54 protein-coding genes (2 of these 54 only partly in view) are annotated in these 56,038 nt (G+C 71.6%); 23 read left to right on the top strand and 31 right to left on the bottom strand.

The features are described 5' to 3' along the window. The 3 genes in view from ACZ6S0_RS24205 to ACZ6S0_RS24195 are tightly spaced (at most 1 nt apart) and all read left to right on the top strand, a layout consistent with a single transcriptional unit that may run on beyond the window. Positions 1-595 carry the 3' portion of a potassium-transporting ATPase subunit C gene (locus ACZ6S0_RS24205; protein WP_465921586.1) on the top strand. It extends 266 nt beyond the left edge of the window, so 595 of the gene's 861 nt are visible here — the last part of the coding sequence; the start codon falls outside the window, past its left edge; the stop codon is at positions 593-595. Between the two features lies 1 nt (position 596). Continuing rightward, entirely contained in the window at positions 597-3,134 is a 2,538-nt protein-coding gene (locus ACZ6S0_RS24200) for a DUF4118 domain-containing protein (protein ID WP_465921585.1), read from the top strand. Then, positions 3,131-3,799 carry a response regulator gene (locus tag ACZ6S0_RS24195; RefSeq protein ID WP_465921584.1) on the top strand — a complete coding sequence of 223 codons (669 nt, stop codon included), beginning with the start codon at positions 3,131-3,133 and terminating at the stop codon, positions 3,797-3,799. Before ACZ6S0_RS24200 ends, ACZ6S0_RS24195 begins: the two co-directional genes overlap by 4 nt. Positions 3,800-3,817: 18 nt before the next feature. Here ACZ6S0_RS24195 and ACZ6S0_RS24190 read toward each other — a convergent pair whose 3' ends face one another. From ACZ6S0_RS24190 to ACZ6S0_RS24160, 7 genes are all read right to left on the bottom strand, one after another. Beyond that, a complete protein-coding gene (locus ACZ6S0_RS24190; protein WP_465921583.1) occupies positions 3,818-4,078 on the bottom strand; it encodes a hypothetical protein in 261 nt (86 codons plus the stop codon). Beyond that, entirely contained in the window at positions 4,075-5,106 is a 1,032-nt protein-coding gene (locus tag ACZ6S0_RS24185) for an ABC transporter ATP-binding protein (protein WP_465921582.1), read from the bottom strand. The genes ACZ6S0_RS24190 and ACZ6S0_RS24185 overlap by 4 nt, the downstream gene beginning before the upstream one ends. 7 nt (positions 5,107-5,113) lie before the next feature. Beyond that, a complete protein-coding gene (locus tag ACZ6S0_RS24180) occupies positions 5,114-5,977 on the bottom strand; it encodes an ABC transporter permease (protein WP_465921581.1) in 864 nt (287 codons plus the stop codon). 6 nt (positions 5,978-5,983) lie between these two features. Then, positions 5,984-6,805, bottom strand: coding sequence for a molybdate ABC transporter substrate-binding protein (gene modA / locus ACZ6S0_RS24175; protein ID WP_465921580.1), 822 nt, complete (start codon positions 6,803-6,805; stop codon positions 5,984-5,986). Between the two features lie 10 nt (positions 6,806-6,815). After that, the gene (locus ACZ6S0_RS24170; RefSeq protein ID WP_465921579.1) at positions 6,816-7,229 is read right to left on the bottom strand and encodes a TOBE domain-containing protein; all 414 of its coding nucleotides are present in this window, start codon (positions 7,227-7,229) and stop codon (positions 6,816-6,818) included. Between the two features lie 108 nt (positions 7,230-7,337). Beyond that, the gene (locus ACZ6S0_RS24165) at positions 7,338-8,324 is read right to left on the bottom strand and encodes an alpha/beta fold hydrolase (protein WP_465921578.1); all 987 of its coding nucleotides are present in this window, start codon (positions 8,322-8,324) and stop codon (positions 7,338-7,340) included. Between the two features lie 239 nt (positions 8,325-8,563). Further along, the gene (locus ACZ6S0_RS24160; RefSeq protein ID WP_465921577.1) at positions 8,564-9,550 is read right to left on the bottom strand and encodes an oxidoreductase; all 987 of its coding nucleotides are present in this window, start codon (positions 9,548-9,550) and stop codon (positions 8,564-8,566) included. 218 nt (positions 9,551-9,768) lie between these two features. On the opposite strand from ACZ6S0_RS24160, the gene ACZ6S0_RS24155 reads away from it, so the two are divergent. Beyond that, positions 9,769-10,656 (top strand): helix-turn-helix domain-containing protein, encoded by an 888-nt coding sequence (locus ACZ6S0_RS24155; protein ID WP_465921576.1) that lies wholly within the window; start codon positions 9,769-9,771, stop codon positions 10,654-10,656. Here ACZ6S0_RS24155 and ACZ6S0_RS24150 read toward each other — a convergent pair whose 3' ends face one another. From ACZ6S0_RS24150 to ACZ6S0_RS24130, 5 genes are all read right to left on the bottom strand, one after another. After that, positions 10,657-10,974 carry a hypothetical protein gene (locus ACZ6S0_RS24150; RefSeq protein WP_465921575.1) on the bottom strand — a complete coding sequence of 106 codons (318 nt, stop codon included), beginning with the start codon at positions 10,972-10,974 and terminating at the stop codon, positions 10,657-10,659. It lies immediately after the preceding gene. 130 nt (positions 10,975-11,104) lie between these two features. Next, positions 11,105-11,965, bottom strand: coding sequence for an SDR family NAD(P)-dependent oxidoreductase (locus ACZ6S0_RS24145; protein ID WP_465921574.1), 861 nt, complete (start codon positions 11,963-11,965; stop codon positions 11,105-11,107). 221 nt (positions 11,966-12,186) lie between these two features. Beyond that, complete coding sequence (locus tag ACZ6S0_RS24140; RefSeq protein WP_465921573.1) at positions 12,187-12,312, bottom strand: hypothetical protein; 126 nt, start codon at positions 12,310-12,312, stop codon at positions 12,187-12,189. Positions 12,313-12,392: 80 nt separating this feature from the next. Then, complete coding sequence (locus ACZ6S0_RS24135; RefSeq protein WP_465921572.1) at positions 12,393-13,349, bottom strand: aldo/keto reductase; 957 nt, start codon at positions 13,347-13,349, stop codon at positions 12,393-12,395. Beyond that, the gene (locus ACZ6S0_RS24130) at positions 13,327-14,583 is read right to left on the bottom strand and encodes a cytochrome P450 (protein ID WP_465921571.1); all 1,257 of its coding nucleotides are present in this window, start codon (positions 14,581-14,583) and stop codon (positions 13,327-13,329) included. Before ACZ6S0_RS24130 ends, ACZ6S0_RS24135 begins: the two co-directional genes overlap by 23 nt. A gap of 228 nt (positions 14,584-14,811) precedes the next feature. Here ACZ6S0_RS24130 and ACZ6S0_RS24125 point away from each other — a divergent pair, with 228 nt between their 5' ends. The 6 genes from ACZ6S0_RS24125 (at position 14,812) to ACZ6S0_RS24100 (ending at position 24,481) form a co-directional block, all read left to right on the top strand. After that, complete coding sequence (locus ACZ6S0_RS24125; protein WP_465921570.1) at positions 14,812-16,362, top strand: FAD-dependent monooxygenase; 1,551 nt, start codon at positions 14,812-14,814, stop codon at positions 16,360-16,362. Between the two features lie 115 nt (positions 16,363-16,477). Then, the gene (locus tag ACZ6S0_RS24120; protein WP_465921569.1) at positions 16,478-17,359 is read left to right on the top strand and encodes a phytanoyl-CoA dioxygenase family protein; all 882 of its coding nucleotides are present in this window, start codon (positions 16,478-16,480) and stop codon (positions 17,357-17,359) included. Positions 17,360-17,403: 44 nt separating this feature from the next. Next, positions 17,404-18,453 (top strand): ketoacyl-ACP synthase III family protein, encoded by a 1,050-nt coding sequence (locus ACZ6S0_RS24115; RefSeq protein ID WP_465921568.1) that lies wholly within the window; start codon positions 17,404-17,406, stop codon positions 18,451-18,453. 27 nt (positions 18,454-18,480) lie between these two features. Continuing rightward, positions 18,481-19,542 carry a ketoacyl-ACP synthase III family protein gene (locus ACZ6S0_RS24110; RefSeq protein WP_465921567.1) on the top strand — a complete coding sequence of 354 codons (1,062 nt, stop codon included), beginning with the start codon at positions 18,481-18,483 and terminating at the stop codon, positions 19,540-19,542. Next, a complete protein-coding gene (locus ACZ6S0_RS24105) occupies positions 19,542-23,276 on the top strand; it encodes a type I polyketide synthase (protein WP_465921566.1) in 3,735 nt (1,244 codons plus the stop codon). Before ACZ6S0_RS24110 ends, ACZ6S0_RS24105 begins: the two co-directional genes overlap by 1 nt. Continuing rightward, complete coding sequence (locus ACZ6S0_RS24100) at positions 23,273-24,481, top strand: cytochrome P450 (protein ID WP_465921565.1); 1,209 nt, start codon at positions 23,273-23,275, stop codon at positions 24,479-24,481. Before ACZ6S0_RS24105 ends, ACZ6S0_RS24100 begins: the two co-directional genes overlap by 4 nt. Before the next feature lie 6 nt (positions 24,482-24,487). Here ACZ6S0_RS24100 and ACZ6S0_RS24095 read toward each other — a convergent pair whose 3' ends face one another. From ACZ6S0_RS24095 to ACZ6S0_RS24065, 7 genes are all read right to left on the bottom strand, one after another. Next, complete coding sequence (locus ACZ6S0_RS24095; RefSeq protein ID WP_465921564.1) at positions 24,488-25,495, bottom strand: NAD-dependent epimerase/dehydratase family protein; 1,008 nt, start codon at positions 25,493-25,495, stop codon at positions 24,488-24,490. Between the two features lie 50 nt (positions 25,496-25,545). Further along, on the bottom strand, positions 25,546-27,861 hold the full coding sequence (locus ACZ6S0_RS24090) for an SCO7613 C-terminal domain-containing membrane protein (protein WP_465921563.1): 2,316 nt from the start codon (positions 27,859-27,861) through the stop codon (positions 25,546-25,548). A gap of 206 nt (positions 27,862-28,067) precedes the next feature. After that, positions 28,068-28,430 carry a S26 family signal peptidase gene (locus ACZ6S0_RS24085; protein WP_465921562.1) on the bottom strand — a complete coding sequence of 121 codons (363 nt, stop codon included), beginning with the start codon at positions 28,428-28,430 and terminating at the stop codon, positions 28,068-28,070. Beyond that, entirely contained in the window at positions 28,427-30,226 is a 1,800-nt protein-coding gene (locus tag ACZ6S0_RS24080) for an ABC transporter ATP-binding protein (RefSeq protein ID WP_465921561.1), read from the bottom strand. The genes ACZ6S0_RS24085 and ACZ6S0_RS24080 overlap by 4 nt, the downstream gene beginning before the upstream one ends. Continuing rightward, positions 30,223-30,768 carry a TlpA family protein disulfide reductase gene (locus ACZ6S0_RS24075; protein ID WP_465921560.1) on the bottom strand — a complete coding sequence of 182 codons (546 nt, stop codon included), beginning with the start codon at positions 30,766-30,768 and terminating at the stop codon, positions 30,223-30,225. The genes ACZ6S0_RS24080 and ACZ6S0_RS24075 overlap by 4 nt, the downstream gene beginning before the upstream one ends. Further along, positions 30,765-31,280, bottom strand: a complete 516-nt coding sequence (locus tag ACZ6S0_RS24070) for a MauE/DoxX family redox-associated membrane protein (RefSeq protein ID WP_465921559.1) — start codon at positions 31,278-31,280, stop codon at positions 30,765-30,767. The genes ACZ6S0_RS24075 and ACZ6S0_RS24070 overlap by 4 nt, the downstream gene beginning before the upstream one ends. Before the next feature lie 75 nt (positions 31,281-31,355). Further along, positions 31,356-31,517: a hypothetical protein gene (locus tag ACZ6S0_RS24065; RefSeq protein WP_465921558.1), complete on the bottom strand. Its 162-nt coding sequence runs from the start codon at positions 31,515-31,517 to the stop codon at positions 31,356-31,358. A 748-nt stretch (positions 31,518-32,265) separates the two neighbouring features. On the opposite strand from ACZ6S0_RS24065, the gene ACZ6S0_RS24060 reads away from it, so the two are divergent. Continuing rightward, complete coding sequence (locus ACZ6S0_RS24060; RefSeq protein WP_465921557.1) at positions 32,266-33,495, top strand: MFS transporter; 1,230 nt, start codon at positions 32,266-32,268, stop codon at positions 33,493-33,495. Positions 33,496-33,549: 54 nt separating this feature from the next. On the opposite strand, the gene ACZ6S0_RS24055 is transcribed toward ACZ6S0_RS24060, so the two are convergent. Further along, positions 33,550-36,243, bottom strand: a complete 2,694-nt coding sequence (locus tag ACZ6S0_RS24055; protein ID WP_465921556.1) for an AAA family ATPase — start codon at positions 36,241-36,243, stop codon at positions 33,550-33,552. 199 nt (positions 36,244-36,442) lie between these two features. On the opposite strand from ACZ6S0_RS24055, the gene ACZ6S0_RS24050 reads away from it, so the two are divergent. After that, positions 36,443-37,351, top strand: a complete 909-nt coding sequence (locus ACZ6S0_RS24050; protein ID WP_465921555.1) for an alpha/beta hydrolase — start codon at positions 36,443-36,445, stop codon at positions 37,349-37,351. Beyond that, a complete protein-coding gene (locus ACZ6S0_RS24045) occupies positions 37,348-38,181 on the top strand; it encodes an alpha/beta hydrolase (RefSeq protein WP_465921554.1) in 834 nt (277 codons plus the stop codon). Before ACZ6S0_RS24050 ends, ACZ6S0_RS24045 begins: the two co-directional genes overlap by 4 nt. Before the next feature lie 46 nt (positions 38,182-38,227). Here ACZ6S0_RS24045 and ACZ6S0_RS24040 read toward each other — a convergent pair whose 3' ends face one another. Further along, positions 38,228-38,683, bottom strand: coding sequence for a MerR family transcriptional regulator (locus ACZ6S0_RS24040; RefSeq protein ID WP_465921553.1), 456 nt, complete (start codon positions 38,681-38,683; stop codon positions 38,228-38,230). A gap of 100 nt (positions 38,684-38,783) precedes the next feature. On the opposite strand from ACZ6S0_RS24040, the gene ACZ6S0_RS24035 reads away from it, so the two are divergent. Beyond that, the gene (locus ACZ6S0_RS24035; RefSeq protein ID WP_465921552.1) at positions 38,784-39,611 is read left to right on the top strand and encodes an oxidoreductase; all 828 of its coding nucleotides are present in this window, start codon (positions 38,784-38,786) and stop codon (positions 39,609-39,611) included. 58 nt (positions 39,612-39,669) lie between these two features. On the opposite strand, the gene ACZ6S0_RS24030 is transcribed toward ACZ6S0_RS24035, so the two are convergent. Continuing rightward, a complete protein-coding gene (locus tag ACZ6S0_RS24030; RefSeq protein ID WP_465921551.1) occupies positions 39,670-40,815 on the bottom strand; it encodes an aromatic ring-hydroxylating oxygenase subunit alpha in 1,146 nt (381 codons plus the stop codon). A gap of 313 nt (positions 40,816-41,128) precedes the next feature. Between ACZ6S0_RS24030 and ACZ6S0_RS24025 the strand changes: the two genes are divergently transcribed. Next, positions 41,129-41,536 (top strand): PaaI family thioesterase, encoded by a 408-nt coding sequence (locus ACZ6S0_RS24025; protein ID WP_344873338.1) that lies wholly within the window; start codon positions 41,129-41,131, stop codon positions 41,534-41,536. A gap of 31 nt (positions 41,537-41,567) precedes the next feature. After that, complete coding sequence (locus ACZ6S0_RS24020) at positions 41,568-42,455, top strand: hypothetical protein (protein WP_465921550.1); 888 nt, start codon at positions 41,568-41,570, stop codon at positions 42,453-42,455. Positions 42,456-42,488: 33 nt separating this feature from the next. Here ACZ6S0_RS24020 and ACZ6S0_RS24015 read toward each other — a convergent pair whose 3' ends face one another. Further along, positions 42,489-43,103, bottom strand: a complete 615-nt coding sequence (locus tag ACZ6S0_RS24015; protein ID WP_465921549.1) for a dihydrofolate reductase family protein — start codon at positions 43,101-43,103, stop codon at positions 42,489-42,491. A gap of 207 nt (positions 43,104-43,310) precedes the next feature. Beyond that, positions 43,311-43,901, bottom strand: coding sequence for a DinB family protein (locus ACZ6S0_RS24010; RefSeq protein WP_465921548.1), 591 nt, complete (start codon positions 43,899-43,901; stop codon positions 43,311-43,313). A gap of 125 nt (positions 43,902-44,026) precedes the next feature. Between ACZ6S0_RS24010 and ACZ6S0_RS24005 the strand changes: the two genes are divergently transcribed. Then, positions 44,027-45,619: a TIGR03086 family metal-binding protein gene (locus tag ACZ6S0_RS24005; protein WP_465921547.1), complete on the top strand. Its 1,593-nt coding sequence runs from the start codon at positions 44,027-44,029 to the stop codon at positions 45,617-45,619. A 53-nt stretch (positions 45,620-45,672) separates the two neighbouring features. Here the strand turns inward: ACZ6S0_RS24005 and ACZ6S0_RS24000 are convergent, their stop codons facing one another. Then, the gene (locus ACZ6S0_RS24000; protein WP_465921546.1) at positions 45,673-46,527 is read right to left on the bottom strand and encodes a haloalkane dehalogenase; all 855 of its coding nucleotides are present in this window, start codon (positions 46,525-46,527) and stop codon (positions 45,673-45,675) included. Between the two features lie 102 nt (positions 46,528-46,629). Then, positions 46,630-47,043, bottom strand: a complete 414-nt coding sequence (locus tag ACZ6S0_RS23995) for a nuclear transport factor 2 family protein (RefSeq protein ID WP_465921545.1) — start codon at positions 47,041-47,043, stop codon at positions 46,630-46,632. A 105-nt stretch (positions 47,044-47,148) separates the two neighbouring features. Between ACZ6S0_RS23995 and ACZ6S0_RS23990 the strand changes: the two genes are divergently transcribed. From ACZ6S0_RS23990 to ACZ6S0_RS23975, 4 genes are all read left to right on the top strand, one after another. Beyond that, positions 47,149-47,649 carry a MarR family winged helix-turn-helix transcriptional regulator gene (locus ACZ6S0_RS23990; protein ID WP_465921544.1) on the top strand — a complete coding sequence of 167 codons (501 nt, stop codon included), beginning with the start codon at positions 47,149-47,151 and terminating at the stop codon, positions 47,647-47,649. 324 nt (positions 47,650-47,973) lie between these two features. Continuing rightward, on the top strand, positions 47,974-48,408 hold the full coding sequence (locus ACZ6S0_RS23985) for a hypothetical protein (protein WP_465921543.1): 435 nt from the start codon (positions 47,974-47,976) through the stop codon (positions 48,406-48,408). 196 nt (positions 48,409-48,604) lie between these two features. Further along, positions 48,605-49,138 (top strand): RNA polymerase sigma factor, encoded by a 534-nt coding sequence (locus ACZ6S0_RS23980; RefSeq protein ID WP_465921539.1) that lies wholly within the window; start codon positions 48,605-48,607, stop codon positions 49,136-49,138. Beyond that, positions 49,135-50,046 carry a hypothetical protein gene (locus ACZ6S0_RS23975; protein ID WP_465921535.1) on the top strand — a complete coding sequence of 304 codons (912 nt, stop codon included), beginning with the start codon at positions 49,135-49,137 and terminating at the stop codon, positions 50,044-50,046. The genes ACZ6S0_RS23980 and ACZ6S0_RS23975 overlap by 4 nt, the downstream gene beginning before the upstream one ends. A 79-nt stretch (positions 50,047-50,125) precedes the next feature. On the opposite strand, the gene ACZ6S0_RS23970 is transcribed toward ACZ6S0_RS23975, so the two are convergent. The 4 genes from ACZ6S0_RS23970 to ACZ6S0_RS23955 all read right to left on the bottom strand — a co-directional run bounded on the left by ACZ6S0_RS23970 (position 50,126) and on the right by ACZ6S0_RS23955 (position 53,404). Continuing rightward, a complete protein-coding gene (locus tag ACZ6S0_RS23970; protein ID WP_465921531.1) occupies positions 50,126-50,656 on the bottom strand; it encodes a signal peptidase II in 531 nt (176 codons plus the stop codon). 107 nt (positions 50,657-50,763) lie between these two features. Beyond that, positions 50,764-51,990, bottom strand: coding sequence for an FAD-dependent oxidoreductase (locus ACZ6S0_RS23965; protein WP_465921528.1), 1,227 nt, complete (start codon positions 51,988-51,990; stop codon positions 50,764-50,766). Then, on the bottom strand, positions 51,987-52,541 hold the full coding sequence (locus tag ACZ6S0_RS23960; protein WP_465921524.1) for a TetR/AcrR family transcriptional regulator: 555 nt from the start codon (positions 52,539-52,541) through the stop codon (positions 51,987-51,989). Before ACZ6S0_RS23960 ends, ACZ6S0_RS23965 begins: the two co-directional genes overlap by 4 nt. A 215-nt stretch (positions 52,542-52,756) precedes the next feature. After that, positions 52,757-53,404, bottom strand: a complete 648-nt coding sequence (locus ACZ6S0_RS23955; protein ID WP_465921522.1) for a hypothetical protein — start codon at positions 53,402-53,404, stop codon at positions 52,757-52,759. 103 nt (positions 53,405-53,507) lie between these two features. On the opposite strand from ACZ6S0_RS23955, the gene ACZ6S0_RS23950 reads away from it, so the two are divergent. After that, positions 53,508-54,296, top strand: a complete 789-nt coding sequence (locus tag ACZ6S0_RS23950) for a TetR/AcrR family transcriptional regulator (protein WP_465921519.1) — start codon at positions 53,508-53,510, stop codon at positions 54,294-54,296. A gap of 137 nt (positions 54,297-54,433) precedes the next feature. Further along, positions 54,434-55,414 carry a helix-turn-helix transcriptional regulator gene (locus tag ACZ6S0_RS23945; RefSeq protein WP_465921518.1) on the top strand — a complete coding sequence of 327 codons (981 nt, stop codon included), beginning with the start codon at positions 54,434-54,436 and terminating at the stop codon, positions 55,412-55,414. 21 nt (positions 55,415-55,435) lie between these two features. On the opposite strand, the gene ACZ6S0_RS23940 is transcribed toward ACZ6S0_RS23945, so the two are convergent. Further along, positions 55,436-56,038, bottom strand: partial view of an endonuclease/exonuclease/phosphatase family protein gene (locus tag ACZ6S0_RS23940; protein WP_465921515.1) — the 3' portion only. The gene runs 315 nt beyond the window's last position; 603 of the gene's 918 nt are visible here — the last part of the coding sequence; its start codon lies beyond the right edge, outside the window; its stop codon occupies positions 55,436-55,438.

Here is a 56,038-nt window from a genome sequence, read left to right as displayed (position 1 = left end):
CGACCCGACCTCCACCAGCGCGAGCAACCTCGGCCCTGAGGACGTCCTGGACGTGCTGCCGGTGCCCGGCGCCAAGGACGAGGAGGGCAACCCGGACGAGGGCAGGCAGTCGCTGCTCACTCAGGTCTGCGCCCGCTCGAAGGCGGTCGGTGAGCTGGAGGGCGTCAGCGGCGCCCGGCCGTACTGCACTGCCGACGGGGTCGGCGCGGTGCTGAAGGTCTTCCCCGACCGCGCCGTCAGCGTCAACCAGGCGTGCCCGGCCGCCCCGTTCGTCGCGACCTATGACGGCAGGCCCGTCGAGTGCGGCAAGCCGGGCGAGGACTACGCCGCGGGCCGCACCGTCCCGGTCCGCGGGAACGCGGAGACGCCCGCGGTCCCCGCCGACGCGGTCACGGCCAGCGGCTCCGGCCTCGACCCGCACATCTCCGTGGCCTACGCCGAACTCCAGGCACCCCGGGTGGCCAGGGAACGCGGCCTGCCCGTCGAGCGGGTCCAGTCGTTGATCGGCGAGCACACCACCGGCCGGGCGCTCGGTTTCATGGGCGAGCCCGCCGTCAACGTGCTCGAACTCAACCTGTCCCTCGACAGAGGCTGACGTGCGGGGGCGGCTGCGGGTCTACCTCGGGGCGGCGCCCGGGGTCGGAAAGACGTACGCGATGCTCGGCGAGGGCCGCCGCGCCCTCGAACGCGGCCGGGACGTGGCCGTGGGCTTCGTCGAGACCCACGGCCGCCCCCGCACCGCCGCCCTCCTCGATGGCATGGAACTGATCCCCCGCCAGACCATCGTCTACCGCGGGGCCACCTTCACCGAACTCGACGTCGAGGCCGTCATCCGGCGCGCGCCCAAAGTGGCGCTGATCGACGAGCTGGCCCACACCAACGTGCCCGGCTCCAAGAACGTCAAGCGCTGGCAGGACATCGACGAGATCCTCGACGCCGGGATCGACGTCATCTCCACCGTCAACATCCAGCACCTGGAATCGGTCAACGACGTCGTCCAGGAGATCACCGGCGTCCCGCAACGGGAGACCGTACCCGACGAAGTGGTCAGGCGGGCCGACCAGATCGAGCTGGTGGACATGTCTCCGGAGGCCCTGCGCCGCAGGATGGCGCACGGCAACGTCTACGCCCCGGAAAAGGTCAGCGCGGCCATGGCGAACTACTTCCGCGTCGGCAACCTCACCGCCCTGCGCGAGCTGGCCCTGCTCTGGGTCGCGGGGCGGGTGGACGACCAGCTCGACCGCTACCGGGCCGAGCACGGCATCGCCACCACCTGGGAGACCCGCGAACGCGTGGTCGTCGCCCTCACCGGCGGCCCGGAAGGCGACACCCTGGTACGCAGGGCCGCCCGCATCGCCGCCCGCACCAAGGGCGCCGACCTCCTGGCCGTCCACGTGACCAGCGCCGACGGGCTGGCCGGGGCCGACCCGGCCAACCTGGCCCGCCAGCGCACGCTCGCGGAGAGCATGGGCGGCACCTACCACCAGGTCGTCGGCGACGACATCCCGCGCGCGCTGCTCGACTTCGCCCGCGGCGTCAACGCCACCCAGCTCGTCCTCGGCGCCTCGCGCAGGGGCCGCTTCGCCCAGATCATCTCGCGCGGCGTCGGAGTCGAGACCACGGCCAGGTCCGGCTCGATCGACGTGCACCTCGTCACCCACGAGGAGGCCAAGAAGGGACGGCGGCGGCCGGAACGCTCCCGGGCCGCGCTGACCCGCAAACGGCGGCTGAGCGGCTGGGCCGTGGCGGTGGCCGGCATGCCGGCGCTGACCGCCGCGCTCGTGCCGTTCCGCGACGTGCTGCAGCTCCCCAGCGAGATCCTGCTCTTCCTGTGCCTGGTCGTGTGCGTCGCGCTGATCGGCGGCATGTGGCCGGCCATCGTCGCGGCCGTGGGCGGGTCGCTGCTGCTCAACTGGTTCTTCACGCCGCCCGTCGGGCAACTGACCATCGCCGATCCGGAGAACCTGCTGGCGTTGATCGTGTTCGTCCTGGTCGCGGTGGCGGTGAGCACGATCGTGGCGGTGGCGGCCCGGCGTACCCGTCAGGCCGCCCGCGCGAGCGCCGACGCCGAGGTGCTGTCCACGCTGGCCGGGCACGTGCTGCGCGGCGAGGCGGCCCTGCCCTCGCTGCTGGCGCGGCTGCGCGAGACATTCGGGCTCGACTCGGTCACCCTGCTCGAACGCGCCGGCGAGCCAACCCCTGACGACCAGGCCGAGCCCGAGTCCTGGCGCATCATCGCCACCTCGGGCGCCGCCCCCTGCACCGCGCCCGCCGCCGCGGACACCGACGTGGTGATCAGCGACGACCTGGTGCTCGCCGCCCGCGGCCGGCTGATGGACGCCAGCGACCGGCGGGTGCTCGAAGCCTTCGCCGCCGAGGCCGCCGTCGCGCTGCGCCAGGAACGACTCCAGGAGGAGGCGGAACGCGCCAAACCCCTGGCCAAGGCCGACAGGATGCGTACCGCGCTGCTCGCCGCCGTCAGCCACGACCTGCGCACCCCGCTGTCGGCCGCCAAGGCCGCCGTCGAGAGCCTGCGCAACCACGACATCACCTGGACGCCCGAGGACCGGGACGAGTTGCTCGCCACCGCCGACGAATCCCTGATCCGGCTGGACCGCCTGGTGGAGAACCTGCTCGACATGAGCCGCCTGCAGGCCGGCGTCCTCGGCCTGGCGCTCGAACCCGTCGCCCTGGAAGAGGTCGTGCCCCGGGCGATCGACGACCTCGGAGCCCTGCGCGACCGCGTCGAGGGCGACATCTCCGTCGACCTGCCCGACATCGTCGCCGACCCGGCGCTGCTGGAACGGGTGCTGGTCAACCTCATGGCCAACGCCGTCCGCCACAGCCCTGCCGGCGTGCAGGTGCTGATCACCGGCAGCCGCCACGACGACGAGGTGGAGCTAAGGGTGATCGACCGCGGCCCCGGCATCCCGCCCGAGGACCACGAGCGGGTCTTCCTGCCCTTCCAGCGGCTCGGTGACCGCGACAACGGCACCGGCGTCGGCCTCGGCCTGGCCCTCTCTCGCGGGCTCACCGAGGCCATGGGCGGCACTCTCGTACCCGAGGAGACACCAGGGGGAGGTCTCACGATGATCGTCAGCATGCCGGTCCACTCCAGGGTGGTGACACCATGACCAAGGTCCTCGTCGTCGACGACGAACCGCAGATCCTGCGCGCGCTGCGCATCAACCTGTCCGCCCGCCAGTACGAGGTCGCCGTCGCCGCCGACGGCTCGGCCGCGCTGCGTCAGGCCGCCGAGTGGCACCCCGACCTGGTCGTGCTCGACCTCGGGCTGCCCGACATCGACGGCATCGACGTCATCCACGGCCTGCGCGGCTGGACCAGGGTCCCCATCGTCGTGCTGTCCGGCCGGGCCGGCAACCAGGACAAGATCCACGCCCTGGACGCCGGCGCCGACGACTACGTGACCAAGCCGTTCGGCATCGAGGAGTTCCTGGCCCGCATCCGCGCCGTCTCCCGCCGCGCCAGCATCCAGGAGGCCGAGCTGGCCAGCATCCAGCTCGGCGGCCACACCGTCGACCTGGTCAGCAAGACCGTCTCCGACGGGCTGCGGCTCACCCCCACCGAATGGCACATCCTGGAGATCCTGCTGCGCAACCCCGGCAAGCTCATCCCCCAGCGCTACCTGCTGACCGAGGTCTGGGGCAGCAAGCACGTCAAGGAGACCCACTACCTGCGCCAGTACATGGCCCAGCTCCGCAAGAAGCTCGAACGCGACCCCGCCCGTCCGCGGCACCTGATCACCGAACCCGGGATGGGCTACCGCTACACCCCGTGACCCCTGTCGCGCTACCGGTCAGGAGTCGGGGCCGCCGCACGAGCGGGGCGGGTCGGCCCAGTGCAGGGCGACGTACGGCTCGGCCTGGCCGCAGTAGCGCACGCGCTCCCTGGTGATGCGGTAGCGGGCGTGCGCCTGGGGCTGGCCGGGCGCGCGGCACGGCACGGGGACGGTCAGGATGCCGATGTCCTGGTCGATGTGGGTGAGCAGGCCGTGGCAGGGGCCGCCGAGACAGATGGCGTTGCAGTCGTGGCCGGCGCGGGCCTCTCCGGCGTTCATGCGGGGTAGGCGTGGGTCTCGGTGGCCTTGACCGAGGCCCAGACCTGCCGGCCGGGGGTCAGGTCGAGGTCGGCGACGGCGGCGGGGGTGATGTCGGCGAAGGCGGCGACGGGGCCGTCGAGGTGCACGCGGACGTTGTCGCCGTGCCGTTCGATGCCGTCGACCCGCGCCTGCCAGAGGTTGCGCGGGCTGCCGTCGGGACGCGCCCGGTACAGCGCCACGGCCGCGGGCGGGAAGGCGACGAACGCGGCCCCGTCGAGGTGCTCGGAGGTCTGCAGCAGCAGCTCGCCCACCTTGACCCGGGCCCCGTCGGCCACCCCGCGATACAGGTTGAGCCCGACGAGCCGGGCGACGTAGTCGGTACGGGGCCGCCGGGCGACCTCCGCAGGAGCGCCCTGCTGGACCATCGTGCCGTTCTCGATGACGATCAGCCGGTCGGCCAGCACCATGGCGTCGAGCGGGTCGTGGGTGACCAGGACGGTGACGCCGTCGAAGTCGGCCAGGTGGCGGCGCAGATGCGAGCGGATCTCCAGCCGGGTGTGGGCGTCGAGCGCGGCCAGCGGCTCGTCCAGGAGCAGCAGCTCGGGCCGTACGGCCAGCGCGCGGGCGAGCGCGACCCGCTGGGCCTGGCCGCCGGACAACTGCCGGGGCCTGGCGGCGGCGCGCTCCGCCAGGCCGACGCGCTCCAGCAGCGCGGCGGCGACGGCGCGGGCCTCGGCCTTGGGCACGCCCTGGCAGCGCGGCCCGAAGGCGACGTTGTCGAGCGCCGTCAGGTGCGGGAAGAGCAGGTAGTCCTGGAAGACCATGCCGATCGGGCGGCTCTCGGCGGGCAGGGTGTGCAGCGGGGCGCCGTGCAGGCTGATGTGCCCGCCCGACAGGGAGGTCAGCCCGGCCAGGGCGCGCAGGGCGGTAGTCTTGCCCGCGCCGTTGGGGCCGAGCAGCGCCACCACCTCGCCCGGCCGGACGTCGAGCGCGAGGTCGAGGGTGAAGGCGGGCCGGGTGACCAGCAGCCGGGCGTCGAGGGTCATGACCCGCTCACGGTGCGCTCACCCACCGATCACGGAGGCTGGCCAGAATGATCACCGATACGGCGAGCAGGACGAGGCTGAGCACGATGGCGGCCTCCGGCTCGGTCTCCAGCGCCAGGTAGACGGCCAGGGGCATGGTGCGGGTGGTGCCGGGGAAGTTGCCCGCGAACGTGATCGTGGCGCCGAACTCGCCCAACGCCCGCGCCCAGCACAGCACACCCCCCGCCACCACGCCCGGCATGACCATCGGCAGCGTCACCCGCCGGAACACCGTCCAGCGCGAGGCGCCGAGCGTCGCGGCGGCCTCCTCGAAGCGCCGGTCGGCGGCGCGCAGCGCCCCCTCCACGCTGATCACCAGGAAGGGCATCGCGACGAACGCCTCGGCGACGATCACGCCCGCCGTGGTGAACGGCAGCGTGATCCCGAACGTGGCCTCCAGCCACTGCCCGACGAGCCCGCGCCGGCCCAGCACCAGCAGCAACGCCACACCGCCGACCACGGGCGGCAGCACCAGCGGCACGGTGACCAGGGCGCGCACCAGCCGCCGGCCGGGGAACTCCACCCGGGCCAGCAGCCACGCCAGCGGGACGCCGAGCACCAGGCACACCGCGGTGGCGATGGTGGCGCACACCAGCGACAGCCGCAACGCCTCCAGCACGTGCGGCTCGGCCAGCCGCTCCAGCAGCGTGGACCAGGGCGCCCGGATCAGCAGCCCCGCCAGCGGCAGCACCAGGAACGCCAGCCCCGCCAGCGCGGGCACGACCAGCATCCACGGCAGCCGCCCCGAGACCTCTCGGCCCGTGGCGGGACGCCCGGCGGGCCCGCCACGCGGACCCTCCGGGCCGAGCCGCTCCGACGCGAACGAGCCCATCCGCGATCAGGCGGCCTCGAAGCCGGCCTTGGCCAGTACGTCCTTACCCTGCGGCGACAGCACCAGGTCCACGAACTGCTTGGCCAGATCACCGGCCGGAGCCTGCGTCAGGGTGGCGATCGGGTAGTCGTTGATCGCCTGGTCGGCCTCCGGGAACGTGATGCCCTGCACCTTGCCCGCCGCGGCGATCACGTCGGTCTTGTAGACCAGCGCCGCGTCCACCTCGCCCAGCTCCACCTTGGTCAGCGTGGCCTTGACGTCCTGCTCCAGGGTGACCGGGGTGACCTTGAGCCCGGCCGCGTCCAGCGCCTTGACCGCGGCGGCCCCGCAGGGCACCTGCTCGGCGCAGAGCGCCACCTTGACCTTGGCGTCGGTCAGGTCCTTCAGCTCGTCTACCTTGGCCGGGTTGTCCTGCGGCACGGCGATCTGCAGCTTGTTGCGCACGAACGTGGTCGGCGAACCCGCGAGCGAGGCGTCGGTGACGGTCTTCATGGTGGCCGGGCTCGCCGCGGCGAACACGTCGGCCGGGGCCCCCTGGGTGATCTGCTGGGCCAGGGTGGCGCTGGAGCCGAAGTTGAACCTGACCGTCGTGCCCGGATGCGCGGCCTCGAAGGTCTTGCCCAGCTCGGTGAACGTCCCGGTCAGCGACGCCGCCGCGAACACCGTCACCTCCTTGGCCCCGCCGCCGGCGGACGCCGAGGACGAGGCTGAGGCTGAGGCCGTGGCTGTGGAAGCGGCCGGTTCGCCGGAGCCGCAACCGGACAGGCCCGCCAGCGCGAGCGCGACGGGCAGGGCGATCGCCCATCGGGAAAGACGCCTGAACACCAAGGGGGGCTCCTCACGAGTGACTGGTCACGCGCTCGTGACCGGGAATCTCCACGACGACGTTGGTGGACTTGATCACGGCGTCCGCGACCACTCCCACCTCCAGGCCCAACTCGTCCGCGGCCTGGCGGCTCATCAGCGACACCACCCGGAACGGGCCCGCGGTGATCTCCACCTGTGCCATCACCGCGTCGCGGATCACTTCGGTGACGATGCCGCGAAATCGGTTACGCGCCGACGAACGGCCGCCGCCGTCGTGCTCCTCGATCTGCGAGCGGGCGAAAGCGGCCAGATCGGCGCCGTTGATCCGCCGGTGGCCGTGCTCGTCCCGCTCGGCGCCCAGCCGGCCCGCGTCCACCCATCGGCGGACTGTGTCGGAGCTGACCCCGAGCAGCCCCGCGGCCTCGCTGATCCGAAACATCGTCACAAGCCCACACCCTACCTTCCGCACTTTCCACCCTGAATACCTGTCTCCCTCCGCAACAGCGATGTAATCTCCGCCTTCGCCATCGCATCCACGAGACCGTGCCACGCCCTACGGGCGGACTCTGCGCACCATGTCCAGGATGGCCTCCACCACCAGCTCCGGCTCGTGATGGTGAATGTAGTGGCCGGCCCGCCGGGCCACCACGTGCTTGCTGTCCGTCGACAGCGCCGCCAGGTCCGCCTGGAGCGGGTACCACGACTGGAGGTGCTGTCGCAGGAGCGCGCGTTCCTTGCGGGTGGTCGCGTACGGATCGTTCTTGCTGCACGTCAGCACCGTGACCGGGGTGCTGCCGAGCGGCCCGGTGCGCTCCCCCACGGCGGCGGCGATCTGCGCCCGCAACGCCAGCTCCCACCACGAGGTGCGCCGCTGCCGGTCGCCCAGCCTCAGCGCGGTCCACGCCGCCGCGTACTCGGCGGGCACGGCGCTCGACCTGGGTGAGGGCAGGCCGAGGTCCGCGAGCAGGCGGCGTACGCCGAACCATCTGGCGCGTCGCGCCGCCGCGTACTTGACCGTCTTCCAGTGATAGCCGGGGATCCGATGCTGCTCAGGATGGCTGGAGTCGACGAACACCAGCCCGGCCACCTCACCGGGATACGCGGCGGCGAACAGCCGCAGCACGTATCCGCCCATCGAGTGCCCCACGAGCACGTACGGAGGCTCCACCCCGGCCTGGTGCAGCGCGGTGCGCAGGTCGCCGGCCGCGTCGAGCTGGGCCATCGGCTTGCCTACCGGGTCGCTCCAGCCGAGCCCCGCCCGGTCGAAGACCACCGTCCTGGTCTCTGCGGCCAACTCGGGCAGGAGCGCGGCGAAGTCGAGGCACGACTCACCGAGCGCGGGAACGACCACCACCGCCGGATCGCCCGCACCCTCGATCCAGAGGTGAATCCTCCGGCCGCCGACGTCGATCATACGTCCCGGCGGGGGGTAGCGCCGCCGGTCGCGGGTCGAGCCCCAGGTCTGGTAGGCGGCGCTGGCGAGTCCCAGCGCTACGGCGGTGACGGCGACGGCGGCGAGTGATCGCGTGAGAAGGCGCACGACCTCCACCCAACCAAGCGAGCCCGATCCCGCCACGTCTCCGGGCGGGCACAAGCCGCTACCGAGCACCACTCGGTGCGACCCCGCCAGAGGGCGGCGGCCAGCGCTGGGGATGGGTCCGGTCGTCGGCGAGCACGGGCCTCATCCGCACCTTCGCGTCGTCGTTCCAGTGCCGGCCTGATCCCGTGCTCTCACCGAACTGGAGTGAAACGCCAGTCACCACGGACGGGCGGGAACCGTTACGAGACGGGAAGAGACGCGCCCGTGAGATCCTCGCTGAGCTGCCACAGGCGCTGGGCGAGGGCCGGGTCGCAGGCATGGGAGGCGACGCCCGTACGCCCCGGCACGCCCGGTGTGACGATCTCCGCGATGTCGCAGTCGACGCAGTACACCCCGCCCAGCCCGTCGAGCGCGGTGCTGGTGGCGCACCAGACGGAGGTGGCCGCGCCCTGCTGGGGCGTCTTGAAGTCGTGCAGGCCCGGCCGGGAGACCGAGTAGTCGCCCTCGGCGTCCCTGGCCATGCCGTAGGCTTCCAGCTCCCGGTCGGACAGGTGCCTGTTGAGTTCGGTGGGGATGACTCCCGGGTGCAGGGAGAAGGCGCGCACGCCGTCCGCCTCGCCGCGCCGGTCGAGCTCCAGCGCGAAGAGGACGTTGGCGCTCTTCGACTGGGCGTAGGCGGCCACCTTGTCGTAGGGCCGCCGGCGGTAGTTCGGGTCGTCGAAGTCCACGCCGCTCAGCAGGTGGCCCTGCGAGGACACGCTGACCACGCGGGCGCCACCCGCCCGGCGCAGCGCCGGCCACAGGCGGGCGGTGAGCTGGAAGTGGCCGAGATGATTGGCGGACAACTGGATCTCGTAGCCCCGGCTGTCACGCTGGAGCGGCGTCATCATGACACCGGCGCTGTTGACGAGCAGGTGAACGGCGCGTCCGCCGTCGGCCAGGGGCTTGGCGAAGCGCTCGATGGAGTCGGGGTCCGTCAGGTCGAGGGGCTGGATCTCTACCCGGGGGATGCCGGACAGGTTGCGCTCGGCCTTGTCCGGCGAGCGTGCCGGGACGATGACGGCGGCTCCTGCGCGGGTGAGGGCGCGGGTGGTCTCCAGGCCGATGCCGGAGTAGCCGCCGGTCACGACGGCCACCTTGCCGGTCAGATCCGTTCCGTCGAGCACCTCCTCCGCGGTCGTCCGCGCGGTGTGTCCGGTGCTCAGTGGGCGTTGGGCTGTGGTCACGGCGTTTCCTTGTCTTGGCTGGTCGGGTGATGCGGGGAACGAGGCCGGGCGAGCCCCGGGGCCGTCCCCTCGGATCGAACGGAGCGGCGGCGGACCCTCCGCCCTCCGAGTCAACACCCGCGCCCGGCGCGTACTGCCTGGTCAGCCATTCCCCACCAGGGCTATCCCCGGCGGGGACACCCCGCGGGTCATCGGCACCCGTCCGTAGACTTGCGGGCATGACAGCAGGGAGCCTCGGGGAGTATCTCCGGGCCCGCCGCGAACTCCTCACCCCGGCGGAGGCGGGCATCCCGGAGACCGGCCATCGCCGCGTGCCCGGCCTCAAGCGCGGCGAGGTGGCCGTGCTCGCCGGGATCAGCACCGAGTACTACACGCGGCTGGAGCAGGGCCATGACACGCGTCCGTCCACGCAGGTCCTGGCCGCGATCGCGCGGGCCCTGCGGCTGGACGAGCCGTCGACGGCGCACCTGTTCGGACTCGCCGCCCCCGGGCCGAGAGCCCGGCGTGGGGGCCGTCCGCCCGAGCGTCTCCCCCCGTCGGTACGGCAGCTCCTGGACTCCCTGCCCCTGAGCCCGGCGTTCGTCCAGAGCCGCTACCTGGACGTCCTGGCCGCCAACAGTCTCATGACCGCCCTGTCGCCCATGTACCGGCCGGGCGTGAACCTCATGCGCGCGACGTTCCTCGATCACGCGGTCGACGAGCTGTTCGACGATCCCGAGGAGCAGCTCCGCCATGCCGTCTCCGGGTTCCGGGCGCTGGCCGGTCCGGACGTCGGCGATCCGCGGTTCGCCGAACTGGTCGGCGAGCTGACGGGCAGGAGCGCCGACTTCCAGCGGCTGTGGTCGCGCCACGACGTGTGCTCCCACACCAGCGGCGGACGCCACCGCATGCGCCACCCGCTCGCCGGCGACCTCGACCTGTCCTACGACAAGTTCTTCGTCGCCGGTGCCGACCGTCAGTTGCTGGTCGTCTACCAGGCCGAGCCGGGCAGCCGCTCCGAGGAGGCCCTCGCCTTCCTCGCCGCCAGGACCGCCACGGCCGTGGTCACGGACCCGCGTACGCCGACCGAACGACGAGAACGCCAAGACCCCGCCCGATCACCGTGATCAGCCGGGATCCCGGGAGTGGGTGCGGCATCTGGGGCAGGCGTCGTTCCACGTATAGAGTTCCCAGACGTTGAGGTCAGGGTCCAGCGAACATTTCCACTGTTGCCATTCGCCTCTCAGCGCGCCCTCGTGTCCGAACCGGTTGCATTGCTCGCAGGTCTCGGCGAGTCGTTTCGGCGGCCAGTAGGGACGCTCGAGGACAGCGCACGCGCCGACGTCCGGCGTAGGGGCTCGACCGGCATCGGCGGCGGCGGGCAGGGCCGAGGCCAGCGCGACACCCGCGGCGGCGAGGGACACCCGTTGTGCTGCGCGCTGCATGAAGGCTCCTTCCACGTCGACAGAATGCCGCCCAATCATGGCACGACCTTCACTCGACGTGCTCGCGATGTGACTGACTGCTCACGATCCGGCGCCCCCAGCTCGCCGTGGGCCCTGGCGGGCGGCCCGGCTAGACCGGCCGGACGGACGGAGCGACCCCCTCGAAGTCGGCGCCACGGGCTGTCTCGGCCCACCGCTCGACCTCCTCCAGGCCCCGCCGGTACGCGCCCGAGATCCGCTCCGCCGCCTCGCTCCCGAGCGGCAGCCGCAGCGGCACCTCGTCACCGTGCACGAGGGACACGATGGTCTCGGCGGCCCGCGCCGGGTCGCCTTCCTGGCGGCCGTCGACCCCGGCCATGTCCGCGCGTACGGCGGCCAGGACGTCCCGGTAGGTCGCGGACACCTCGGCGAACTCCAGCACGTCGGCGGCGTGGAAGCCGGTACGGAACCGGCTCGGCTCAACGAGCATCACCCGGATCCCGAACGGCGCGACCTCCCCGGCCAGAGACTCCGACCAGCCCTCGAGGGCGAACTTCGACGCGGAATAGGCCGACACCCCCGGGAACGACATCCGCCCGCCCTGGCTGCTCATCTGCACGATCGTCCCGGCGCCCCGCTCGCGCATCCCCGGCAGCGCGGCGCGGACGAGCGCGGCGGGACCGAACAGGTGCAGATCCATCAACTCCCGAAGCTGCGCGTCGCCGATCTCCTCGACCGCTCCGACCACGGCCCGGCCCGCGTTGTTGACCAGCACGTCGAGCCGGCCGAAACGCTCCAGGGTGTCGCGCACGAGGACGGGGGCCGCGGCGATGTCACGGACGTCGAACTTCGCGGCCATGAAGCTGTCCGGGTGGGCGGCCTGGAGGTCTGCCACGCTCTCGGGCCCGCGTACCGCGGCCACCACGCGGTCGCCCGCCGCCAGCGCCGACTCCGCGAGTGCACGCCCGAAACCGCGGGACGCGCCGGTGATGATCCAGGTCTGTGTCGTCATGCCGCGGACGCTATGCCTTTGAGCGCGCTCGAACGCAAACCCGTCACCCGCCGCGGATCCGCTGGAGGGGTCTTTCCGCCGGCGTCGGTGACGATCAGCGTTTCCGCCGTGACGCCGGTGGGAAGCCGCACGGCCCACACCCCCAGCCCCGCTCCGGCGTCCCGCGCGAGGCTTGCGGGAACCTCGCGCCCGTCCGTGGTGACGGCCGTGATTCCGTGGACCTAGGCTCTGGCGATGCCGAAGGAGATCCTGCCGAGGGTGTTCCTGCGCTGCTGTTCTTCGATCAGCTCGCGCAGTTGCCGCGCGTTGGCATCGGGGTTGAGGGCCCGCACCTGCTGCTCGTTCACAGGGCCCGCGCCGGCGCTTCTGGATCGAGGTCTTCACCGGCGGCTAAGGAGGACCTGCGACCGTCCGGGTGGGGCAACCGTCAGTTGAGCGGCACCAGAGCGGTGATCTCGGCCAGCTCCTCGGCGGTCGGCTCCCAGTCGCCGGCGGCCGCGTTGGCCCGGATCTGCTCAGGGCCGGTCGCACCGGCGATCACCGAGCCGCAGCCGGGCAGCGCGGCCAGAGTGCCGATGGCCACCTCCAGGACCGACCGGCCGTGCTTCTCGGCCCACGACGCCAGCGCCTCCACCCGGTCCAGCTTCTCCGGCGTGACGAGGTGGGGCAGCCTCGCCAGCCGGGACCCGGCCCGCGGCTGCCGCCCACGTCGCACCTTTCCCGTCAACAGCCCGTGGGCCAGCGGGAAGTAGGGCAGGACACCGAGCCCATGGTGCACGGCCGCCGGCACCACCTCGCGCTCGGCGCCGCGCTCCAGCAACGACCAGTGGGTCTGCACGGACACGAACGACGCGGAGCCGCCCGCGCGGGCCAGTTGCGCGGCCTCCGCGATCTGCGGGCCGGCGACGTTCGAGCTGCCGATGTGGCGCACCTTGCCCTCCCTGACCAGCTCGGTCAGGGCGGACAGGGTCTCCTCGATCGGGGTGACGCCGTCCGGGACGTGGTACTGGTACAGGTCGATGTAGTCGGTACGCAGTCGGCGCAGCGACCCCTCCACCGCCCGCCGGATCGACGATCGCCCGCCGGGCGCTCCGCGGGCCTCGCCCGGCCCGTCGTCGGGCCGGTGGCCGGGGCCGCCGAACTTGGTGGCCAGCAGCACCTTTTCCCGGCGACCGGCCAGCGCCGCACCGAGAAGTTCCTCAGAGGCGCCGGCGGGTTCGCCGTACGACTCGGCGGTGTCGAAGAGCGTGACGCCCTCCTCGATCGCCGCGTCCACCATCGCCCTGGTCCTGGTCGCGTCGAGACCCGCGCCGCCGATGCTGTTGCACCCCAAGCCGACCACCGACGTTCGCAGGCCGGAGTCACCCAAAGTCCTGTAGCGCACGATCTGGCACCTCTCTCGGCTGGTCCGCGGGAACAACGCCCCAAGTGACCGGCAGCCGGTCCACTCCGTACACCGCCATGCGGTCGCGGGTCGGCACCTCGGCCGGGGGCACCGCCAGGCGCAGGTCGGGGAAGCGCTCGAAGAGCGCGGTCAGCGCCAGGCGAAGCTCGATTCGCGCGAGATGCTGACCGAGACACTGATGGACGCCGTGCCCGAACGCCAGGTGCCCGGCCGGGGAGCGGGTCACGTCCAGGGTGTCCGGGTCGGGAAAGCGTTCTGGATCCCGGTTGGCCACCGGCAGCGACAGCACCACGGTCTCGCCGGCCGCGATGACCTGGCCGTCGATCTCGACGTCGACCAGTGCGGTGCGACGTACGTCGAACTGGAGGATCGACAGGTACCGCAGCAGCTCCTCGACCGCCCGCTCCGGATCCGCCGCCAGGAGGGCTCGCTGGGCCGGGTCGGTGAGCAGGACGAACGCCGCGAGCGCGAGCATGCTCGACGTGGGCAGGTGGCCCGTGGCCAGGAGCACCATCCCGAGGTTGACGAATTCTTCGTCGCTGAGGTCGCCGGTCGCCGCGGCGTGCGCCAGCAGCCCGTCGTCCGACGGGTCTCCGGCGGGCAGGCGGGCGAGGAGGTCGCGGACCGTCCCCGTGATCGACCTCACGGCGTCGATCACCTGCTCCGGGCGCGAATCCAGGTCGTTCAGCACCGAGGTGGCCGCCTGGATCCGTTGCCGGTCCTCCGCCGGCACGCCCAGCAGCTCGCAGATCACGAGCGCCGGAATCGGCATCGCGAACGAGGCGACGAGGTCGACGGGATCCCCACCGACCGCCCTGCCGTCCGCCATGCCGTCGAGTGCCTCCGCGATGTACCGCCGGATCGTGGGCGTCAGCTCGGCGACGCGCCGCGGCCCGAAGTGGCGGCTCAGCAGGCGGCGGTAGCGCGTGTGCTCCGGCGCGTCCATGTGCGGGAAGATGCCCGGCTCCGCGGGTGTCGGCCGCTCGATCGCGCGCTCGCCCCCGACCGGCTGATGCAGCAGCTCGCGCCGGGTGCTGAACCGCGGATCCGCCAGGATGGCCCGGATCACGGAGTATCCGGTGGCCACCCAGCCGAGGTGCCCGTCGGGGTAGGCCAGCCTGCTGAGCGGCGCTCGACGCCGTAGCTCGACGGGCGGGTCGAAGGGGGTGGGTCGGTCGGTTTCCAAGGGCTGGGCTGTCTGGCCGTCGCTCATGATGCGACCTCCCGCCTGCGCCGTTGATCACAAACGAAAGGGAGTATGCATGACAAATCCGGAAAATACCACCACTAGTAATTCTCGCACCGCAGACCTAGCATCGGCGCTACCTGAACAGACACATCTCCCAACACACGGGAAGCATGACCGCGCCGCCGATGTTGCCGGCCTGTGGTCGGCAATCCAACGAAATCTCCAGCAGGCTCATGCCCCCCAGAGGTATGTATGGCACAGGTCGCGGTTGTCGGTGGTGGACCAATTGGACTCATGCTCGCGTGCGAGGTGGCGCTGCACGATGTACCGGTGGTGGTGCTCGAGCGATTGCCGGAAATCGAAACGCACCCGAAGGCCGAGGGCATTACCGGGCGGGCCATTGACATCCTGGACCGTCGCGGGTTGATGGCCGGGGTCGACGGGACCCCCTCGCAGCCGACAGCCGAACAACGGGCGCGCATCGCCATGGGCGAGCGGCGACCGGACAGCCTGCAGCCCAAAGCCTTTCCCGGCGCACGGCATTTCGCCACCATGTTCGTGCTCCGCCCGGAGTCTCCTGACCTCCTGGTCCCCCAGCAACTGCTGGAGCAGGACCTGTCTCGACGCGCCGCGGACCTCGGCGTCGAGGTACGGCGCGGCCACACGCTCACCGGGTTCACCCAGAACGGCGACGGGGTGCGTCTCGACGTCGACGGTCCTGACGGGCAGTACCAGTTGCAGGCCGACTGGCTCGCCGGATGCGACGGCGGCCGGAGCACGGTGCGGAAGCTGGCCGGCATCGCCTTCCCTGGAACGGACGGCATCACGACCGGATACCGCGCCTTCGCGGAGATCGACGACCCCGACTTCCATCTGCCCGGCTGGTTCCGCAAGGACAACGGGCTCCTGGTGTACGAGGAGGGACCGCCCCGGTTCATCACCCTCGAGTTCATCGGCCGACCGGCGAACCGCGACGCGCCGATCACGCTCACGGAATTCCAGGAGGCGCTGCGCCGGCTCAGCGGCACCGACGTCACGGTCACCAAGGTCCACAAGATCAACCGATTCACCGACAACGAGCGCCAGGCCGAGACCTATCGGCAGGGGCGGGTCCTGCTCGTCGGCGACGCGGCCCACGTCCAGTCGCAGTGGAGCGGCCCTGGCCTGCGCCTCGGCCTGGGCGACGCCCTCAACCTCGGCTGGAAGCTCGCCGCGGTCGCGCGCGGCCATTGTCACGAGGACCTGCTCGACACCTATACCTCGGAACGACATCCGGTCGGCGCACAGACCCTGGAGGTGCAGCGTGCCTCCATCGCGTTGATGCGCCCCGGCCCGCACGTCGACGCGCTGCGCCGGCTGGTCACCCACCTGCTGCTCGACGCCGACACGAACCGGCGGCTGACCGCCGTGGTCGACGACCTGCACATCAGCTATGACATGGACGACCCGTCGCTGACCGGCCCCCTGGTCGGGCGCTACTGCCCCGACCTGCGGCTGAAAACCGCGAACGGCGACGCGAGCGGCGAACTGAACGGCGGCGCGGACGGCACGGTGCGGCTCGCCGAGCTGCAGCGTACCGGGCGGCCGCTGCTGCTCGACCTCGGCGCCGATCCCCGGCTGCGCGCGCTCGCCGAGCCCTGGTCCGACCGGGTCGACGTGGTCACCGCCGAATGCGCCGAGGCCCCGGCGGACGCCCTGCTGATTCGTCCGGACGGCTTCGTCGCCTGGAGCACACCCGCCGACGAGGCGTCGCTGTCCCGTGCTCTCACGCGGTGGTTCGGCCACCCCGCCCGGGTCACCTGACCATCCCGGACAAGACCACCCCGGACACGACCACCCCGGACACGACCGACCCGGACAGACCACCTCGGGCAGACCCCACAACACGAACAGGACACAGCCCTTCCCGGAGGCCGGAATGACCGATTCCCCGCCGACGACTCTGACCACCCTGCCCGCCTCGGCCACGATCGAAGAGGCGATCGAAGCGGTCGAAGCAGCCGGAGCAGTGATCATCGAGGACTTCATCGACTCCGACACGCTCAACGGCCTGTGGGAGGACCTGGGCCAGGACCTGCGACTCCAGGCGGACGGCGACGGCCGACTGGTCGGCGAGAAGACCCGAATCCTGCCGGGCCTGGTCCGCCGCAGCACGCGGTCGGCCACGATCATGAGGGAGCCGCACTTCCTCGGCACCGCGCGGCACTTCCTGCAGCGGCCGGTACGAGCTTGGCTCGGTGAGCAGCGCATCGAGTTCGTCCCGACGATCCAGCTCGGCATCTCGCGGGCGATCCAGATCCAGCCCGGCGTCCCGGTCCAGGGCCTGCATCGGGACGACACCGCTCACCTGCGCACCCACCCGGGCCCGGAGAGCCGGGTCCAGGTCATGGTGGCCGCGAGCGAGTTCACCGCACGCAACGGCGCCACCCGGGTGATACCGGGAAGCCACCGATGGGACGACGAGCGCGGGCCACGCGAGGACGAGGCGGTGCCCGCCGCGATGCGAGCCGGCTCCGCGCTGCTGTGGCTCGGCAGCACGTACCACGGGGCCGGCGCCAACACCTCGGGTGAGCCCCGTACCGGCCTGTCGTACGCCTACGACCTCGGCAACCTCCGCCAGGAGGAGAACCAGTACCTGTCCATCCCCCTGGACGTGGTCCGCGGCTATCCCGAGGACATCCAGCGGCTGCTCGGCTACGAAGCCTGTCCGCCCATGTGCGGGCTGTACGAGCTGAGCGACCCGATGCTGCTGCTCCGCGACGGACAGGGTGGCCCCGTCGCGGCGTCGCACACCCCGTGAAGCCCCCGGCACCGCGGCGTGTCCAGGCCGAAGGAAAGGGTTAGATGCGCACCACCGGCACGTACCTGCGCAGTATCGGCATCCATCTGCCACCTGTGGTCACCATCGAGACGGCCGTCGCCGAGGGCCGGTATCCGGCCGCGGAGGTGGAGCGCTTTCGCCTGGTGGGCGCGGCGGTGGCCGGCGACGTACCGGCACCGGAGCTGGGCCTGCGCGCCGCGCGGCAGGCGTTCGAGCGCTCCGGCGGCCTGTCGCCGCACGGCCTCGACCTCATGCTGTACTGCGACGTCTGGCACCAGGGCCCGGACGGCTGGGCGGCGCAGTATTACCTGCAGCACCATCTGGTCGGCGGGGAGGTCCCGGCGATCGAGCTGCGGCAGGGATGCTGCGGCCTGTTCAACGCGCTGCAGCTCACTGCCGGATACCTGCGGCCGGGCGGCACCGCGCTGCTGGTCGGCGCCGACAACCACGGCACCCCGCTGGTCGACCGGTGGCGGATGATCGAGGGCACCGTGATGGGCGACGCCGGATGCGCGCTGCTCGTCACCACGGACACCGGATTCGCCGAGCTGCGCTCGGTCAACGTGACCGTGCTGACGGAGGCCGAGGCCGTCAATGACGGCGGCGTGCCGATGTTCCCTCCGGACGCGACCGTGGGCCGGCCGCTGGACTTCGCCGCGCGCAACCGGGAGTTCCGCAAGCGCCTGCTGAACGGTGACGGCGCCCACGTGATGCTGGCGATCGAGACGACGATGATGGAGCTGGTCGACCGCACGCTCAAAGAGGCGGAGATCACGCTCGACGACGTGGCGCGGGTGGCCTTCCCCCATGTGCGCCGGGACGACGTGGAGCACCGCGGTGTCAACTGGTTCGGGCTGACCCTGGCCGACACCACCTGGGAGTACGGCGCCCGTATCGGACACCTCGGGGTCAGCGACCAGTTCGTCGCCCTCGACCACCTGCTGGCCACCGGAGCGCTGGCCCCTGGCGACCACCTGCTGCTCGTCGGGTTCGGCGCCGGCACCACGCTGGCCTGCGCCGTACTGCGGATCCTGGACATCCCGCCGGAGTACGCCTCAGCAGGGCCGGACTGACCTTGTTCGAGCGAGCCAGGAGGCGACATGGAGACGGCGGACATGTACTTCAGCGGCGTCGGATCGTACCTGCCCGACACGGTGGACGTGCGCCACGCGGTGGCGGCGGGCTGGTACCCGGCGGAGGAGGTCGAGTTGCACGGGCTCGCCTCCGTCGCGGTGGCCGGTGACGTCCCGGCGCCGGAGATGGCGTTGCGGGCGGCACGCAGCGCGGTGGCCCGCAGCGGCCGCTCCCCCACCGATCTGGACCTCCTCCTGTACACCTCCACCTGGCACCAGGGTCCGGAGGGCTGGCCGCCGCAGGCATACGTGCAGCGCCATCTGGTCGGCGACGGCGTCCTGTCGACCCAGCTCAAGCAGGGCTGCAACGGCATGTTCGCCGCGCTGGAACTGGCCGCGAGCTACCTGCGGGCCGAACCCGGGCGTCAGGCGGCGCTGCTGGTGACCGCCGACAACTACGGCACTCCGCTGACCGACCGCTGGCGGATGCTGCCTGGGGCCGTCGCCGGTGACGCGGGAAGCGCCGTCGTGCTCGACACCGAGCCGGGATTCGCCCGGCTGGCGTCGGTGTGCTCGGTGTCGGTGTCGCAGGCCGAGGAGATGCACCGGTGTGCCGAGCCGCTGTTCCCGCCCGGCGTCACCGAGGGCCGCGTGGTGGACTTCGCCGCGCACAACGACACGTTCCGGCGGCGCGCGGTCGCCGGCGGCGAAGGGACCGGCGTGCTGGTGACGCTGGACGAACGGATGGTCGAGGTGATCGACCGCGCCCTTTTGGAGGCCGGTGTCAAGGCAGCGGACGTAACCCGGATGACCTGTATGAACACCTCCCAGGAGATCGCCGACCAGATCTGTGAGCACCGGCTGGGCATCCCGGCGTCCCGCTCGACCTGGGAGTTCGGCCGGACCATCGGCCACTGCGGAGCCAGTGACCAGGTGCTCGCCCTGGAGCACCTGGTCCGCGGTGGCGATCTGAGGCCCGGCGACCATCTGCTGATGTTCGCCTACGGCCCCGGCGTGACCATCTCGGCCGCCGTCGTGGAAATCATCGAGTCACCCGCGTGGTCGCGGAGAAGGGGAGAGGACGCGTGATGGACCGACCGTCCGAAGCGATCGCGGTGATCGGGATCGGCTGCCGGCTGCCCGGCGGCGCCGACTCCGCCGACGAGTACTGGAACCTGCTGTACCAGGGGCGGGACACCAGCGGACCGGCACCTGCCGAGCGCTGGCGGGCCTACGCCGACCGTGGACCGTCCTACGCGGCGGCGGTCCGCCGCACGGTGGCGCACGGCCACTTCCTGAGCGAGGTGGCGGACTTCGACGCCGAGTTCTTCGGGCTCTCGCCGCGCGAGGCGGAGCTGATGGATCCGCAGCAGCGCCTGGTGATGGAGACCGCGTGGGAGGCCCTGGAGCACGCCGGGATCCCGGCCGGCGCGCTGGCCGGCACGGACGCGGGCGTGTACGTGGGCGTCTGCACAGGTGACTACGGGCACCGGCTGCTCGAGGACCTGCCCGACCTCGAGGCGTGGACCGGCATCGGCGCCGCCACCTGCGCGGTGGCCAACCGGGTGTCGCACGCGCTGGACCTGCGTGGCCCGAGCCTGGCGGTGGACACGGCGTGCTCGGCGTCCCTGGTCGCCGTCCACCTGGCCGTGCAGGCCCTGCGGGCGGGGGAGACCGACGTGGCGCTGGCAGGCGGGGTCAACCTCATCCTGTCCCCCGGCGAGACGCTGACCCTCGACGCCGCGGGCACCCTCGCGCCGGACGGGCGGAGCAAGTCGTTCGACGCCGCCGCCGACGGTTACGGGCGCGGCGAGGGCGCGGCGGTCGTGGTGCTCAAGCGGCTCAGCGACGCCGTACGGGACGGGGATCCGGTGCTCGCGACCATCCTCGGCAGCGCCGTCAACCAGGACGGCCGCACCGTCGGCATCATGGCCCCGTGCGGCCAGGCGCAGGAGCACGTCATGCGCCGCGCGCTGCGGCAGGCCGGCGTCGACCCGCGCACGGTCGGCTATGTCGAGGCGCACGGCACCGGCACCGCCGTCGGCGACCCTCTCGAGGCCGCCGCGCTGGGCGCCGTCTACGGGGCCGCCAGGCAGGCGGAGCAGCCGGTGCTGATCGGCTCGGCCAAGTCCAACATCGGCCACCTCGAGGGCGCCGCCGGCGTCGCCGGCCTGGTCAAGGCCGTCCTGGCGGTGAACCGCGGCGAGATCCCGCCGAGCCGGCTCGACACCCCCACCTCGGCCGTCGACTGGATCGGCACCGGGCTGCGGGTGGTCGACGAGCCGACGCCGTGGCCCGGCTCCGCGTACCCGCGCCGTGCCGCGGTCTCCGCCTTCGGCTACGGCGGGACGGTCGCCCACATCATCCTCGAACAGGGGCCCGCCCTACCGGAGCCCGCCGAGGCACCCGCCGGGCGCCTGTTCCCGCTGTCCGCCGCGTCCCGGCCCGCGTTGCGGCAGGCCGCGGGCAACCTCGCCGACGTCGTCGGCCGGGTGCCGCCGTCGGGCCTTGGGCACACGCTCGCACTGCGCCGCGCTCACCTGTCGCACCGGGCGGTGATCGCCGCGCAGGACGAGGCCGCGTTGACCGCCGGACTGCGCAACCTGGCGGCCGGCACCCCGAACGACGCGGTCACCACGGGACGACCACTCGGCGACCCCGGTCCAGGGCTGGTCTTCGTGTTCTCGGGACACGGCTCGCAGTGGGCCGGCATGGGCCGGGAACTGCTGGCCACCGAGCCCGCGTTCGCCGCCGTGATCGACGAGCTGGAGCCGGTGTTCGCCGACGAGATCGGGTTCTCCCCGCGGAAGACGCTCAGCGTGGGAGAGCTGACCGAGGTCGACCACATCCAGACCATGATCTTCGCGATGCAGCTCGGCCTGGTCGAGCTGTGGCGGCAGTACGGGGTGCGCCCGCACGCCGTGATCGGCCATTCGGTGGGCGAGATCGCCGCCGCGGTGACGGCCGGGGCGCTGAGCCGCGTGGACGGCGCCCGGCTGATCTGCCGTCGATCCCGTCTGCTGCGCCGGGTCGCGGGCCGGGGCGCGATGGCCATGGTGCAGCTTCCGTTCGCCGAGGCGGCGCGGCGGCTGGCGGATCACCCCGGTGTGGTCGCCGCGATCGCGTCGTCACCTGGGTCCTCGGTCGTCTCGGGCGACCCCGACGCCGTGGCCGAGGTGCTGACGGGCTGGCTCGACGAGGGGATTCCGGCCCGGCGGGTCGCCTCGGACGTGGCGTTCCACGGACCGCAGATGGATCCGCTCATGACGGACCTGACCGCGGCCGCGGCCGACCTGACACCCGGTGTCCCCGGCATCGCCGTCTACTCGACGGCCCTGGACGATCCGCGGAAGACGCCGGGCTTCGACGGCGCGTACTGGGCGGCCAACCTGCGCCGGCCGGTGCGCCTGGCCGACGCGGTCAGCGCGGCGGCGGCCGACGGATACCGCGCGTTCATCGAGATCTCCGCACACCCGGTCGTCACGCACTCGGTGCTGGAGACGCTGGGCGAAGGCGGGCACGAGGACGTCTTCGTGGGCGCGTCGCTGCGCAGGAACCTGCCCGCCCAGGCGGCCATGCTCAATGCCGTCGCCGCGGCGCACTGCGTCGGCCTCGACGTGGACTGGCACCGGCTGCAACCCGCCGGCGGGCCGGTCGTGCTCCCGGCGTATCCCTGGCAGCGCCGCAGGCATTGGCGCGCGCCGTCGCCCCCCGACACCAGCGGTCGCGGCCACGATCCGGACACGCACACGCTGCTCGGCGAGCATGTGGATCTGGTCGGGACGGACGTCCGGTTGTGGCGGACCGTCCTGGACGACCAGACCCGGCCGTATCCGGGCAGCCATGCGATCGAGGGCGTGGAGATCGTGCCGGCCGCGGTTCTCGCGGTGACGTTCTTCGCCGCCGCCGGTGGTCAGGCGCTCAGCGACGTGACGATGTCGGCCCCGCTGCTGACCGCCGATCGCCGCGAGGTCCAGATCGTCCGGCAGGGCGCCGAGCTGCGGCTGGCCGCCCGGGTCGCCGGTGAACCTGACGGCGCCTGGCAGACCATCGCCACGGCCGGGATCCCCGCCGAGCCGGGAGAGCCGCCGGCTCCCCGGTCACGGCCGCTCACCTCGGCGGAACCCGGCTCGGTCATCCAGCGGCTGGCCGCCGTCGGTGTGCCGGAGACCGGGTTCGACTGGAGCGTCGAGGAACTGCGGCGCGGGTACGGCGCGCTGCGCGCCCGCGTACGGTGCGGGCCGGCCGCCACGTGGGCCCCCGTCCTGGACGCGGCCATGTCGGTGGCGCCGAGCGCGTTCCCCGGTGACCCGCTGCTCCGCATGGTGACGAACGTCGATCGGCTGGTCACGGTCGGGGAGCCGACGGACACGGTGCACATCGAGGTGTTCCTCGACCACGAGCACACGGACACGGTGCAGGTGCGGATCGCCGACGACACCGGCGCCGTCGTCGGCTGGCTGTCGGGGCTGCGGTACCCGGTGATCGACACGCCGTCCCCCGGGCAGAACGGCGCAGGAGGCGAGCGGCACGCCGAATCGTTCGCCGACCTGGAGCCGGAGCAACTGCGCACCTTCCTGATCGAGGAGGTCGGCGCTCAGATCGCCAAGGAGATGCGGCTCGCCCCCGCCGACCTGTCGCCCAACCGGCCGCTGATCGAGCAGGGGCTGGACTCGGTGCTCACCGTGGTCGTCCGGCGGCGGCTGGAGCAGCGGTTCCGGTGCTCGCTACCGGCGACGCTGCTGTGGGCGAAACCCACCATTGCCGCCGTTTCCGATTACATCGCCGGGGTGGTGTCCGGCTCGAACGGGGAGGCGCGATGAGCACGCCCGAGCGGGAGACAGCCGCGACGCCGACCTTCCCGATGGCGCGGACCTGCCCGTTCGCACCACCGGACGAGTACCGGCGGATGCGTGCCACCGCGCCGGTCGTCCGGGCCGCCCTGCCCAACGGCGCACCGGTCTGGGCGGTCACCCGTCACGCCGAGGCGCGGCAGATCCTCAGCGACCCGAGGATCAGCTCGAACACCGGACGCCCGGAACGCCCGCGCGGACCCGACGACGACCGCCCCGACGACGGCTTCTTCGTCGACCTGGACCCACCGGAACACAGCCGGTTCCGGCGGTTGCTGATCTCGGAGCTGGGCGCCCGCCCGATGGACGCCATGCGGCCGGCCCTCCAGCGAATCGCCGACACGGCGATCGACGAGCTGCTGGAGTCCGGGGCGCCCGCCGACCTCGTCGGGTCGTACGCACGCCGGGTCCCGTCGCGCGTGCTCTGCGCGTTGTTCGGCGTCCCGGCCGGCGACCACGAGTTCTTCGAGTCACGGCTGCGGATGTTGTCGGTGACGAGCATGGACCCGAGTGTGGCGGCTCAGGCGTCCAGCGACGTTCGCGGCTATCTGCGGGAACTCATCCGCAGCGCGGAGCGCGATCCGCATACGGGAATGATCCGGCGGCTGGCCGCCAGACACCTGCCCACCGGCGAGCTGACCACGGACGAGCTGGTCAACATCGGCTTTCTCCTGCTGCTCGCGGGCTACGACTCACCCGCGAACACGATCTCCCTGGGCGTGCTCACGCTGCTGCGGCACCCGGAGCAGCTCGCCGCGTTGCGCGCCGACCCGAGCCTGCTGCCGGGTGCGGTCGAGGAACTGCTGCGCTTCCACTCGGTGCAGGACTGGGTCAGCTTCGACCGGATCGCGACCGCCGACCTGGACATCGGCTCTGCCCGGATCCGCGCCGGCGACCGCCTGACGGTGCTGGCCGCGTCCGCCAACCGTGACGCGCGGGCGTTCGAGAACCCCGACGAGTTCGACCTCCGCCGCTCCGCCCACCACCACCTCGCCTTCGGCCACGGGATCCACCAGTGCATCGGCCGCAACCTCGCCCGCGCCGAGCTGCGGATCGCCTACGGCACGCTGCTGGCCCGGATGCCGGCGCTGCGGCTGGCGATCAGGTTCGAGGAGCTGCCCTTCGCCGACGACGCCCCGTTCTTCGGACTGCACGCGATGCCCGTCACCTGGTAGCGCCCCCTACGCGCCGGCGACATAGGCGTCCTCGGCCGCATAGGGGAACCAGACGTCGGGACCGTGACGAACGATCAGATCAGGGAAGACGTCCTGCCAGCCCCCGCCGCCCGCCTCGGCCTCGGACACGGCGTGGACGGCCCATTCGACGACCTGGCGCAGCGCGTCGTCGTAGGAGACGGCAGGGCGGTATCCCAGCTCGGCACGGGCTCTGTCCATACTGAACACGATCGGCTCCGGCACATTCCACGGGTTGAACCCCAGGCCGTCCGGACGCGACGGGCCCGCGAAAGTGACGATCTCCGCCTCGTGGCCCATGACGGCGAAGATCCTCGCGCCGATCTCGGCGACGGTCAGCGGGTCGTCGGCGATGTTGAGGACCCGCGCGGCAGGGTGCTGCGCACACAGCGATATCAGCTCGGCGACGTTCGCGACCGCCGACGTGGGGAACCGGCTCCGCCCGTCCTGGGCGAGCACGACGTACGGCCGCCCGTCCAGCGCCCGCTTGATGAACGACCAGTGATCCAGCGACTTGCCGTACGGGCCGTGCAGCACGCCCGTCCGCAGGATGCTGACCGGCAGGCCGGGCGTCGCGAGCAGGCGCCGCTCCAGCGCCGCCTTCCCCGCCGGATAGTCGTGGGTGTCGCGCTCGACCGTCGGCCACGTCTCCGGGATCGGCACCGGCAGGCCGGGTGCCTGGTAGACCGCTCCCGACGAGATGACCACCAGCGAGCCGACGCGGCCGGCCAACCGGGCGAGCTGCGCACCGTGGTGCGGCGTGAACGCGACCGTGTCCACGACCAGGTCGTGGCCGTCGAGGGCCTTGAGCAGCGCCTCGGTGTCGGCCCGGTCGACCTGGACCGACGCTGCCCCCTCCGGCTCCGCGGCGTCCGGACGGGGCCGGCGGTGCCCAAGGGTCACCGCGTACCCGGCCGCCATGAGCCGGGCGGCCGTGGCCCGGCCGATCTGCCCCGTGCCCCCGATGATAAAGGCGCTTCGGCCGTGAACCGTCATCAACCGATCTTAACTCCCGACCGGCCGATGATCACCTGGATGGCGGAACGTCAGCCCATCGCCGTCAAGTTGGCGCGCAACCGGCGCAGGTCGCGCATGCGGGCCTCGTACGTCGCCCCGGCCACCACGAGCAGCAGCCCGCCCACGGCGATCGGCACCCAGCGCGGCACCGTGAGGAGCAGCTCCGACACGTACGGGGCCAGCTCCCGCAGCGCGACCCCGGCGACCACGAACGCTCCGATCACCGTGGGCGCCTGCAGCCGGACCCGGACCCCGGCGAACACCACCGCCAGCGCCAGCACGCCGAGCGCCGACGACCGTTGCCATTGCGCGTCCGAGTAGACCGCCACCAGGCTCGGCAGCATCGTGAAAGACAGGCCCGCGCCGTAGGCCGCCCAGGACGAAACCGCCGCGCCGCGCCGCCGCCGCCAGCCGACTCCCAGCAGGACCAGCGAGCACGGCACCGTGTACGCCTCGACGACGGTGACCTCGTCCGCCCCCAGCCGCAGCCACGAGGCCAGCAACAGCAACACGACGCCGGTGTACCTGAGGCCCTTCAAGGCCGTACCGGCCCGCGGCGACATGAGCAGCACCAGCACCCCGGCCACGGCGAACCCCACGCTCATCGCGACCAGGACGCGCAACCCCAGCGAGAAGCCGACCGCCACCGCCTCCAGCCCGAAGAACAGCGCGGCGAAGCCAGTCCCCCAGACCCGCAACTCCTTCAGCCCGGCCGCCGACGCCATCGCGGTGGCGGCCACCGCCAGAATCGGCAGCACGATCAGCGTCGCCGGCTCACTGCCGAACGCGTACGCCGCCGCCCGCACCGAGGCGGAACCGGCGACGACCGCACAGACCACCGCCCACCAGGGCGCCCGGCCGCCCAGTGTGGCGGCCGCTGCCGACGCGACGGCCAGCACCACCTGCACCGCCACCGCGGCCGGGTAAGGCGCCGCGAAGGCTTGGGGGGCGACCGCGACCATGAGTGCCCCGGACACCAACGCACCGGACACCAACGCACCGAACGCCGCCACACCGGACGCCAGCACACCGGACGCCGCCGCCTTCACCGGCGACCGGCCGGTGCCGCGCACCGCCGCCACCAGAAGAGCGGCCGCCACCATGCCCAGCACCACCACATCCGTCGGCGACGCCATCTCCGACGGCTGCCACTCCCCTCCCGTCCACGTGCCCGTCCAGAGCACGTCCAGCCAGGCGAACGGCGCCACCAGAGTGGCCCCGAGCCGAGGCGCCGACGTCAGCGTGGTCACCAGCGCCACCAGTCCGCCGGTGGCCATGCCCGCCAGCCGTACCTTGCGCCAGGGCAGCCAGTCGACGGCGAGCGCCACCGCGAGCGCGGGGACGAGGTAGGCCAGGGGACGCCAGTCCGCGCCCAGGCCGTCCAGCGCCGGCTGCGCGGGCGCGGCCACCACGGCGATCAGCGTGAGCGCGGTTCCGCCGGCGACCCCGGCGGCCCAGATCTCCCCCTCAGCCTTGCCCGGCCTGGCCAGCAGCCACGTCACGAACCCGCCGAGCAGGGCCAGCGCGACCAGCGGCGCCGACCTGACCAGGGCCTCGCCGACCGACGGAGACCCCAGCGCGTACGGCACGCCGCCCAGCAGGGCGAGGCTCGCGACCCCGCTGCCGGCCAGGGCGGCCGTCGTCCGCACCGCTCCCCGGCCGTAGCGGACCAGCGCGACGTCCAGCGCCGCCGTGCCCACCAGCATGGCCACCAGCCAGGTCCCCGGTAAGTCGCCGGCCAGCAGCGGCAGGATCGGCTGCGCCAGCACCACGGCGACCGGAGCGGGTCCGCGAAGCCGGGTGAGCCGGGCATAGGCCGCCAGGACGAGCGCGGTGAGCCCGAGCACCCCCGCCACGTAGTGCGGCGTGTCGAGGGCGTCGACCCCGAGGAATCCCACCTGCCTGGCCGCGTAGCCGTCGAGCAGCAGCAGCGCGACCGCGAACCCGGCCACGGTCTCGGCCGTCGCGGTGAGCCTACGCCGGATCAGCACGACCGGCGCCAGCATGACCAGCGCGGTGAACGCGGCCAGCACGGCCGCACGCCCGCCGATGCCCAGCCGCCCCCAGCTCACCACGGTGAACACCACCGCCGCCACCGTCAGCAGCAGGCCACCGAGGATGAGCAGGACATTCTTCGCGGCACCCGAAGACACCTCCCGCACCGCGCCACCGTGCCCCGCATCAGGAGCCGCCGCGCCCGCGACCCCCTGACCCGCCGCACCGGCGCGCAGGACACCGAGCAGCTCCGTACGGCGGGCCTGCAGCTCCGCCTGTCGATCCCACAGCCCGGCGAGAGCCTGGTCCACCTGCCACAGCTCGCGCGCGGCGGCCTCCCGCAGAGGCAACGCGCATCTCGGGCACCTGGACTCCGGATCCTGGGGCCCGGTGAACATCGCCCCGCAGTCCGGACATCTCATACCTTCACCCACCGGCACTCCGCTTCAGTCTGTCGAGGAGACCCGTATATCACCGCGACATCCCTGCGAACCACTGTCGCCGGGAACCCCGAGCGACAGCCTGGCCGGGTAAGGGCGTGGTCACCAGCGCGCGCCTACTCCCGGCTGTTCGACCGAGCCGACGTTCCTGGGACGGTGGCGAGGACGTCGCGACAGTCGATCAGGCCGAGTTGGCGGGAGTCCTGCGAACGTGGATTGTCCCCGACCACCGCCACGAACCCGGCCGGTACGTGCGAAACATCCGGCAGCGCCGACAGGAGCCAGTCCGGCAGCGGGTCGCCGGCGATCGCGGCGACCCGCTTGATCCGGTGCGGCAGTTGCTCGTCCGCCACCCGGAACACGATCACCTCATGGCGCCGGGGCGCCCGGCGCCGCCGCCGCGCGAGCAGGCGCTGGCCGTCCCGCAGGGTGGGCGACATGCTGTTGCCCCGCACGGTCACCCTGATCCACCCGATCATCGCACCCTCGCATCCTGGTAGCCGCCGGCCTGGAGGCGGAACAGCCGGGCGTACTCGCCGTCCGCGTCCATCAGCTCGTCGTGACTGCCCCGCTCGGCGATCCGGCCGTCGACGAGCGTGACGATCAGGTCCGCGCCGCGCAGCGCGGACATCCGATGGGAGATCAGCAGCCGGGTACGGCCCCGCGCGTGCCGGAGCAGGGTGCTGTGCACACGGTGCTCGCCCTCGGCGTCCAGCCCCGAGGTCGGCTCGTCGAGCACCATCAGCTCGGCGTCGGTGCGCATCAGGCAGCGGGCCAGTGCCACCCGCTGCCACTGCCCGCCGGACAGCGTCACACCGGCCCGTTCGCCGTCGTCCGTGTGGGTCCTGGACAGTACGGTGTCGTACCCGTCGGGCAGTGCCGCCACCGTGTCATCGGCCCGTGCCGCCCGCGCGGCCGCGACGATCCGCGACCGGTCGGCGAGTTGCCGGACCTCTCCGATGCCGATGTTCTCGGCCGCGGTCAGGTCGTAGGTCATGAACTCCTGGAACACCACGCCGATCCGCGCCCGCAGCGCCGCGAGGTCCAGTTCGCGCAGGTCCACGCCACCCCAGGTGATCGTGCCGCGCTGCGGGTCGTAGAACCTGCACAGCAGTTTCACCAGCGTGCTCTTGCCCGCGCCGTTGACGCCGACGAGTCCCACGGCGGCGCCGGCGGGGATGGTCAGGTTCACCCCGCGCAGCACCCACGGACCGTCCTCGCGGTACCGGAACCAGACGTCCCGCAGCTCGATGGCCGCCGACGGAGCCGGCGCGCCCGTGCCGGGCGGCAGGTCGTCGCCGGTGTCGAGGACGTCGAGGTAATGCCCGAACAGCCGCACCGCGCGGCTGGCCTCGCCGAGTTGGAGCACCACGGCGGTCAGCCCGTTCTGCACGCCGCCCACCGCACCGAGGAACAGCACCAGGTCGCCGACCGAGGAGCCGCCGTTGACCACGTTCGTGGCGACCACGACCGTGCCCACCCCGGTGACGGCGGCGCCGAGCAGCGCGAGCCCGCTCTGCACCAGCGCGCCCCTGCGGGCCGCGGACAGCCGCGCGTGCGAGACCGTCGCCAGCGAGTCGATCATCCTGGTGTGCAGCAGCGTGCCGAGGCCGAACAGCCGGATCTCCTTGGCGGCGCGCACGTCCGTGAGCAGCGCCCGGTAGAACAGGCGGCGCCGGTCGGTGGCCACCCACGCCTCCTCGGTGGCCGCCTCGCGCCGCGCGGTCGCCAGCCTGGCGAACACGGCCGTCAGCACCGACGCGAGCAGCAGCAGGCTCATCGGCGGCCACACCACCAGCAGCGCGCCCGCGAAGCTGGTGAGCAGCACCACTGAGCGGACCAGCTCCTGCGCGAACTGCGAGACCGTGCCGGGCGCTTCCTGCGCGGCCTGCTCGGCCAGCCGCAGCCGGTCGTGGAACGCGGGATCCTCGATGTGCCGCAGCCCCGGCAGGGCGGCGACCCGCCGGAACAGCCGGCTCTCCACGGTCAGCGTGACCCGCTGCTGGACCACTTCGCCGAGGTAGCCGGCGAGGTAGAGCAGCGCGATGGCGAGCCCGCCGGCGACCGCCGAGGCGATGGCGAGGAACACCGCCCTGCCCGTGCTCGGCGCACCCGAGGTCAGCTCGTCGACCAGCAGCATGGTCAGCCAGGCCCCGGTCGCGGGCGCGGCGCCCGCGAACACGGTGAGCGCCAGCGCGATGGTGGCGCTCACCGGCGCGGACCGGAACGGCAGCGCGAGCGCCGCCACCCCCGCGCGGGAGGCGGATCGGGTCATGCCACCTGTGCCGGAGCGCCGGTGGCGGCCGCGAATTCGTCGAGGCGGGTGCCGGACGCGGTCACCACGCCGCTGTGCGTGTAAAGCAGCGTCGGGTAGGCGACGACCTCGAACGAGGTCAGCACGGGGTCGTCGACGCCGATGACCGCGACCCGGCCGAGTGCGCCGACCTTGGCGACCAGCCGCTCGGTGGCATCGGGGGCGTCCGGGTCACCGTTCACGATGGACACGAACCGGGCCTTCGGCGGGGCGCTGACGAGCGCGTCGGACAGCATCCGGCACGGCCCGCAGCCGACCTGGAAGAACCCGACCTGGACCGGGCCGTCGAGGTCGGCCTCGGTGATGGTGGCGCCGTCGGTGTCGGTGACCGAGAACGGGCGGACGACCGTCCCGGGCTTCGGCACCTGCGTGTTGTGGACGTGGGCGCCGCCGCCGCCGTTCTGCTGCAGCTCCCGGAGCCTGGTGACCAGCCCGAACGTGAACAGCAGGTGCACCGCGACCACGACGGCCAGCAGGACGACGGCGGTGGTGAGCAGGGTCAACGGTTTCTCCCGGCGGGAACGAGGAGGAACGCGACGTCCTCCCAGCGGGTCGTGAGCAGGCCGAGGAACGCTCCGGTGACCAGGGCGACCAGCGTGGCCTGGGCGGAGGCGGGCACGTCACCGGCGAGCGCGCCGACGACGGAGACGGCGACCAGCAGGCCGTTGCGTACGAGGTGCTGCGGGCCGAGCAGGCCGCCGCCCGCGCCGAAGCACTGGCAGCGTACGGACTGACTGGCGAGGACCGCGCGGGCGATACCGGCACAGAACACGAGGAGGAGCAGGGCCGCGAGGGCGTAGCCGGCGAGCCGCGTGCCGGGGACGGCGAGCAGCACCACGGTGGCGGCCTCCCCCGCGAGAACCGCGCCGGCGGCCGGACCGGCGGGCAGCCACTGCGGCCCGACTGCCGCGACAGAGTCGCGGAACTCGGCGAACCCCTGCCGGGAACGCGTCTTCCCCACGACCGCCGCGAAGAAGACGACGGCGAGCAGCACGCGAGCAAGCAGGTCGAGCACGGCAGCCTCCGGGCGGATGTGAAGGCCGGCGGGGCACACGGTGCCTCCCCGCCGACCACTGCGATCAGTGGGTGTTCAGGGGCAGGTCGACGACTTGGAGGTACAGTAACCGAGGCAGTTGAAGCGGTAACCCTTCCTGCAGCACTGGCCGTTCTCCGGCACGCACGCACCGGCCTCCACCTTCGGCAGCACCAGGCCGACGAGCCGCTCACCCGCACGCTGCGCAAACTGCTTCATTCCAGCTCCTTTCGTGATCAACAACTCGGACGCGGACTAGGAGACCACAACGCCACAGCCACGGCAAGAGTTTTGACTCGAATGTCTCACTGCCTCACCTGACGTAGTCAACGAGGCCGTCCTGCCCCCGCGGACGGCGCCACATCGGCCGGGCCGGGGGCTGATGGCCGAGGGCGGGGCAGCACCCAGGGGGCCGCTTTCCCATCGAGCGATCAGCCATTTCAACTCCCGTGTCCCGACATTTGCGCTCCTCTTCTCGATGGGGCCGACTGATATCCGACGGGTGCTTGGAAAGTGCGTCCCTCCATGGTCGGAGCGCAACTCGGGTCGGGCGGTGACGGCGTCGCGCGGGAAACTGTGCGGGGAACAGAAGGTGCGCCGTGCCGCCGGACCGCGCTGGAGGCGGCGACCGGAATGCGCACCGGACATGGCCCTTTCGCGCAGGTCAGGCGGCACGTCAGTATCTGCGCCGAGCGACATTCTTCGGCATTTGGAAAGCGACATTCGCGGACAGAGCAGCACTTTGCGTCATAGCTACGACTTGGGGTGCGCCGCTCAATCAGCCCAGGCTCGTGAACGCGTTCACGGAGCGCGACGGCGGTTGTCGAGAAACCGGCGGATGGCGAGTGCGGACTTCGCGGTCCTCCTGAGCGACTCCGCCGTACGGCATGGCCTCGAACCGCCTCAGCCCGGCCCGCGAGCCATTCGGCGAGACGATCCGAGTGAGCGGGCTGTAACGTGTCCGCACGTGAGTGATTACACAGTGTCACCGTCGGTCGAGGGGAGGTCCCGGCGCCGGTGGGTCGTGCTGCTGCTCTGCTGGGCTTCGCTCACCATGACCTCCGTCGACCGCTCCACCTGGGGCCCGGTCTCGCTCCAGGCGGGGGCGGCGCTGGGAGTGTCGCTGGCGGGTCTGGGAGCGTTCGCGACCGCGTACTACGTCGGCTATGTGCTGTCCAACCTCGGAGGCGGGCTGCTCGGCGACCGGCTCGGGAGCCGGGTCGTGCTGTCGGGGTCGCTGTTCACGGCCGGCGGGTTCATGGTGGCGTTCGGATCCGTGTCGTCGGCCGGCGCGGGGATCGCGGTGCAGGCGCTGATCGGGCTGTGCGCGGGGGCCGACTTCGCGGCGGGCGTCAAACTCGTCGCCTCCTGGTTCGCCGAGCGGGAACGCGGGCTGGCGATGGGCGTCTTCACCATGGCCTCCTCCCTCGGCACGATGATCGCCAACGCGATCGTGCCCCGGCTGATCCAGGTGTACGACTGGCGTGCCTCGTACCAACTGTTCGGCATCGTGTCGATGGGGCTCGCCCTGCTGTGCCTGGCGCTGCTGCGCGACCGGCGCGGGCCGTCGGAGCGGCCACCGCCGCTGCGCCGTCTCGTACGCGAGCGCGACCTGCTGCTGCTCGGCCTGGCCGGCTTCGGCGGGCTGTGGGGCACGTACGGTTTCGTGACCTGGTCCAACGCCCTCATGGTCACCGGGCACGGAATCGACCCGGTGGCGGCGGGGACGGTGGTCGTGGTGTTCGCGGCGGCGGGTGCGGTGGGCAAGCCGGTCATCGGCCTGGCCACGGACCTGGCCGGAGTCGGCCGCAAACGACCGGCGCTGGCGGTGCTGGTGGCGTTCGCCGGATGCCTGCTCGTGTTCGGCGGCTTGACCTCGGAGTCGGCGTTCCTGGTGATGGCGGCGTTCGCGGGGCTGGGGGCCTACCTGTACACGCCGCTGCTGGTCGCCATGGTGGCGGGGCTGTCGGGAACGGCGCTGGCAGGCTCGGCGGCGGGCGCGATGAACGCGACGGCGCAGTTGGGCAGCGTGGCCGTGCCGGTCGTGGTGGGAGCCGTCTACCAGGCCACCGGGTCCTTCACCGCCGCCTTCGCCACCCTGGCCGCGGGTCCCCTCGCGGGCGCCGTGGCCTTGTCGTTCGTCCGCGAGGCCGCGGCCTCCGCCCGCCCCCGCTCCCCGCAGAGCGCCCGCGTCTGACCACCTCGGTGGCGGCCTGGCCCGGTGGACCACCATGGGCCTCCTCGATGGGCTTCAGAGCCCGAGCGCGTCGCGGAGCTGTGCCCGCGAGGAGATCCCCAGCTTCGGGAAGATCCGGTACAGGTGCGTGCTGACCGTCCGGTGCGAGAGGTAGAGCTGCTGCCCGATCTCCCGGTTGGACAGCCCGGACGCCGCCAGCCGGGCGATCTGCAACTCCTGGGCGGACAACTCGTCGCGGCCGGCAGGGGCGCGCCCGCCACCGGCCTCTCCGGCGGCCCGCAGCTCCTGGCGGGCCCGTTCGCCCCAGGCGACCAGCCCCAGCGCGTCACAGGTGTCACGAGCCGTCCGCAGGGACTCGCGTGCCTCCTTGACCCGTTTGTGCCTGCGCAACCAGACGCCATGGGCCAGCCAGATCCGGGCCCTGGCCGTCGGCCAGGGGGTCAGGTCGGCGGCCAGGGCGGCCTCGTAGAGCGGCTCGGCATCGGCGACCAGCGCGCGGGCGTGCCGCAGGCTCACGTGCGCCAGCGGGGCGGGGGTGACGGCGGCGGCCGCCTCCAGCTCGGGCAGGAGCGCGCGGAAGGCTGCGGTCTGCCCGCTGCCCACGGCGGCTTCGGCCAAGTCGCCGACGGTCCAGAGCCGCCAGGAGGGGTGGTGGGCGACGCTGTGGGGATCGGCGATGCGCCGCAGGTAGCCGAACGCCTCGGCGTGCTGCGCGGCGCACAGCGCCGTCACGCCCCTGGCGTACAGCACCAGGGCCAGGACCGAGGGGGCGCCGTCCGGGCCGAGCTCCCGTTCGGCCTCGGCGGCGCGGGCCCGGCTCAGCTCGGTCTGCCCGCGCTGGCCCGCCAGCAGCGCGCGACCGGCGAGGGCCGAGGCCAGCCAGCGCGACTGGCCGGTCTCGCGGGCGAGCCGCTCGCACTCGTCGGCGACGAGGTTGGCCCCGGCCCAGTCGCCGCAGAAGATCTGCTCCCACATCTGGGAGCCCAGCGCCTGGGTGAGAACGCCGAGCCTGCCCTGCGCTCGCAGGTCGGCGGCGGCGGCCTCCAGGAAGCCGCCGGCCAGGTCGAAGGCGCCGACACTGGTCGCCGCCACCCCCAGCAGCCGGTTCTGGACGCCGTCCAGGCGGGCGCCACGCAGCAGGCCCAGGCGTCCGATCACCTCGCCGCCGCGTTCCAGGCCGTTGGCCAGGCCCAGGCAGGCCAGCCGCTCGGCGTCGTCCTGCGACGGGGCCAGGCGCTCGGCCAGCGCGGCCACCCGGCGGCGCGCGTCCTGGCCGGGTTCGGACCACCAGCAGCGGGTGGCGGCGGCCCGGACGAAGTTCATCGCCAGCGGCGTGTCGCCGAGCGTCACCACCGACTCGATCATGTCCACGAGCCGGAGCACGGGGGTGACCCCCTCTTCCAGCATCTCGCGCAGCCACGCCAGCCTGGCCTGGGCGAGCGCGGTCAGTACGCCCGGGTCGACCTGGCCGAGCAGGTCGGCCAGGAGGTCGCGGTCGCCCAGCTCGAAGGCGAGTTCCGCGGCCTGCAGCAGCCGGTTGGCCCGCAGGTTCGGCCCCTCGGTGAGCTGGGCGGAACGCCGCAGCGCGTCGACCGCCGCGGCGACGGCGCCGCGCCGCCGCGCGCGGCGGGCGACGTTCACCAGCTCGGTGGCGACCGCCGCGTCCGGCCTGCTGAGGGCCGCCGCGCGATGCCAGGCGCGCCGGTCGGGGTCGGCGGCGTGGACCTCGGCGAGCGCGTTGTGCACGGCGAGGCGTTCGCCGGGCGTGGCCCGGTGGTAGATGGCCGAGCGGACCAGCGGGTGGTGAAAGCTGAGGTTCCCCGCGGCGAACTCGACCAGGCGCCCGTCCACGGCCGGGGTGAGCGCCGCGATGGTGAGCCGCTCCCCGGTCATGAGGCTTGCCGCCGCGAGGGCGTCGGCGAGGCGCCTGCCGTCGTCGGCCGCCGCCGACAGCAGCAGCGCGCGGGTGGGCGGTGGCAGGTCGGCCAGCCGTACGGCGAAGGCACGTTCCAGGCGGGCGGTCAGCGGCGTGAGGCCGGCCACCGCCGCGGGCTCCACCTCGCTGTTCACGACGCGCGGCAGCTCGACGAGGGCCAGCGGGTTACCGTCGGCCTCGGCCAGCACCCGGCGGCGCGCGCCGGTGCCGAGCCTGGGCGCGCGCAGGTCCAGCAGCGCCTCGGCCGCCGCGTCGTCGAGACCCCCGAGTGACAGCTCGGACAGGTCACAGTGGTCGAGCGGGGTGGGACGGCCGTCCCGGACGGCGAAGAGGATCCCGATGGGGTCGGCGCGGATGCGCCGGGCGACGAAGGCGAGCGCCTCGACGGTGGGCGCGTCCATCCAGTGCACGTCGTCGACGACGATCAGCAGCGGCCGGGGAACCGCGGCCTCGCCGAGCAGGGTGAGGACGGCCAGCGCGATCAGGAACGGCTCCACGCTCGCCTCCCCCAGCCCGAAGGCGCTGTCGAGCGCCTCACGCTGGCGTACGGGCAGCTTGGGCACCGCGTCCAGCAGGGGCAGCAGGAGCAGATGGAGGCCGGCGAAGGGCAGGTGGGCCTCGCCCGCCACGCCCGCCGTGCTCATCACCGTCATCCCCCGGTCGCGAGCCCCGGCCGCGGCGGCCTCCAGCAGCGCGGTCTTGCCGATGCCGGCGGGGCCGCGCATGATGAGCGCGTCTCCCTGCTCCGGCAGCCGTTCCAGCACCGCGTCGATCGCGGCCACCTCGCGCTCCCGGCCGACCAAGCTGACCACGGTACCCCCTGTCCAATAGCGTCAAGTGACGTATACCGGACAGGCGTCACCGGCCGCCACCGTCGAACACCTCTTCGGACTCCCCTCACGGCGGAACAGCGTAAGCCGAGGAGGAGAAGGGCCGTCATGTGACGGATGCCGGAGGCCGTCCCCGGAAGGAACGCTGGTCGCGGCAACCTTCCCCCAACGGAGTACGCACATGGACGAACCCATCCTTGAACCGGCCGCCCAGGCATTCGCGGACGCGACCGCGAACCCGCCCTACCTGTTCCAGCTACCGCCCGCGGAAGGGCGCAAGGCGGTGGACGAGGCGCAGTCGCCGGAGATCGAGGTGCCGGGCACGACGCGGGAGGTGGTCGAGAACCTGACCGTCTTCCGGCCCGAGGGCCTCGAAGGGCCGCTGCCGGTGCTCCTCTACCTCCACGGCGCGGGCTGGGTCTTCGGCAACGACCACACCCACGGGCGGCTGGCCAGGGAACTCGCGCTGGGCGTCGGCGCCGCGGTCGTCTTCGTCAACTACAGCCTCTCCCCCGAGGCCCGCTACCCGGTGGCCGTCCACCAGAACGCCGCCGCCCTGGACTGGGTGGAGCGGCACGGCACGCGCCTGGGCCTGGACACCTCCCGCATCGCGGTGGCCGGCGACTCGGTGGGCGGCAACCTGGCCGCCGCCCTCACCCTGACCGCCCGGGACCGGCTCAAGGCCCAGGTGCTCTTCTACCCGGTCACCGACGCCGGCTTCGACACCGGCTCCTACCACCGCTTCGCCGAGGGCTACTTCCTGCGCCGCGACGGCATGCAGTGGTTCTGGGACCAGTACACCACCAGCGAGTTCGAACGCAACGAGATCACCGCCTCGCCGCTGCGCGCCACCGTCGACCAACTGCGCGGACTGCCGCCCGCGCTCGTCATCACCGCCGAGGCCGACGTCCTGCGCGACGAGGGCGAAGCCTACGCCGGCAAGCTCCGCGAGGCCGGCGTGCCCGTGACCGCCGTGCGCTACCAGGGCATCATCCACGACTTCGTGATGCTCAACGCCCTGCGCGGCACCCACGCCGCCGAGGCCGCCATCGCCCAGGCCATCGCCTTCCTCAAGGAGAAACTGTCATGAGCCACGACTCGGCCCTGATCGACCAGGCCAACGCCACCGGCCGGATCCCGGTCGTCTTCGTGCACGGCCTGTGGCTGCTGCCCTCCAGTTGGGACCGCTGGGCCGCGGTCTTCGCCGAGGCCGGGTTCGCGCCCGTGACCCCCGGCTGGCCGGACGACCCGCACACCGTCGAGGAGGCCAAGGCGCACCCGGAGGTCTTCGCCCACAAGACGGTCGGCCAGGTCGCCGACCACTTCGAGCAGCTCATCGCCCGGCTGGCCCGCAAACCGGTCGTCATCGGCCACTCCTTCGGCGGCCTGCTCACCCAGATCCTCGCCGGCCGCGGCCTCGCCTGCGCCGGCGTCGCCATCGACCCCGCCCCCTTTCAGGGCGTGCTGCCGCTGCCCGTCTCCTCCCTGAGGTCGGCCGCCCCCGTGCTGACCAATCCCGCCAACATCCACCGCGCCGTGCCGCTCACGTACGAGCAGTTCCGCTACGCCTTCGCCAACGCCGTCGGCGAGGACGAGGCACGCGAACTGTACGAGACGTTCTCCGTACCGGCTCCGGGCGCGCCGCTGTTCCAAGCGGCGGTGGCCAACTTCAACCCGTGGAGCGAGACCAAGGTCGACAGCACCGGCAAGGACCGGGGCCCGTTGCTGCTGATCTCCGGCGAGAAGGACCACACCGTGCCGTGGGCCATCGTCAACGCCTCGTACAAGAAGCAGGCCCGCAACGAGCACCACGTCACCGAGATCGTCGAGCTGCCCGGCCGCGGGCACTCCCTGACCATCGACAGCGGGTGGCGGGAGGTCTGCGACACCGCCCTGGCCTTCGTACGGCGCTTCGTCTGAGCCGGCCGCCGCGGCGGGGCACCGGAACGCCGAGTCGTGGCCGCTCTCAGCTATCGCGAGGAGCGTCACCCGGCCCGGCTCGGTGACAGTCCGCCGCGGCGTCCTGAGGGGTGGGATCCCGCGGCTCGCCCGCCTGGGTGCGGGCGAGCTTCTCCCCGTAGGCCCTGACCTTGTATCTGATCACGTCCAAGCATTCGTGCAGCTCATCAATCTGCGCCTCGACCCGCTTTTCATGATCGTGCAGCAACGCCAGGCGCTCGTGCTCGTTGCCTGGCCCCTGCCGCATCAGCTCGACGTACCGCCGGATCGCCGCCAGTGACATCCCCGAGGAGCGCAGTCTGGCGCAGCTCGCCAGCCACCGGAGGTCTTCCTCGCGGTAGATCCGCTGCCCGCCGGGCGTGCGGCGGATGGGGTTGGCGAACAGCCCCTCCTTCTCGTAGAAGCGCAGCGCGTGAACGCTCAGCCCACTCCGCTTGGACACCTCGCCGATGCTCAAATCCACGAGCGACTCCCGTCACACCGCCGCCGACTCCGCTTGATCTAGAGCTGACTCTAACTACTAGCGTCAGAAATGTAACCGATCGAGAGGATGAGGGAAGATTATGGGTGTTTGGTTTGTCACCGGCGCGTCGCGGGGCCTCGGGGCGGAAATCGTGCGCGAAGCGCTGTCCCGGGGGCACAGTGTCGTCGCCACGGCTCGGGACAGGAAGGCGGTGCTCGGAGCACACCCGGAGAAGCCTGCCGGGCTGCTGGCCGTGACCGCGGACGTCACCTCTCAGGAGCAACTGCGGGCCGCGGTCGACGCGGGAGTGGCCGAGTTCGGCCGGATCGACGTCGTGGTCAACAACGCCGGGTACGGGCTGGTGGGCGCGGTCGAGGAGGTGTCCGACAAGGCGGCACGCGACCTGTTCGACGTCAACGTCTTCGGCGTGCTGAACACGTTGCGCGCGACGCTGCCCACACTGCGTGCCCAGCGGTCCGGGCACGTGCTGAACATCAGCTCGGTGGCCGGCTTCGCGACGGCCCCTGGCACGGGCCTGTACGGCGCCTCGAAATTCGCCCTCGAAGGCATCTCCGAAGCGCTGCACGGCGAACTGGCGCCACTCGGCGTGCGGGTCACCATCGTCGAGCCGGGCGGCTTCCGCACAGACTTCCTCAACGGCGCGAGCCTCCAGGTCCAGCCCGCGTCCATCGCGGACTATGACGTCGGCGCGGGCCCGACCCGCGCGGCCGTGGCCGCCAACGACGGCCGTCAACCAGGCGATCCGGCGAAGGCCGCCGCCGCGATCGTGGACGTCGTGGCGGCCGACCATCCTCCGCTGCGCCTGCAACTCGGGGCGGACGCGGTCGACCGGGTGACGGCCAAGCTCGATCTCGTCCGCCGCGAGCTGGACCGATGGCGGCCCATCGCCCTCTCGACCGGCTTCTGAACGCCCTCACCAGCGTCCCTCGATCGCTTTGCGGCGCCTACGCCGGTCCGCCCGCGGGTCAGATCAGGCGATCGTCGATGCTCCCCTGGAACATGGCGAGCAGCCCCTCCTCCAACCCCAGGGTGTGAAACTCGTTGGCGCCGTGGAGAAGCCCCTCCTGGACGTTTTCCGCCACGGCGAAGTCCTCCTGGTCGAACACCGTGTCGTTGGTGAACTCGAAACGCTTGGCGAGGCCGTCCTGGCCGTGTTCGTCGGCGAAATCCGGCGCACGGTAGAGCATCTCGTGCGTCCAGATCGTACGGTCCGGGCCCTCCGGGTAGAAAATGTTGATGGAAACGTAGTCGGGATGCATGATGAAGAACGTGTTCGGGAAGAGCACGTAGTAGACGGACGCGTATTCGAGGATGCGCCACGACTCGGGGTCGAGGGTTAACGCGTCCTCGATGTTCGACCTGGCGGCCACCATTCGGATGTGCGGGCCGTGCTCGAAATGCGACAGCACGCCTTTTCTGAACATCTTCGACAACGTGGTGCGATGCAGGTAGGGCACATGGTAGCCCTCAAGATAAGTCTTGATCAGGAGCTTCCAGTTGGCCTCCTTGATCACTTTCGTCTTCCGGTACCGCACGAGTTCGTCGACCCGGAAATCGACCAGATCGTTCAGCATGTTGCCGAGATAGGACTCGATGCCGATCTCGGCGTCGGCCGTCGGGTAAATCCAGACGAGGCCGCCCGCCTCGACGACCGGGAGTTCTTTCAACCCGTATTCGCTGCGGTCCAGGTCCGGGAAGTTGTACTCACGGGTGACCGACCGCAGCGTGCCGTCCAGGTCGTACGTCCAGTTGTGGAACGGGCACACGAACGCCTTGAGCCGCTTCTCGTCGCCCGACACCAGTCGCGCGCCACGGTGGCGGCACTGGTTGAGAAAGCCGCGCAGCTTTCCCTGCTTGTCACGGACGACGACATAGGGGAACTTGTTCCAGTCGCTGAGCAGGTACGAGCCGGGTTCGCGTACGTTCGAGACATGGCCGGCCACGATGGGATGGGTCCGGAAGATCCGCGCCATCTCCCGGTCGAGGATTTCCTGGGACGTATAGTTTTCCACCGGCACCCGGACCGTCTTGCCCAGCATTTCTTTGTTGCGGCCCTGTTCCCGTAGCGCGAACAGCTCTTTCATGAGGTCGATCTGTTCCTGCTGCTTCATCGAATGCTCCCACCGAATCAGTGACAATTCGCTACCGGGTGGCCGGGACAACCCCTGAATGCCGGCATCCGGCGCCGTCCGACAGGCCGCCGGGCACATCCCGCTCGTCACCCCAGTTCTCGCCACATGGGGTTAGACATGGTCAGACATCCCCTGACACTACCGGCCGGTACGGCAGGTAGTGTATGATCTTGCGTGATTGAACCATGGTTCGCCGGTCGCCGTCAATGGAAATTCCGCGCGCCGCCCCGCGATCATGTGGCCATTGCTTCGACTCCGATCCGAGACCCGGCCCTCACTCACGGGAGTACGAATGGACCTGCAGGAGTTCGCGCGCGGCGTATTCGATTCGCAGCCGTTCAGTCAGTTCATCGGGGCGCAGCTCACCGAAATAGGCGCCACGAGCGCGGAAATAAGAATTCCCATCGCCGACAACCTGAAACAGCAGCACGGTTTCGTCCACGGCGGCGTGATAAGTTATGTGGCGGATAATTCCATCACGTTCGCGGGCGGGCTGGCGCTCGGCGGGAACGCGCTGACGTCCGAGTTCAAGATCAATTATCTGAAGCCGGCGGTCGGCGACGTGCTTGTCGGCCGGTCCTCCGCGAAGAGCGTCGGAAAGCGGCAGGCGGTCTGCCAGTGCGAGATCTACGTCATCGCCGACGGTCAGGAAAAGCTGTGCGCGATCGCCCAGGGCACCGTGGTTCCCTCGGGATCATGAGAGGCGGCCCCTTGCCCACCGAGAACCCGACATGACGGATTCCCCGGCCCCGGCCTGGACCGATGACCTGTTCCCGTTCGCCACACCGCCCGCGCTCGCCGTGCTCGTGGAGATCGCGTGGCAGGCGAACACACGGGACGGGTACTACGACACCTGCATGATGCAGACCCACTACGACTTCATGTTCGATCTGTGGGCGATCCCCCGGCCACCCGAGGGCTGGGAAGATCAGGAGGGCTCGGAGTTCGTCGGCGTGCCGCCCGAGCCTCCGTTCTTCGCCACGCCGGAGTTCGTCCCGTTCGGCGCGCTGGGCGACGGGACCTGTATCGGGTGGGCGGTGCCCGCGCCGGAGCTGGGTGGGGCGGATCACCCGGTCGTCCTGGTCGGCCCGGACGAACCCGGAGCCGTCGTCGTCGGCCGGGACACCAGAGCGGGTCTGGAGTTCATGCTCTCGCGCACTCTCAGGAGATGGCGTGAGCGGCCACCGAGCCACGACGACCGTGAGCTCCTCGACCGGCTCGTCGCCGAGGTCGGCCTGCGGCCGGACCCGGATCGCGGGCTCGCGACGGACGCGCCGATCCCGTTCGAGGTGCCGGAGGGATGGCGGCACGAGAGCGGCTCCGACGGGATCGGCGTGCTGGCCCCGGACGACGCCTTCACCGAGGAGGGAGCCGTGGTCGCGGACGTTCCGTGGGGAGAGCCGTGGATGCTGGAGCCGGTGCTCGCCGATGCCTCCCGGCTGCTCGACGCGGGATTTCCTGGGACCGCCCTGCTGGGCCTGAGAGACACGTTCCACACGTCGTATCCGTACTTCAGCGAACTGCGGCCGTTGTGGGCCCGCGCCTATCGGGATCTCGGCCGGCCGCGGCTCGCCGAGGACCTCGACCTGATGACGCCGGTGTACGAGCGGGTGAGGTGACGTGGGCCGCCGGGCCGCACGGCGGCGAAGCCGCTACTCCCCCTTGGGCACCTGGTCTTTGACCTCGTCGTAGCCGACCTTGGCGGGCGCCTCGGCCGGCGCGTAGATCACGCGGATCACGCCCGTCGGAAACACCTCGGTCGCCAGCACCTTCAGGTGGTACGGCGCATCGCCGTCGTCGAACAGCCTGCGGCCCTTGCGCGCCGCCACCGGATGCACGAGCAGGCGCAGCTCATCGACCAGCCCCGCGGCGAGCAGTTGCCGCACCACGGAGATCGAGCCGGGGATCAGGATGCCCTTGATGCCGGCCTCGGCCTTGAGCGTGGCGACGGCCCCGAGGAGGTCGCCCTTGATCAGCTCGGAGTTGCGCCAGGAGAACTCCAACGGCTGGCGCGAGACGACCACCTTGCGCACGTCACCGAGTTGCTTGGCGAACGGCGCGTCCTCCCCGCCCGCCGCCTCGCGGCCCGGCCACGCTCCGGCGAAGCTGTCGTAGGTCTCGCGGCCGATGAGCAGCACGTCGGAGGTGTCGTAGTCCTCGCTGACGGCGCGGCCCATGTTCTCGTCGAAGTACGGGAAGTGCCAATCGGGGTCGATCTCGGCCACGCCGTCGGCCGAGATGAACAGAGTGGAGATGACCTTTGCCATCGCGGTGATCCCTTCGAGTTCGGGTGGTGTCGGTAGGTGGACTGGCGGCGCGTCCAAAACTCGTCGCCCGGCTACGGATCCGTCTCAGATGACGATCACGGCCACGCCCGGCGGCGGCCACGCTCAGCGGCGCGGGGGCACTCGGCGGCGCTCAGCGGCGGCGGGAACGGCTCAGGCTGGGGCTCAGGACCAGGCTCACGATCAAGTTCACGATCGGGCGAACTTCCGCGCGACACTCTCCAACCGGCTGCGGTAGCTCTCCCACCAGCCCTGGTCGCCCGGCGGCATGTTGTCGTTGCCGTCGCGCAGCCCAGCGGCTCCGTCGATGAGTTCCCGGACGATGTCGGCGTGGCCGGCGTGCCGCTGGGTCTCCGCGGTCATGTGTACGAGGATCCGGTGCAGGGTGACCTCGCTCCGGTCCGCCTCCCACCACGGAACACGGCCGATCGCGTCCAGCGGCAGCGCGTCGATCGTGGCGTCCGAGTGCGCCCAGACACGGTGGTACAGCCCGATGATCTGCTCCCGCGACTCCTCGGCGGTGGCCCACATGTCGGCGTTCGGTTCGGCGTCGTCGTCGAACCACGGCAGCGGCTCGCCGAACGGCCGCCCGAACGTCTCGCCGAAGTAGCCCGCCTCAACGCTGGCCACGTGCTTGACCAGCCCCAACAGGTTGGTGCCGGTCGGCACCATCGGGCGGCGGACGTCGTACTCCGACAGCCCCTCCAGCTTCCACAGCAGGGCCTCCCGAGCAGCCTGCAGGTAACGGCGGAGGTCGGCCTTCGGATCGGATTCGGTCATGTGGGAGATCATCGCATCCACCTCGTCACGACGACAGCACGGCACCCGGCGACACTCGTCAGGGGTCATACGTGCCGGAGTGATGGAGTTGACTCTCCCACATCGGGAGACTCGAGACTTGACGGGTGCACGTCGACGATGACCCACCACCGCTGAGCATCGGAGAGGTGGCGGAGCGCACCGGCCTGTCGGTCAAGCGGATCCGCCACTGGTCCGACCTCGGCGTGATACCACCGGCCGCTCGCACCTCCGGCGGCTACCGCCGCTACGGCGTGGACGCCGTGCCCCGGGTGCGGCTGGCCCGGGCCCTGCGGGATCTCGGGCTGGATCTGGCCACGATCCGCGACGTCGTCCGGGACCGGCGCACTCTGCGCGAGGTCGCGGCGCTGCACGCCGACGCCATCGAGGCCCGCATCCGCACACTCCGCTTGCAGCAGGCGGTGCTGCGGTCCGTCACCGACCGCGAACCCGACATCGAGGAGCTCACGACGATGACCGACCTGGCCCGGCTGTCGGCCGCCGAACGGATCGCCACCATCCAGGACTTCCTCGACCGGACGATGGGCGACCTGGGCGACTCGGCCTACCGGGAGCGGCTGACGGCCGTCGTCCCCGACCTGCCGGACGAGCCCACCGAGACGCAGGCCGCCGCCTGGCTCGAACTGGGCGAACTGGTTCGCGACCCGGCGCTGGGCGCGGCGATGCGCCGCATGGCGGCCTACGCGGCCGAGCACCCGTCCCCGGACGACGGCTCGTACGAGGAGGCCGCACGTGCCGTCGAACACGTCACGGAGTTGTGGACGCGACGCGTCGGCGAGGCGATGGCCGCCGGGATCGCCGCGGACTCGCCCTCCGCCGCGCCGATCGTCGCGGAGATCGTCGATGCCTGGCTGCGCACCCAGCCACAGGGGGACGCCGACGGGCCCGGGGCCAGGAGCCGGCTGCTGGAGCAGCTCGAGACGGCCGCCGATCGGCGCGCTGAACGGTACTGGCAGCTCATGTGCGTCATCACCGGCCTCCCGGTGCGCCCCAGCGTCGCGGCCGAGGGCGAATGGCTGATGACCGCGCTGCGGTCCGATCCCGAACCGGGGGCACGGGAGCGGAGCCTGGCCACGGCCCTCGGGACGCGGCCGGCGATGGAACCCCACGCGCTGCTCGAAGGCTGCGCAAGGGTGCTGGACGAGGTCGGCGTCCTCGTGGCGAGCGTCACCCCGTACCAGATGGGCGATCCCACCCCGTGCGCCGAGTGGGACGTGCGTGCCCTGCTCGACCACCTGGTCTACGAGAACCTGCTGTGGACCGGCCTGGCCGAGGGCGTCCCACCTGCCGACCACGACGCCGACCATCTCGGCTCCGACCACGTCGCCGCGTTCCGCGCCGCCGCGTCCGGGACGCTCACCGCGTTCCGGCGTCCCGGGATGCTGCGGGAACGGTACGGCCCGGCGCCGGGATGGCGGCTGGTCGAGCAGATCATCCTGGAGATGCTCGTCCACGGCTGGGACCTCGCCCGAGCCGTCGGCGCGCCCACCGACCTCGCCCCCGACGTCGCCACGGCGATCGAGCGCGCGGCGAGCGGCATCTACGGCGACCTGCCCAGGACGCCCGGCGGCTCGTTCGCCCCGGCCGAGAGCGCGCCGGCGGACGCGACCGCCGCCGACCGGCTCGCCGCCTACTTGGGACGCCCACCGCACTGGAGACGGCCCCTGCCACAGAAGTGATCCAGGACGGCGCCCCACGCGATCCGCGCAGGTCGGTGAGCCGGCGGGGCGGCCTATCGGAGGTTCCGCCGGTCCAGCCACGTGGAGATCGCCGCGGCGATCGTCTCCGGCTGGTCTTCCGAGGCGTGGTGCCCGGCCGGCCCGCAGTGTTCGATCTGGAGGCCGGAGATGTTGTCCTCGCACCAGGCGGCGAGTTCCGGGGTGATGAGCAGGGTCGGTGAGGAGTCGAAGGTGAGCAGGAGTTTGGGGACGTCCTGGCTGCGGGCCAGCCAGGTGCCGTAGGCGTCGACCCGGGCGGTCACGTCGGCGGGGTCGCCGTCGATCGGCAGCGAGCGGGTCCAGTTCAGCAGCGGCCGACGGCTTTCCCTGCTGGGGTACGGCGCCCGGTAGAGGTTGAGTTCCTCCTCGCTGAGCGGGTTCAGGACGCCCCCGGTGTAGGCGGTGTCGATGAGGAAGTGCGAGTCGAGCACCAGGGACTCGCCCTCGGCGGTGCGCAGCTTCGCCGCACGGGCACGCGCCTGTTCGGAGAGTTCGTCCGAGGCGATCGGACGCACGATCGTCTCGAAGAAGACGAGACCGCGCACCCGGTCGGGGTGCCGGGCCGCCCAGTCGAAGGCGAGCGAGCCGCCCCAGTCGTGGCCGACGAGCACGACCTCGTCCAGGCCGAGCGCGTCGAAGAACGCCTCGAGGTAGCGGGCGTGGTCGGCGAACCGGTAGTCGCTGACGGGCTTGCCCGAGCGGCCCATGCCGATCAGGTCGGGGGCGATCAGCCGTCCCGCTCCGACCAGGGGCAGCACCTTGCGCCACGTGTGTGCGGAGGAGGGATTGCCGTGCAGGAAGACGACGGTGGCTCCGCTGCCGTGGTCTTCGTAGTGAATCGTCGAGTCGAGAACGTCGATCGTGGGCATGATGGGTTCCCTGTGTGAGATGTGGGGTTGGTTTCGAGGTTCGTTCCCGCAGGATGGCCGGGGGAGCCGCGTGATGACGCCTGCTCCACGGCCTCCTGGAGATCAGTTCTCGCGGGTCCAGGAGGGCGTGATCCGCACCTCGCTGAATCGCCAGCCCGCCGGCGTCCGTACGACGGTCGAGTTCAGCCGCAGGCCGCCGGTGAAGTGGGGTGCCTGGCCATCGCGGTAGTAGTACACGAGCGAGTTCGCCGAGGCGGCCGCCTGGTCGCCCTCGACGTCCACCAGCAGGTCAGTGGTCGTGTGCTGGGCGTACTGCCCCTCGACCTCACCCTGCCGCATGAAGCCGACCACCTTGTCGATGCCGCGGAGTTCGCCCCCGCGCGGCGAGTGCACCGCCACGTCGTCGGCGAAGACGGTGGCCGCGTCCTCCCACCGCGTCTCGTCGAGCAGGAGCGCGAAGCGGGTGAACAGGTCGGCGATCTCGATGCGGTCGGCGATCGGAGTATCCGTGGACATGGCGCTCTCTTTCATTCGAAGATCTAACGTTTATCTGTCTAACGTTTATGACGTGAACGAATCTATATCGTTAGTCGGACTAACGCAAGAGGGTAGGATCGCGTCATGACCAGCAGAGCCGAAGCCGCGGACATGCCGTACGACGGCGAGACGAAGACGCCGGACAGGCTGCGCCGACGGGCCAGCCGCCTGCTGTCAGGGATCTCCGCGCAGTCGGACCGGCTGGTGAACGAAGGGCTGGCCCGGGTCGACGCCCGCAAGTGGCACTACGCGGTGCTGGCCGCGTTGCAGGAGCACGGTCCGGGCAGCCAGGCGACGCTGAGCCGGCGCACCGGCATCTACCGCAGCGACATGGTCGGCGTCCTCAACGAACTGGCCGAGCGCACCCTCGTCGAACGGCTGCCGGATCCCGACGACCGCCGCCGCAACATCATCACGATCACCGCCCAAGGCCGCCGGCACCTGCGCCGCCTCGACAAGGTCCTGGACGACCTCCACGACGAACTGCTCGCCCCGCTGACCCTCGCCGAACGCGACCAGTTCGTACGGATGCTCACCCGCCTGCTGGACCACCACACCCAGCGGCCCCCGAACCCCGGCACGTAGCTCTCACCCCTGGCGAACACCCGCGCCGCGGCGTGGCGGCAGCCGGAGTGCGTCACGTGGCCGGTCAGAACATACCGCCGACATACCGCCGCTCCTTACGATCACTCGTCAGACAGCGAGCCAACCGCCACAAGAGTGCGTCAGGCGACTGGCCGACATCCTGTGGAAGACGCCGCCGGCCGAAGCTGCGGGGCCGGCGGCGTCGACCGCGGGCGCTTCCCGGCCAGTAGTACGACCACAGAACACCTGGCATGGCCAGGGCTCGTTGCCGAAATCGATTGACCTCGGCCGATTCGGCCTCGACAGGAAGTAGTGATCACAAGCATGCGTAAGATCGCACGCCGCGCCGCGAGTCTGGGTGCCACTGCGGCGACGGCGGCGGCCATCGTCCTGGTGGCGGCGCCGTCCGCGAGCGCCGCGACCTGGTACAACGACCCGCCCACGAAGGCCTCGGGCGTGACGACCGTCGCCAGCGCCCCTCTGCCGGGCGGCGGCACCGTCCAGATTCGTCAGGGCACGTACGGCAACTACACGTACGTCTGGGGGCGGGTCTCGTCTCCGGCGTCGAAGTACAACAGTGGCCACACCATGACGTTCGTCGTCGGCGGATGCGATGGGTTCATCGATTCGAAGTCCAAGGACATCGACCGCACGACCTACACCGCCGCCGCCCGGCGGAACAAGGACTGTACGTACTACGCACGCGTCCAGACCTCCACCACGAGCAAGGTGGTCGCCTCCACCAGCTACAACCCGTGACCGGCGGCTGCCCTCGATAAGTGCCGCCTGATTCTCGCTCGCGCCGTCCCGCCGCCGCGGGGCGGCGCCGTCCCCGGCCTCTACGGGAGCACGGCTCCGCTCGTAAGGTGAGATCGGGTGAAATGCCGGTGGCACTCTCGACATGTATGGGGTGTTCCAACCCCGAGACCGAGGAGGCCGACCATGGGGACCGCCCGTGGATGACGACCGGAAGCACCGGTTCGAGGCCGTCTACCGGCACACGTACGAATCCATACTCGGCTACGCCCTGCGCCGCTGCGAGTCCCCCGAGGACGCGGCGGACGTGGTGGCCGAGACGTTCACCATCGCCTGGCGCCGCTTCGACGCGCTGCCGCCGGGCGGCGAGGCCAGGCTCTGGCTGTACGGCGTGGCCAGGAACGTGCTGGCCAACCACCGGCGGGGCCTGGTCAGACACCGGCACGCCAACGTCGCGCTCGACACCGACATCGCCGACCTGTCCGCCTGCTCGCCCGAGTCCGGCGTCGAGCTGAGCGCCATCGCGCGCGCGTTCCACGAACTGCCCGAGAAGGACAGGGAGCTGATCTCACTGGTCGCCTGGGAGGGCCTGGACCACGGAGAGATCGCCAAGGTGCTCGACTGCTCGCGCAACGCCGTACGCATCCGGCTCTACCGGGCGCGTAAGCGCCTGTCCAGGGCGCTGGCCGAGACCGGCGTCTCCGTCGCTCGTCTCGTCGTGGAGTCAGCATGAACGAAATCCAGCAGATCGCCAGGGTCCGCGACGAGGATCTGGCCGGCCAGGCGTCCGGGGCGGGGGCGCGGACGCTGCTCGCCTCCATCACCGCCGAGGAGCCGCGGTTCGAGGCCCGGGTGGTCAGGGTGAGCCGGACGCGCCGCGTGCTCATCGGCGCGGTGGCCGCCGGAGGGCTCGCCGCGGCGGCCGTGATCGGCCCCGCCGTCCTGGGCGGCAGCGGCGCCGCCACCTCCTACGCCAACTCGGCCATCGACATCCGGCTTCAGGGCGACTACTACGTGGCCGTCATCAAGGACCCGCTGGCCCACTTCACCGAGTTCACCGACGGCTTCACGGCGGTGGGTCTGAACGTGCGGCTGGAGACGGTGCCGTCGTCCCCGAGCCAGATCGGCAAGATCACCACGGTGAGCACCGGCTCCGGCCTGGCCGTCAACCACCCCAACGAGGGCAGTTGGATCGGCACCGGCACCTCCCCCGCCGGCTGCCGGCTCGCACAGCCCGGATGCGCGATGACGGTGATGGTGCGGCGCGACTACACCGGCGACGGCGCGGTCGGCCTGGGACGGACCGCCCGGCCGGGCGAGAAGTACCAGAACCTCGCAGCCGCCACCCGCGAGGGCGAGATGCTCGAAGGTTACCGGGCCGACGAGAAGACGGTGGGCGAGGTGCTCGCCGAGGTCCGCAAGCGGGGACTGAAGGCGAACTTCGAGGTCATCACCCCCGCGCCCGGCAACAACGGCTGGCGCGTCGACCCCGGCGAGCAGTCCGTTCGGGTGGGCGACGACTGGATCGTCTGGGAGGCCCGATCGGAACAGGCCGGCGTGGTGCTGCTGCAGGTGACCAGGGAACGCCTGCCGCAGAACCCGCTCTACGGCGGCCCCAAGCCGGCCGACCTCAACGGCTGAGCACCCCGGGCTCCAGGCTGAGCACCCCGGGCTCAGCCTGGAGACGGCTCAGCCTGGAGACCCGAGGCCGTCCCTCTGTTTATGGGCCGGACGGAAGCCGGGCGGGCTCTTCGCCCGGCTCCTCGGCGAGCGGCACGCCACGCAGGCTGAGCAGCACCAACGCGGCGCATCCGCAGGTGAGCGCGATGTCGGCGACGTTGCCCACGAACGGACCGTAGTCGATGAAGTCCACGACATGCCCGCGGGCGAAGCCGGGCTCGCGGAAGAGCCGGTCGCCCAGGTGGGACACCGCGCCGCCGAGCAGCGCGCCGAGCGCGAGCGCCCAGCCCGTGGAGGCCAGCCGGCGTGCGGTGTAGAGGATGCCGGCCGCCGCCGCTGCCGCCACCAGGGTGAACACCCAGGTCGCGCCGGTGCCTATGGAGAAGGCGGCGCCGGGGTTGTACAGCAGCCGGAAGTGGATCAGCGGAGGGATCACGGCGACGCGTTCGGTCTCGGACAGCGAGGAGACCGCCCACAGTTTGGTGAGCTGGTCCGCGAGCAAGACCACTGCGGCCAGCATGAGCATCATGCCGTAGAGCCGACTCGAACCCCGCTCCAACCGCATCGTCATAGCCTCCGTGCCGTAGTGATGTCCGACGAAGATTTCTTCGAGACTACCGGCCCCTTCCGAGGCGGTCCGAGTCCGCCGGGGTGTGCTCCCGGCGGTCGGACCGCCGTTCAGCTCGCCATGGCGGCGGCCGAGGGGTCGTCGGTGATGTGTTCCGGGCGGACGCCCAGGCCGATGAAACGGCCCATGAGGTGGCGCAGCGGCGGCAGCGTACGGAACGCGGTGAAGATCGGCGGCACGTGCCGGGTCGTGTCGTCGCCCAGGTCCTTGGGATAGAGGTCCCGCAGGATCCCGAGCTGGAACGCCTGGGTCACCCGCGCGGCGCGTTGTCTGCGCGCCTGCACCCGGGCCAGATCGCCCTCCTCCGGGATGCCGCCGCGGGCGAGCAGCGGGCCCAGCAGGTTGGCGGTGGCGACCGCGTCCTGCACGGCCAGGTTGATGCCGACGCCGCCCGCGGGCGACATGGCGTGGGCCGCGTCGCCGATGCACAGCAGTCCTGGCCGATGCCATTGGGTGAGCCGGTTCACCTGGACGGTCAGTTGGTGCACCATCTCCCAGTCGTCGATCTGCCGGGCGCGGTCGCGCAGGGCGGGCGCCAGCTCCGCCACCCTGTCCCGGAAGGCGGGCAGCCCCGCGGCCTTGAGCTCGGCGAAGGCGGTCGCCGGAATCGCGTAGGCGATCTGCCAGTAGTCGCCCCGGTCGATCGAGATCAGCGCTCCCTTGCCTCCTTGGAAGAAGGGCACCCGATCCTCCGCCCGGCGCGGCAGGTGGAACCACAGCACGTCCATGGGCGGCGAGTCGTTCACCGGAGCCAGGTCCGCCCGCGTCCGTACGGTGGAGTGGCGGCCGTCCGCCCCGATCACCAGATCGGCGTGGATCCGCACGGGCCCGTCCTCGGTGTCGGCCAGGACGCCGGTCACCCTTCCCCGCTCGATGAGAAGCTCGGTCGCCTGGGCACGGCGCAGGAGGCGGAAGGAGGGGTAGACCGCGGCCTTGCCCGCCAAGAAGTCCAGTACGTCCCACTGCGGCATGAACACGATGTACCGGCAGCGCACCTTCAACCGGCTGAAATCGGCGAAGGTGACGTCCTCGCCGCCCAGGTTGACCGTCACGTGGGGCATCTTGGTGTGCGGGAGCCCGAGAAACTCCTCGATCCACCCCAGCTCGGCGATCAGCTCCAGGGTGGAGGGGTGGACGGTGTCGCCGCGGAAGTCTCGCAGGAAGTCCGCGTGCTTCTCCAGCACGATCACGTCCACGCCCTGGCGGGCCAACAGCAGCCCGGCCATCATCCCCGCCGGGCCGCCCCCGACGACACAACACTGTGCGCGCACTGTCATCCTTCTTCCGGAAACAGCAGCCCGACCAGGGCCGCGAGGTCGATGGGGGTTCCCAGCCGCCGGTTGACGGCCACGGTGGCGAACAGGGTCCTGGCGGCCGTGGCGGTGTCGTGGGCGCGCAGCTCACCGGCATCGACCCGCTCGGCCAGGAAGTCGTCGATCAGCCGGTGGCCCTCGCTCACCAGCGCCGCCAGCGGCGCGCGGGCCTGGGCGGCGCTGAAGAACAACGCCATCAGCTCGGCGTGGTCGACCAGTAGCCGGTCGAACGCCTCCAGCAGCTCGGTCAGCACTTCGGTGGCCGGCCGGGGGTCGTCCGGCTCGGCGCGCAACTCCCGCAGCCGGGGCAGGAAGCCTCGCTCCGACAGGAGCGTCTCGACCATCGCCTCCTTGCTGTCGAAGTAGCGGTAGAGCAGGCCAGGGGTGACGCCGGCCGCCTGCGCCACGTCCTTGACGGTGGCCCCGTCCACGCCCTTGTCGGCGAACACCGTCAGCGCCGCGTTCAGCAGTTGCTCCCGGCGCCACGCCGCCTGCTCGCTTCGTGTCCTGGCCATCACATCCCCATCTCGCTGAGTAAACGTTTATTCAACGTAGCACAGGGTTCTCGGCAGTGGTTGCCAGTGCCGGGAACGAGGGGTGCCGCGATCCGGCGAGCGGACCGGGAGCGTCCCGGCCGGTCCATGGGTTCGGACAGCGCGGGCGACGAAGCCGGCGCCGTCGAGGTCCACAGGGACCACCAGCCCACAGATCCGGACATCACCCGTCGCCGCTACCCGCGCGCAGGCGTTCGCAGCCAGACCACGATCAGGACGGAGGCGGCGACGGGGCCCAGCCCCCACGCCAGCGGCGCGACCGCGCCCAGGAGCCCGGTGGAGTTGACGAAGAGCCCGAGTGCGCCGCCCAGGCTGAGCACGCCCATGATCGCGAAGATCGCGGAGATTCCGCGTTCGAGTCCGTGCGCGCGGAACGCCGGAGCCAGGAAGAGGCAGGCCAGGGCGAAGAACACCCCCCAGCCGAGCACCTCGAAGGCGAAGGTCAGCGACGGCCAACCGTAGGGCTGGAACCACTCCAGCCCAGCCGTACGCCCCAGGCCGGGACTCTGCCTGACCATCGTCAGCGCCACGAACCGGTTGGCGCAGACGACCACGGCCAGCATGACGACGAACGCCAGAGAGATGAGCGTGAACAGTTGCCGGTCCGGCGGTGCGGCAAAATGGACGGCGCACCACAGCGGCACCATGATCAGGACGGCCAGCATCATGATCGCGTGGAAGGTGGTCGCGAACGGCTCCTGGGGCGGAAACGGCAGCCCTCGCGCCATCATCACCGCGAGAACCACCAGGTAGACCAGCGACAGGGCGGCGAAGCCGCCGCCGGCCCACATCCCCACCGACGCTGCCGATGTCCGTGCGCGCATGCCCTGCTCCGCTCCAGTGGCGTATTGCGTTCACCATAATGGCGAATGTAATTCGCCACAATAGACTTGCCGGAGGCACGGGCGACTCGGAGAGCAGGCGGCGATGGGCGAGCAGCACAGGACCCGCACGCCGGCGGGCGTCGAACTCGCCTGGCGCGCCTCCGGTGACGCGGCCCGCGGCCGCGCCCAGTCGTCCGACGAGCGCAGGCCCGGTCCGCGACCGGGCCTCACTCTGGAACGGATCGTCACGGCCGCGATCGACGTCGCCGACAGCGAAGGGCTCGCCGCGGTGTCGCTGGCTCGCGTCGCCTCCGCCCTCGGCTCCGCGACGACCTCGTTGTACCGGCATGTCCGTTCCAAGGACGACCTGGTGATGGTGATGCGCGACGCCGCCACCGCGCCGCCCTCCGACCTCGCGCCCGTTTCCGGAGGCTGGCAGGAGTCCCTCGCCGACCTCGCCTGGCGGATCTACGACCTCCACCGGCGGCATCCGTGGGTCCTGGAGGTGCCCACGTCCGGCCCGCCGAGCATGCCGAACGAACTGCTGTGGGGAGAGCACATGCTCAAGGCGCTGTCCCGTACCGCGCTGACCTCCCACGACCGGCTCCGCGCCGTCACCCTGATCGCCGGCTACGTCCGCGAGCAGGCCCGTCTCGCCCTGGACCCGATCATCGCCGACGGCGCCGAGGCCGGCGCCGACGACTACTTCCGCTTTCTCGGGAGGGTCATGACACCGGATCGGTATCCCATGTTCTGCCGGCTCTTCGGCGATCAGGCGAACACCGGCTCGATCGGCTACACCGCCGAGGATTTCCAGTTCGGCCTGGACCGCATTCTGGCCGGACTGACCGAACTCGATCGGAACGGCCGCACAGGCCCTCCCGGTCTCTGAAGTCCTTCGACGGCAACCCGATCAAACCTCAGGTGTGCGGGTGCTCGTTCGGAGGCTCGGTGAATCGGTCATGTCGGCCACCATCGCGGGCATAGTTGCCATCGAGTGGCAGTTATCGGTGGGAGAATCGGGGAATCATGGCTGCCACCTCCGCACGGGCGCTCAAGCTGCTGTCGATCTTCGGGATCGGCGCGACCCTGACCGCCGAGGAACTCGCCGCTCGACTAGGGGCGTCGGTGAGAACCGTGCGCCGCGACATCGACACGCTCCGGGACCTCGGGTACGAGATCGAGGCCGTCCGCGGAGCGGGCGGCGGATACCGGCTCGGTCGCGCCACCCGCCTGCCGCCGGTCGTCTTCGACGAGGACCAGGCCGTCGCCACGGCCGTCGCGCTCCAGACCGTGCCGGCGGTCCTCTCCGGCATCCGGGAGAACGCGGCCCGTGCTCTCGCCACGCTGCACCAGGCGATGCCCGCACGCAGCCGCCTGCACGCGGAGGCGTTCACCGTCTCCTCGGCCCGCAACTACTGGGAGTTCCCCGCGCCGCCGATCGACGCCGAGACCGTCCGCGCCGTCGGCAGCGCGATCAACCGGCGGCACCTCGTTCGCGTGGACTACACCGGTGACGGCGACCCCGTCACCCTCACGCTGGAACCGCACGGCCTCGTGGTCTGGGCCGCACGCTGGTACCTGGTCGCCTTCGACCCGGACGCGGGCCGATGGCGCGCGATGCGCGTGGACCGCGTCACACCGCACCCGCCCACGCACACCCCCTTCGACCGGCGGGACATCCCGCACGGCGATCCCATCGCGTTCGTCATGACCGCACACGACCGCGGGGACGCCGCCGCCGAATGGCAGTGCCGCGGCTCGGCCGTCGTCGCCCTGCCCGCCTCCACCGTCGCCCCGTTCGCCCCCGGCGGATCAACGGTCGAGTACGACACCGAGACCACCTGCCGGCTCACACTCGGCGCCTGGTCGTGGCCAGGACTGGCGGGACTGCTCCTCACCTTCGACGCCGACCTCACCGACCTCGAACCTGCCGAGCTGAGGCAGGCCCTGCACTCCCTGCGCACCCGAATCACCAAGGGACTCGGACCCGACCGCCCCCGCCGCTGACCTGCGCTTCCGGCGTCCGCATCAGCCGCCAAGCTTGACCTTGATGTAAATGGGCTTGTGGTCGGAGGAGGCGGCCGCCTGAGCCACGAGGCACCGGGTCACGCTTCCCTTGGGAGCGAAGAGGTAGTCGAGCTTGCGCTTGGAGACGCTGCCGTCCTCTCGGACGTGCTTCTCGGTCCACCGTCCGTCGCGGCTGCCGTTCTGGTCGCACTCGGTGTAGGCCGCGTACACGGGCGCCAGAACGCGTCTCTTCTTGGCGGTGCTCTGCCCGCTGTCCGGCGGGGCCAGGTTGAGGTCTCCGCCGAAGACGGCCCGGTATCCGGGCTTGGCCGCCGCCGCCAGCAGTTCCTGGACCTGCCGCGTCCGGAAGGGCGCGTCGGGCTCCTTGTCGTCGTAGGACAGGCCGGCGCTGAGGTGGGTGCCACAGACGTTGAGCCTCCTGGCCGGGATCGCGGCGCAGAGCGCCATGCGCTTGGCGTACCACGGCGGGGAGGTCAGTCCGTGGGCCTGGAAGACGGCCGCGTGGTCGGCGACCGCGACGGTGACGGCTGTGCCGCCCCGCGGACGCCCCTGCCGGTCAGGTGCGCAGACCTTCGGCGAGCCGTCCTGCAACGTGAGGATCGA

Source organism: Nonomuraea sp. NPDC051298, assembly GCF_055586305.1.
Note: the sequence above shows the minus strand (reverse complement) of the source record. Positions and strands in the feature narration are given on the sequence as shown.

Excerpts from the sequence above, each read along its gene's own strand:
- ACZ6S0_RS24195 (WP_465921584.1), top strand. The coding sequence starts at position 3,131 with ATGACCAAGGTCCTCGTCGTCGACGACGAACCGCAGATCCTGCGCGCG.
- ACZ6S0_RS24190 (WP_465921583.1), bottom strand. The coding sequence starts at position 4,078 with ATGAACGCCGGAGAGGCCCGCGCCGGCCACGACTGCAACGCCATCTGT.
- ACZ6S0_RS24185 (WP_465921582.1), bottom strand. The coding sequence starts at position 5,106 with ATGACCCTCGACGCCCGGCTGCTGGTCACCCGGCCCGCCTTCACCCTC.
- ACZ6S0_RS24180 (WP_465921581.1), bottom strand. The coding sequence starts at position 5,977 with ATGGGCTCGTTCGCGTCGGAGCGGCTCGGCCCGGAGGGTCCGCGTGGC.
- ACZ6S0_RS24155 (WP_465921576.1), top strand. The coding sequence starts at position 9,769 with ATGACAGCAGGGAGCCTCGGGGAGTATCTCCGGGCCCGCCGCGAACTC.
- ACZ6S0_RS24150 (WP_465921575.1), bottom strand. The coding sequence starts at position 10,974 with ATGCAGCGCGCAGCACAACGGGTGTCCCTCGCCGCCGCGGGTGTCGCG.
- ACZ6S0_RS24145 (WP_465921574.1), bottom strand. The coding sequence starts at position 11,965 with ATGACGACACAGACCTGGATCATCACCGGCGCGTCCCGCGGTTTCGGG.
- ACZ6S0_RS24130 (WP_465921571.1), bottom strand. The coding sequence starts at position 14,583 with ATGAGCGACGGCCAGACAGCCCAGCCCTTGGAAACCGACCGACCCACC.
- ACZ6S0_RS24125 (WP_465921570.1), top strand. The coding sequence starts at position 14,812 with ATGGCACAGGTCGCGGTTGTCGGTGGTGGACCAATTGGACTCATGCTC.
- ACZ6S0_RS24120 (WP_465921569.1), top strand. The coding sequence starts at position 16,478 with ATGACCGATTCCCCGCCGACGACTCTGACCACCCTGCCCGCCTCGGCC.
- ACZ6S0_RS24115 (WP_465921568.1), top strand. The coding sequence starts at position 17,404 with ATGCGCACCACCGGCACGTACCTGCGCAGTATCGGCATCCATCTGCCA.
- ACZ6S0_RS24110 (WP_465921567.1), top strand. The coding sequence starts at position 18,481 with ATGGAGACGGCGGACATGTACTTCAGCGGCGTCGGATCGTACCTGCCC.
- ACZ6S0_RS24105 (WP_465921566.1), top strand. The coding sequence starts at position 19,542 with ATGGACCGACCGTCCGAAGCGATCGCGGTGATCGGGATCGGCTGCCGG.
- ACZ6S0_RS24100 (WP_465921565.1), top strand. The coding sequence starts at position 23,273 with ATGAGCACGCCCGAGCGGGAGACAGCCGCGACGCCGACCTTCCCGATG.
- ACZ6S0_RS24095 (WP_465921564.1), bottom strand. The coding sequence starts at position 25,495 with ATGACGGTTCACGGCCGAAGCGCCTTTATCATCGGGGGCACGGGGCAG.
- ACZ6S0_RS24085 (WP_465921562.1), bottom strand. The coding sequence starts at position 28,430 with ATGATCGGGTGGATCAGGGTGACCGTGCGGGGCAACAGCATGTCGCCC.
- ACZ6S0_RS24080 (WP_465921561.1), bottom strand. The coding sequence starts at position 30,226 with ATGACCCGATCCGCCTCCCGCGCGGGGGTGGCGGCGCTCGCGCTGCCG.
- ACZ6S0_RS24065 (WP_465921558.1), bottom strand. The coding sequence starts at position 31,517 with ATGAAGCAGTTTGCGCAGCGTGCGGGTGAGCGGCTCGTCGGCCTGGTG.
- ACZ6S0_RS24050 (WP_465921555.1), top strand. The coding sequence starts at position 36,443 with ATGGACGAACCCATCCTTGAACCGGCCGCCCAGGCATTCGCGGACGCG.
- ACZ6S0_RS24045 (WP_465921554.1), top strand. The coding sequence starts at position 37,348 with ATGAGCCACGACTCGGCCCTGATCGACCAGGCCAACGCCACCGGCCGG.
- ACZ6S0_RS24035 (WP_465921552.1), top strand. The coding sequence starts at position 38,784 with ATGGGTGTTTGGTTTGTCACCGGCGCGTCGCGGGGCCTCGGGGCGGAA.
- ACZ6S0_RS24030 (WP_465921551.1), bottom strand. The coding sequence starts at position 40,815 with ATGAAGCAGCAGGAACAGATCGACCTCATGAAAGAGCTGTTCGCGCTA.
- ACZ6S0_RS24025 (WP_344873338.1), top strand. The coding sequence starts at position 41,129 with ATGGACCTGCAGGAGTTCGCGCGCGGCGTATTCGATTCGCAGCCGTTC.
- ACZ6S0_RS24020 (WP_465921550.1), top strand. The coding sequence starts at position 41,568 with ATGACGGATTCCCCGGCCCCGGCCTGGACCGATGACCTGTTCCCGTTC.
- ACZ6S0_RS24015 (WP_465921549.1), bottom strand. The coding sequence starts at position 43,103 with ATGGCAAAGGTCATCTCCACTCTGTTCATCTCGGCCGACGGCGTGGCC.
- ACZ6S0_RS24010 (WP_465921548.1), bottom strand. The coding sequence starts at position 43,901 with ATGACCGAATCCGATCCGAAGGCCGACCTCCGCCGTTACCTGCAGGCT.
- ACZ6S0_RS24000 (WP_465921546.1), bottom strand. The coding sequence starts at position 46,527 with ATGCCCACGATCGACGTTCTCGACTCGACGATTCACTACGAAGACCAC.
- ACZ6S0_RS23995 (WP_465921545.1), bottom strand. The coding sequence starts at position 47,043 with ATGTCCACGGATACTCCGATCGCCGACCGCATCGAGATCGCCGACCTG.
- ACZ6S0_RS23990 (WP_465921544.1), top strand. The coding sequence starts at position 47,149 with ATGACCAGCAGAGCCGAAGCCGCGGACATGCCGTACGACGGCGAGACG.
- ACZ6S0_RS23985 (WP_465921543.1), top strand. The coding sequence starts at position 47,974 with ATGCGTAAGATCGCACGCCGCGCCGCGAGTCTGGGTGCCACTGCGGCG.
- ACZ6S0_RS23975 (WP_465921535.1), top strand. The coding sequence starts at position 49,135 with ATGAACGAAATCCAGCAGATCGCCAGGGTCCGCGACGAGGATCTGGCC.
- ACZ6S0_RS23970 (WP_465921531.1), bottom strand. The coding sequence starts at position 50,656 with ATGACGATGCGGTTGGAGCGGGGTTCGAGTCGGCTCTACGGCATGATG.
- ACZ6S0_RS23965 (WP_465921528.1), bottom strand. The coding sequence starts at position 51,990 with ATGACAGTGCGCGCACAGTGTTGTGTCGTCGGGGGCGGCCCGGCGGGG.
- ACZ6S0_RS23960 (WP_465921524.1), bottom strand. The coding sequence starts at position 52,541 with ATGGCCAGGACACGAAGCGAGCAGGCGGCGTGGCGCCGGGAGCAACTG.
- ACZ6S0_RS23955 (WP_465921522.1), bottom strand. The coding sequence starts at position 53,404 with ATGCGCGCACGGACATCGGCAGCGTCGGTGGGGATGTGGGCCGGCGGC.
- ACZ6S0_RS23950 (WP_465921519.1), top strand. The coding sequence starts at position 53,508 with ATGGGCGAGCAGCACAGGACCCGCACGCCGGCGGGCGTCGAACTCGCC.
- ACZ6S0_RS23945 (WP_465921518.1), top strand. The coding sequence starts at position 54,434 with ATGGCTGCCACCTCCGCACGGGCGCTCAAGCTGCTGTCGATCTTCGGG.